This is a genomic window from Hydrocarboniphaga daqingensis, from assembly GCF_900129825.1.
Lineage (GTDB): Bacteria > Pseudomonadota > Gammaproteobacteria > Nevskiales > Nevskiaceae > Hydrocarboniphaga > Hydrocarboniphaga daqingensis.
This window is the reverse complement of the sequence record NZ_FQWZ01000004.1, coordinates 150,004-207,674: the sequence shown is the minus strand read 5'-3', so window position 1 is coordinate 207,674 and position 57,671 is coordinate 150,004. Positions and strand designations below refer to the sequence as shown.

Genomic DNA, 57,671 nt, shown 5'->3' with positions numbered 1-57,671 from the left:
ATAGCTGGCGTCGAAAATGTAAATGCCCATCGAGGCCAGCGCGGTGTCGGGGCGGCCCGGCATCGGCTCGGGATGCTTGGGCTTCTCGGCGAACTTGACGACGCGACCTTCGCCGTCGACGGCCATCACGCCGAAGCCAGTGGCTTCGTCCAGCGGCACTTCGACGCAGCCGACCGAAATCTGCGCGCCCTTCTCGACGTGATGCGCCAGCATGCGGCCGTAGTCCATTTTGTAGACGTGGTCGCCGGCCAGGATCAGCACATGGCTGGGCTCGTGCGCGCGGATGATGTCGAGGTTCTGATAGACCGCATCGGCGGTCCCCATGTACCAGCTGTTTTCGTCGATGCGCTGCTGCGCCGGCAGCAGCTCGACGAACTCGCCGAATTCGCCGCCGAGAAAGCTCCAGGCCTTCTGCAAGTGCTGAATCAGCGAATGCGATTTGTACTGCGTCAGCACGCCGATGCGGCGGATGCCGGAGTTGATGCAGTTGGACAGCGAGAAATCGATGATCCGGAATTTGCCGGCGATCGGAACGGCGGGCTTGGCCCGCCACTGCGTCATCGGCCCCAGGCGTGAGCCGCGTCCGCCGGCCATGACCAGGGCCAGCGTGCTCTTGGTGAGACGACTGACGAAACGAGGATCGGAATGGGTCTGCACAGGCTCCTCTACAGCGCTTGCAAGGTAGGCGGTAGCGTTGTCGAATTTCATGATAGCGGCTCCGTTGCAGTCCGTCGCTCGACATCACCGTCCTTGGTGAAGACACACGATCCGATGCGTGCAAGTGCTTGGAACGCAAGACCAATGCCGTTTTGCTGCGGTACATCTGTGCACATTTTCGAGCCCGCCTGGCATCGCGATTCGTGACCGCGCGCCACGCTGGGTCAGCGCGCTTGGACGCCGCTGCGGCATCGCGCAGCCGCCACTTAAACCCGGCAAACTGCCGGTGCCCGGACCGCCGGGCTGCAACACACCCGTCCCTTATCTCGAAGGAACTGTCGCAATGAAACATCAACACCGTCACTGGGCTCGTCGGGCTACTGCCCTGCTGTGGCTGGCAGCGATCGGATCGATGGGCGCACAGGCGGCCGGCGATACGTCCGCACGCCAGCAGGCCGCCGCCGCGGTCGCCACCGGCAGCGCCGAATGCAAGGCGCTGGGCGATTTCTACTGGGAAGTCGGCGATGCCGGCGGCGTACAGGGCAGCGGCCAGATCGGCGAGGAATACACGGCCGATAAAACCATACGCATCGCATCGGCCAGCAAGTTCGTCTGGGGCGCCTACGTGCTCGAAAAAATCGGCCGCAACGCCAAGCCGACGCCGGAGCAGGTCAGCTATCTGGAGATGCGCTCGGGCTACACCAGCTTCAATCCGCTGTTCTGCGCGCTGTCGCGCAGCGTCGACGCCTGCATGGAAGCGCGCTCCAACGCCGAGCGCAGCAACAACGTGATCGGCAAGTTCTCATACGGCGGCGGACACGATCAGCGCCTGGCCGGCCTGCTCGGCTTGGGACGCCTCGACGCCGACGGCTTCACTGATGAAGTGCGCCGCGCCCTGGGCAAGGACCTGCGATTCGCGTACCGCTCGCCGCAGCCGGCCGGCGGCATGGAATCGAGCCCGTCCGAGTACGGCAAGTTTCTGCGCAAGGTGATCTCCGGCGAGCTTCGCCTGAAGCAGTTCCTCGGCTACGAGCCGGTCTGCGCATCGCGCGGCTGCCCCGACGTGGTCGAAACGCCGGTGCGCGATGCCTGGCACTACAGCTTGAACCACTGGGTCGAGGACGACCCCAAGACCGGCGACGGCGCCTTCAGCAGCCCAGGCCTGATGGGGTTTTATCCGTGGATCTCGGCCGACAAGACCACGTACGGCATCGTCGCGCGTCAGAAATTCAGCAAGACCTCGTACTGGGACAGCGTCGAATGCGGCCGCAAGATCCGCAAGGCGTGGATGTCGGGCGGTTAGGTGTCGGACGATCGGCGGCGCCGGGCCTGCACTAGCCCGGGCGCAGCACCAGCACGCCCAACGGCGGCAGCGTCAAGGTCAGGGTGCAGGGCTGATTCATCGTCGCCTGCGTTTCGGCGGTCACCACGCCGCCGTTGCCGACGCCGCTGCCGCCGTACAACGCCGCATCGCTGTTGAGCACCTCGGTCCATGGGCCCGGTAGCGGCACGCCGATGCGGTGGCCGCTGCGGACCACCGGCGTGCTGTTGACGACGACCACGCACGGGCGACCGGCGCGGTCGCGACGAACGTGGACGAAGATCGATTCGGCGGCGTTGTCGCAGTCGATCCACTCAAAGCCTTCGGGCGCGAAATCCAGCTCGTGGAAGCAGGGCTCGGTCTCGTGCAGCCGGTTCAGATCGGTGACCCACTGCCGCAGGCCCGCATTCAGTGGCTGCGTGTCGATCCACCAGTCGAGTTCGCGGTCGTGGTTCCATTCGCTGCGCTGGCCAAACTCGCCACCCATGAACAGCAGCTTTTTGCCGGGCCGGGTGTACATCCAGCCCAGCAACAGTCGCAGATTGGCGAACTTCTGCCAGTCGTCGCCGGGCATCTTCTCGACCAGCGGCTTCTTCAGGTGCACCACCTCGTCGTGTGACAGCGGCAGCACGAAGCTTTCGGTCCAGGCGTACATCAAGCCGAAGCTGAGCTTGCCCAAATGGTGGCCGCGGTAGATCGGGTCCTGCTTGAAGTAGTCGAGCGTGTCGTGCATCCAGCCCATGTCCCACTTCATCGTAAAGCCGAGCCCGCCAGCATCGACCGGGCGCGAAACGCCGGGCCATGACGTCGATTCTTCCGCTATCACCAGTGCGCCCGGATGCTGGCCGTGGACGACGATGTTCAGGTCACGCAGAAACTCGACCGCCTCCAGATGCTCGCGCCCGCCCAGCGCATTGGGCGCCCACTGGCCAGGGTTGCGGCCGTAGTCGAGATACAACATCGACGCCACCGCATCGACGCGCAGCCCGTCGATATGGAAGCGCTCGATCCAGAACAGCGCGTTGGCGAGCAGGAAGTTGCGCACCTGCGGCCGGCCGTAGTCGTAGATCAGCGTGCCCCACTCCGGGTGCTCGCCGCGCAACGGGTCGGGATATTCGTAAAGCGGCTGGCCGTCGAAGTGACGCAGGCCGTGCGCATCTTTCGGGAAATGCGCCGGCACCCAGTCGAGGATCACGCCCAGGCCGTGCGCGTGCGCGTAATCGACCAGATAGCGGAAGTCGTCCGGTGCGCCGTGGCGGCTGGTCGGCGCATACAGGCCGATGGTCTGGTAGCCCCAGGACCCGTCAAACGGGTGCTCGCTGATCGGCAGCAGTTCCAGGTGCGTAAAGCCCAGGCGCAGCGCATACGGCACCAGACGATGCGCGATCTCGCGATAGTTCAGATAACCGTTGTCCTCGCTGCGCTGCCAGCTGCCCAGATGCACTTCGTAAATCGACAGCGGCTGTCGCTGCGGGTCGCGCGACGAGCGCTGTGCCAGCCAGTCGGCGTCGGTCCAAGCAAAGCGCGTCGGCTCGCCGATCACCGACGCGGTGTCAGGCCGCAGCTGAAACTGCAGGCCGTACGGGTCGGACTTCAGCCGACGCTGGCCGTCGGCGCCGCAGATTTCAAACTTGTAGAACGCGCCGGGCTGCAGATCCGGCACGAACAGCTGCCAGACGCCGCTGGCATGGCCGCGCATCAGATGCAGGCGCCCGTCCCAGTGGTTGAAGTCGCCGACGATGCTGACCGCCAGCGCATGCGGCGCCCAGACCGCGAAGCGCACGCCGGCTACGCCGTCGAGCGTGATGAAGTGCGCGCCGAGCATGTCGTGCACATGCCAATGGCGGCCCTCACCAAACAAGTGCAGGTCGAAATCGGCAATCAGCGGCTGGCTGAATGCATACGGGTCGTGGCCGCTGTGCCAGTGCCCGGCCTCGTCCTGCCAATGCAGCCGGTAATCGCGGGTCGGCAGCGGCTGCGGCAGCGTCACGGCAAACAGGTCAGTGCCGTCGAGCCGACGCAGCGCCGGGCCGTCGACTGCGTTTAAATGGACGCTGCGCGCGCCCGGCCGCCACACGCGCAGCACGCCACCGTGCTGCGGCCCGAGCAGCAGAAACGGATCACCGACGCGGTTGGCGAGCAGCGCTTGCAACAGCGGCTCGGGCGGAGCGGTCGGCACTCGATCGACTAGGCTCAATGGCAAGGTCCTGTGTGGCTGCGTGGGTCGGGCCGTCGGCTCGCGGCCGCCGGCACCACGTCTGCGGCTGCGCTTATCCTACGTGCCCGGCCTGAACCCATCACGACCAACCGACGATGCGTGTGCTCTTTGCTGCCAGCGAATGCTGGCCGCTGATCAAGACTGGCGGTCTGGCCGACGTCGCCTATGCGCTGCCGCTGGCGCTGGCCACGGCCGGGCATGACCTGCGGGTCGTGCTGCCCGCCTACCGCGGCTTGATCGATCAGCTGTCGTCGGCTCGGCGGGTCGGTCAACTCGACATTCGCGGCCAGGTGTTCGGCATCGTCGAAGGCCAGTTGCCGGGTACCGCGCTGAGCGTCTGGCTGGTCGACGCGCCGTACTTGTATGCGCGCGACGGCGACCCGTACCGCGATGCATCGGGCCGCGACTTCGCCGACAACGCCTGGCGCTTCGGCTGCTTCTGTGAGGCGATCCACGCGCTGGCGCTGGGCGCGATCGGCGGCTGGCGCGCCGACGTGGTCCACGCCAACGACTGGCAGACCGGGCCGGCGCTGTCGTGGCTGAGCCTGGCGCCACAGCCGCCGCGCCGCGTGTTCACGATCCACAACCTCGCCTATCAGGGCTATTTCGGCCGCGAAGCCTTCGACTTTCTCGGCTTGCCGCCATCGTTGTGGAACCCCGAGGGCGTCGAGATGTACGGCGGCTTCAGCTTCATGAAAGCCGGCATCACCGGCGCCGATGTGATCACCACGGTCAGCCCGACCTATGCGAGCGAAATCCAGACGCCGGCCTACGGCTGCGGACTGGACCCGCTGCTGCGCTCACGCGCGGCGCGCTTGGTCGGTATCGCCAACGGCATCGACACCGCGGCCTGGGACCCGGCTCACGACCCGCTGCTGGTGCGCCGCTACAGCGTCGGCAGCCTGCGCCAGGGCAAAAACGCGAACAAGCGCGACTTGCAGTCGCAGCTGGCGCTGGCCGACGACGTCGACGCGCCGCTGATCGGCATCGTCACGAGGCTGGCCGAGCAGAAAGGCAGCGATCTGATTCTGGGCGCGCTCGACGGCTTGATGGCGGCGCACCCGCGGCTGCAGTTTGCGCTGCTGGCCTCCGGCGACCGCGCGCAGGAACAAGCCTGGCGCGACGCCGCCGCACGATATCCGCAGCGCATCGGCGTGCAACTGCGCTACGACGAGTCGCTGGCGCACCGGATCGAAGCCGGCGCCGACCTTTTCCTGATGCCGTCGCGGTTCGAGCCTTGCGGCTTGAACCAGATGTACAGCCAGCGCTACGGCACGGTGCCGGTGGTCCGCCGCACCGGTGGCTTGGCCGACACCGTGGTCGATGCCACCGATCAGACGCTGGCCGACGGCAGCGCCACTGGCGTGATGTTCAACGACGCCGATGCCGGCGCCGTGCGCTGGGCGGTGGATCTCGCGCTGGCGCTGCGCGCCGACGGCCCACGCTGGAAGGCGATGCAGGTGGCCGGCATGCAGCGCGACTTCGGCTGGGACCAAGCCGCGCAGCGTTATCTGGCGCTGTATCACGGCTGAGGCGGCGCGGCGCTTGTGCCGGCCGCGCGAGCGCCTACACTGCCGGCCATGCACAGCCCCGATCGTAAAAAAGTCGTGGTCGTCGGCGCCGGCTTCGGCGGCTTGACGACCGCGCAACTGCTGGCAAGAACCGATGTGGACATCACCGTCGTCGACCGCCGCAACTTCCATCTGTTCCAGCCGCTGCTGTACCAGGTCGCCACGGCCGGCCTGAATCCGTCCGACATCGCCTGGCCGGTCCGCAGCGTGCTGCGCCACCAGAGCAATGCGCGCGTGCTGCTTGGCGACGTCGTCGGCGTCGACACCGATGCGCGCTGCGTGGTGCTCGACGACGGCCGTCGCCTGCCCTACGACTATCTGGTGCTGGCCACCGGCGCGACGCATACCTACTTCGGCCATGACGAATGGGCCGGCATCGCACCGGGGCTCAAGCGTGTCGACGATGCAACGCTGATCCGTCGCCGGCTGCTGATGGCGTTCGAGCGTGCCGAAAACACCGACGACCCGGTGCTGCGCCGCGCGCTGACGACGTTCGTGATCGTTGGCGCCGGCCCGACCGGGGTCGAGATGGCCGGGGCCATCGCCGAGTTGGCGCAGCATGCGCTGGCCTCCGACTTCCGCAGCATGGACCCGCGCGACACCCGCATCCTGCTGGTCGAAGGGGCGTCGCGCGTGCTTGGCGCGTTTCCTGAATCGCTGTCAGAAGTCGCACGCCGCGACTTGCAGCGGATGGGCGTCGAGGTGTTGCTGAACGCGCAGGTGATCGGCTGCGACGAGCGCGGCGTGACGCTGAAAGACCACCGGATCGACGCACATACGATCATCTGGGCCGCCGGCGTGGCCGCCTCGCCCGCCGCGCGTTGGGTCGGCTGCCCGGCCGATCGCGCCGGCCGGGCGATCGTCTCGGCCGACCTGTCGGTGCCGGGCCTGCGCGAGGTGTTCATCATCGGCGACACCGCGTCGATGAAGACCGCCGACGGCAAGCTGGTGCCCGGCGTCGCGCCGGCCGCCAAACAGGCCGGCGAACACGTGGCCGCCTGCATCCGCGCCGAAGTCCAAGGCAAGCCGCGCCCAGCGCGATTCCGCTATCGCAACTTCGGCAATCTGGCCACGATCGGCCGCAACAGCGCCGTGATCCATTACGGCCGGCTTAAGCTCAGCGGCGGGCTGGCGTGGTGGCTCTGGAGCTTTGCGCACATCTACTTTCTGATCGGCATGCGCAACCGCACGCTGGTGGCGATCCAGTGGTTCTGGAACTACCTCAGCTATGGGCGCGGCGCACGCTTGATCGTCGGCTCGGACAACAGCGGCAAGCCTTGAGCGCGCGGGCCGCGCCCGGCCCGCTGCGCTAAAGTGCCGGCATGAAAACTGCCGCCCGCCTCGACGACCTGCCGTTCGAAAACCACTACGCGCAGCTCGACGCTGCCTACTACTCGCGCGTCGAGCCGACGCCGCTGACCGACCCCGAGCTGCTGCATTTCAACGCGCCGCTGGCCGAAGAGCTGGGCTTGTCGGCAGATGCCGCTCGCGACCCCGGCTTCACGGCCGTGCTGTCAGGCAACCAGCGCATCGCCGCGGGCAGCTATATCGCCACCGTCTACGCCGGGCACCAGTTCGGCCAGTACGTGCCGCAGCTTGGCGACGGTCGCGCGCTGCTGCTGGGCCAGGTGCGCGACGCCGACGGCGGTCTGCGCGAACTGCAGCTCAAGGGCGCCGGCCCGACGCCGTATTCGCGCTTCGCCGACGGCCGCGCGGTGCTGCGCTCGAGCATCCGCGAGCATTTGTGCAGCGAGGCGATGCACGCGCTGGGCATCCCGACGACACGCTCGCTGGCCTTGATCGGCAGCAGCCTGCCAGTGCGGCGCGAAACGCTGGAGCGCGCGGCGATCGTCTGCCGCGTTGCGCCCAGCCATGTGCGCTTCGGCCACTTCGAATACTTCTACCTGCTGCAGCGCTGGGAGCTGCTCAAGCCGCTGGCCGATCACGTGATCGACGATCACTACCCCGAGCTGGCCGGCTTCCCGAACCGCTACGCCGCGTGGCTGACCGACGTCGTCGAGCGCACCGCGCATCTGATGGCGCAGTGGCAGTCGGTGGGCTTCTGCCACGGCGTGATGAACACCGACAACATGAGCGTGCTGGGCCTAACGTTGGACTACGGCCCGTATGGCTTTCTCGACGCGTTCGACGCGCATCACATCTGCAACCACAGCGACGAAGGCGGTCGCTATGCCTACGACCAGCAGCCGATGATCGGCCACTGGAACTGCTCGAGGCTGTTGCAGGCCACGCTGCCGCTGCTCGACGACGACGCCGACAAGGCGGTCGAGATCGCCAACGGCATTCTAAATCGTTATCCGGCCGCCTATACCGACCGGATGATGGCGCTGTGGCGGCTCAAGTTCGGTTTCCTGTCGGCACAGGAACCGGACCGCGACCTGATCAATCGCTTCCTGAACCTGCTCGACCGCGGCAAGAACGACTTCAGCCGCTGCTTGCGAGCCCTGTCGGAACTCGACGCGCCCGACGCGCGACTGCCGCCGCTGCGCGATCTGGTCACCGACCGTGACGGCATCGACGCCTGGCTGGTCGATTACAGGCGCCGGCTGCAGTTCGACGGCGAACCCGATGCGGCCCGCCGCCAGCGCATGCTCGGCGTCAATCCCAAATACGTGCTGCGCAATCACTTGCTGCAGGCTGCGATCGAGCGCGCCGAAGCCGGCGACGCCAGCGAAGTGGCGCGACTGTTCGAGATCATGCGGCAGCCGTTTGACGAGCAGCCCGAGTACGAGGCGCACTACGCTGCCGAGCCGCCGCCCGACGCACGGCACATCAGCGTTAGCTGCTCGTCGTAAGCCGGAGCACGACCGCATGCGCACCCAACTGATCGACGACGACGCCTGCAACGACATCCTGCATTGGCTCGACGCGCACAGCGTCACGTTGAGCCAAGGGCTGCCGGCCGCGTTGCTGCATCAGCGCTGGGCCGAAGCCGGACGCGAGCCGGCCGCACTCGGGCAAGCGCTGCAAACGCTGCTGGCGCGCGACTGGGTCGCGGTCACGCCGGGCAGCAATCCGCCGCACCTGCGCTTCACGGTCGAAGGCTTTCGCCGGCTGATTGCCGCGCCAACGCCCGATGCTGCCGCGGCGACAGTACCCGCAGCCGCCGCCTTGCCTGCATCAGACGCGGACGCAGTGCCCACGCCGAGCGCCACCGATCGCGCGCACACCAGCGAACTGCTGCTGCGCAATGACATCCTCGGCATCTACGGCGACTTGCGACTCAAGGCCGAAGCGCGGCTGATCGGCATGACGCTGTCACGCTACTGGCAGGAGATGGGTCATCGCGCCGGTGAACTGCGCACCGGGCTCGACGTGCTCGTGCGCGACGGCCTGCTGGCGTCGCGTTTGATCGGCATCGACCGCTACTGGCAGCTGACGCGCGAAGGCGAGGCTTGGCTGCGCGGTGGACGCTCGCATCGGGCGCTGCTGAAGCTGGCGCCCGCGCTCGGCGACGTCCGTCCCGGCCCCAACGCCGAGGACGCGCAGCGCTTGGTTGCGCGACTCGCCGCAACGCTGCCAACGCCGCTGAGCTACGCGGCGCTGCAATCGAGCTGGGCCTATTCGACGAGCTTCGACGACAACCTGTTGCTGTCGGGCTTGGACCTGATGCTGCGCCATGACCACGCGACGCTCGCCGGCCCCGACGAGGCGCCGCTGCTGACGCTGACCGACGCCGGCCGCGCCTATGCCGCCGAAGACGTGCCGCGCTTCGCCAAGCTGTTGGCAACGCTGAACCGCGTACTGAACTGAGTCCGGCGGCCGGCTACGGCGGCGGTGTGCGGCGACGCTGCAGTGCGCGGTCGATCGCGCCGGTCAACTCGTCGATCCGATAGGGCTTGCGCAGGAACGCGTCGGCCGCGACCTGGCTGTCGACATGCGCCGGCATCGCCGCACTGGTCAGCACGATCGGCACCGTTGCCAGGCTGGCGTCGGCCTTCATCGCGGCGATCAGCTCCAGCCCGTTCATGTGCGGCATCATGTAATCGGTCACGACGACGTCGGGACGTTCTTGCAGCAGCATCGCCAACGCGCGCTTGCCATTGGCCGCGCGGCTGACACGATGGCCGAGCATCTCCAGCAGCAGTGCCACCGTGGTCATCGTGCCGGGCTCGTCCTCGACCAGCAGCACATGGCGCGGTGAGGCGCTCATTCAGACCACGGATGACGGATAACGGGTCATGTGTCCGGTCAGCAAGCCTTCCATCGGCGCCGGCAGCGGCTTGAGCTGCAAGCCCTGCGCGGTGATCGACAGCTCGCGCACCGACGCGTCGAAGTCACTCTCACGGACCTTGACCAGCGAGAACACCCGGCGCAGCGAGGCTTCGAGCTCGACGTAGCGCAGCAGCATGATGTTTTCGGCCACGGCCGATACGGCGCCGAATGCGATCTCGGCTTCGCCACCGACCAACTGCGGAATTTCGGACGTGAAGATCGTCGTCACGCCTTCGTCGCGCAGCGCATTGGCCAGCGCAGCGAGGAACGGCGCCAAGCGGCCCGGATAGATCGACGACTGCTCGATGGCATCGATGCCGTCGACGAACAGTCGCTGGACGCCGCGCCGGCGTACCGCGCCCAGCAACCGGTAGCCGATGTCGTCGAGCAAGGTGTCGGTCAGCGACTGCCACAACACTTCGACACTGCCGGCTTCGATCTGCTCGGCCAAGCGCAAGCCGACGCCGGCCGCCTTGCGCGCGATCCGCGCCGGCGTCTCGTAGAACGAAAAAATCAGGCCGGGCTGCTCGGGCGTTGCCTCGGCGACAAACTGCAGCCCGAGCGTGGTCTTGCCGATGCCGGTGGGCCCGAGCACCAAGGTGCTCGAACCATGTGGCAGCCCGCCGTGCAGCATCCGGTCCAGTTCGACGACACCGCTCGACAACGGGGGCGCGTCGCTGCCGTTGTTCGGCGCAAGGCCCGTCACCGTCTCCAGCCTCGGCAGTACGCGAAAGCCATCGTTGCCGACCAGCGCCATGTGGCGGCCCAGCACGAAGCCGCTGCCGCGAAACTTGTGCACCTGAAGGTAGCGATAGCTTCGATAATCGAGCGTCATCATGCCGATCTCGATCCAGCCATCGACCATCGTGAACTCGGGGCTGGTCGGACCGCGACGGCTGTTGGTCAGCAGCAGGATCGTGCTGCCCAGCAGCGACGCCAAGCTCGAAAGATGATTGATGAACTGCCGGAACTCGCGCTCGGACGCCACGCTTTCTTCGAGCACGAACAAGCCGTCGACGACGATCGTCGTGGCATTAAGGCGAGTGCTTTCGCTGTTGAGCAGCCGCAAAATGCCTTGCAGCCCTTCATTTTGCAGGTCGTCGAAGCCGCTGACGTAGAACACCGAGTCCGGCACGCGACTGGCGTCATAGAAGCTCATCGAGCTCAAATGCTGCATCAGACGCGAGTGCGATTCGGCCAGCAAGGTCACATACAGCACCTTCTCGCCCTGAACGACGCGGTGGAAGCAGAACTGGTTCGACAGAATCGTCTTGCCGGCACCCGGCGTGCCTTGGACGATGTAGACGGCACCGGGGACGAAGCCGCCTTCGAGAATGTTGTCGAGCCCGAAGATCCCGGTGGAAACGCGCGGCAGCGGCTCGGCGACGCGCTCGGATTGACTACCTTGATCCACCCTGTCCCCCAGACGTCCATGTCGTAGGGAGCAGAGGCTAGCAGATCAGTCCGGCCGGCCGCTTAAAAGTCCCAGTTCAGCCGCAGGCCGTAGGTGATCGGCGGCGCCAGCGTGTCTTCGCGGCCGAAGTCGGTGTGGAACTGCGCCAGGTTGTAACGGGTGTCGCCGAGGTTGTCGCCAAACAGCGTCAGCTTCAGCTGCCACGGTCGGTACAGGTAACTCAGACGTGCGCTGATCAGGTCGTAGTGGCCTTCGAACGACACCGGCGAGTTCTGCGCCAGATAGAAGTAGCCCGAGTTGTAGTAGTAGTTGCCCGCCAGCTCCAGCTCACCATCACCAACGTCCAGCGTCTGGCTGATGCCGGCGCTGCCGCTGAACTTGGGCGTGCGCACGATCCGGTTGCCAGTGAAGTCGCCGTTGGTGAACGCAAGCCCGGTCTGCTCGTCGTAGCCGCTGCCGTTCTGATAATCGGTGTAGATCGCCTTGAGCCAGGACCCACCGGCCGTCAGCACCAGGCCGGGGTTCCATTCGCGCAGCGGCGCGGTCGTGATGTCGACTTCGGCGCCGCGGATGCGCGCCCGGCCCGCGTTCTCGAAGTTGATCGCACCACCGGTCGTGAACGACACGAAGCCGGTCTGCAGATTGCGGATGTTGTTCTGGAACACGGCGCCGTTGATGCGCAGCCGCCGGTCGAACCAGTCGGACTTGATGCCGGCTTCCAGGCTTTCGACTTTCTCCGGCTCGATGTAATCGGGCGGCGTGTAGATGTTGATGATGTTGTAGGTCGCGCTCTTGAAGCCCTGCTGGAACGAGGCGTACAGCAGCAGATCGTCTGCCGGGCGAAAATCCAGCGACACCTTCGGCGAGAAGTTGTCGACGCGCGCGCTGCGCGGCGCAAACGACACGACCGTGCTCAAGCCGCCGCCGAGATTGTTCAGCCCGACGTCGGAGCGGATCAGCGTGCGCTTCTCGGTCTGGTAGCGGCCACCGAGCGTGATGTCGAACCAGTCGGTCACGCTGGCCGTGGCCTGCGTATAGCCCGACCAGGATTCGGCGCCGATCAGGCCGGTGAAGTTGAAGCGCAGCGACTCCAGCGACGGCACGCCGCCGAGCAGGTTCTGCAGCGGTGCCGGCAGCCGATCGACCAAGTTGCCGATCACCGGAAGGCCGATGTTGGTCAGCGTCAGATAACCCGGGTCGTAGCCGCCTTCGCTGCGCAGGTAATAAACGCCACCGACCCACTTGAGCCAGCTGGCGCCCGGCGTGCCGGCGTTGCTGCTGAACTGCAGCTCGCCGGTGTCGATGGTCTGGTATTCGCTATCGGCGCCGTAGGTGGCGATGCCCTGGCTCGATCCGTCAAAGTCGTAGACGTAGTCGTCGGCATTGACGTAGTAGTGGCTGCCGAGCAGCTTGATGTCGAGCAGCGGTAACTGCCAGGTGGCATTACCGTAGTACGCAGCCGTGGTCGTGCGTAGCGACGGCTCGGAATCGGCAGTGACGACGTACTCGCGCGTCTCGGCCGGAATCGACGCACCGAGAATCGCACTGGGCTGCGTGTTGACCGACGTGGTCGAGCTGGTACCGCTCTGCTGCATCAGCATGCCGGTCAGCACCAGGCTGAAATCGTCGGTCGGCGTGAACGCCGCGCGCAGTCGCGCACCTTTGCCGATCTCGGTCGGCAGCTGCGTGTCGCGTCCGTTATCGATCCGGTAGTAGTTGTCAGCGCGGTTGTAGAACACCGACACGCTGGTCGACAGCTCGTCGGTCAACGGGATCGTCGTATACAGGCGCGTCTTGCTGTCGTTGAAGCGACCGTAGCTGGCCTGCAGCGAATTCTCCTGCTGCTGGTCCGGCGTCTTGGTGACGATGCTGATCGCGCCGCCGGTCGAGTTGCGGCCGAACAGCGTGCCCTGCGGGCCCTTGAGCACCTCGATGCGTTCGAGCGCACCGAAGGACTGCACCACGCTGTGTCCCGACGGGAAGTACACGCCGTCGAGATAGGTTGCCACGCTCGGATCAGCCGAGGGCACGAACGCATCGGTGCCGACGCCGCGCAGATAGATCAGGTTGTAGCCGGCCAGATCCGTGAACTGCAGGCCGGGCACCGACGTTCCCAGGTCGCGCACGCTGACGATGCCGCGCGCGTCGAGCTGCTCGGCCGAAAACGCGGCGACCGACACCGGCACATCCTGCAGTCGCTCTTCACGCTTGCGCGCGGTCACGATCACTTCTTCCAGCAGCACCGGCGCATCGCGATCACGCTGCAGCGGTGCCTCGGCGGGCGGCTCGCTGGAGGCGACCGGGATCGTCGTCAGCGGCGCTTCGGACTCGGCCGACTGCGCGACCGCGGACGGCGACAGCAGCCACAGCATCGACGGCAGCAAGCCGAGCCGAACGGCCACTGTCCAAGTCGAAGGCGATAGGGTCCGGGAGTCGAGCACGAGGTGATCAAGACGGTTTCGGGTCGCGCACTGTACTCAAGCCATCGCGGGCGTCAAAGGAAGACTTGAGCCTTGCAATATGCTCAGATCGCCCGATGCTGTCACCGCCCTTGATCGAGCCCGTCCGATGGTCCGTCCGCACCGCCTGCTGTTCCCCGCCCCGCTGCGCACCGGCGCGCTGCTGGCCGCCTTCGCGCTGCTGACCTGCGTCGCCCGCGAGGCGACGGCCGCCGACCGCGTCACCGGCCACGCGTTCGCAACCCGCAGCGAAGTGCTGGCCACGCACGGCATGGCCGCGACCAGCCAGCCGCTGGCGACGCAAGTGGCGCTCGACATCCTCAAGGCCGGTGGTACCGCGGTGGACGCCGCGATCGCCGCCAACGCGGCACTGGGCTTGATGGAGCCCACCGGCAACGGCATTGGCGGCGACTTGTTCGCGATCGTCTGGGACCCGAAGACGCAGCGGCTGTACGGCTTGAACGGCAGCGGGCGCTCGCCGCAGTCACTGACGCTGGCCGAACTGCGCGGTCGCGGGCTGACGCATATTCCGCCGCGCGGGCCACTGCCGGTCAGCGTGCCGGGCTGCGTCGATGGCTGGTTCGAACTGCATGCGCGTTTCGGCAAGCTGCCGATGCGCCGCGTGCTGGCGCCGGCGATCGGCTACGCACGCGACGGCTTCCCGATGACCGAGTTGATCGCCTACTACTGGGACCGCTCGGTGCCGCTGCTGTCGCCGTACCCGGGCTTCAAGGAGCAGTTCACCCTCGATGGCCACGCACCGCGCAAGGGCGAGATCTGGAAGAACCCGAACCTGGCGCGCACGCTGGAGCAGATCGCAAGCGGCGGTCGCGATGCGTTCTATCGCGGCGCGATCGCGCGCACGATCGGCGATTACATCAAGGCGCAAGGCGGTTATCTGTCTTACGACGACCTTGCCGCGCACCGTAGCGAGTGGGTGCAGCCGCTGTCGACGAACTATCGCGGCTACGAGGTCTGGGAGCTACCACCGAACAGCCAGGGCCTGACCGCGTTGCAGATGCTGAACCTGCTCGAAGGCTATGACCTGAAGGCGATGGGCTTCGGCAGCGCCGAGCATCTGCATACCTTCATCGAAACCAAGAAGCTGGCGTTCGAGGATCGCGCTCGTTACTACGCCGACCCGGCGTTCGTGCAGACGATGCCGATCGCGGGCTTGTTGTCGAAGGCCTATGCCGCCGAGCGTCGCAAGCTGGTCGGCCGCAAGGCCGCCCCGCGTGTCGATGCCGGCAATCCAGCGCTGCATCAAGGCGACACGATCTACCTGACCACGGCCGATGCCAGCGGCATGATGGTGTCGCTGATCCAGTCCAACTATCGCGGCATGGGCTCGGGCATGGCGCCACCGGGGCTCGGCTTCATCCTGCAGGATCGCGGCGAGCTGTTTTCGCTGAAGGACGGCGAGGCCAACACCTACGCGCCCGGTAAGCGGCCGTTCCAGACGATCATCCCGGCGTTCATCACCAAGGACGGCAAGCCCTGGGTCAGCTTCGGCGTCATGGGCGGCGACATGCAGCCGCAAGGCCATGCGCAGATCGTCAGCAACCTGGTCGACTTCGGCATGAACCTGCAGGAAGCCGGCGATGCGCCGCGGATCTACCACACCGGCTCCAGCGAGCCGACCGGCGAGACGATGAGCGACGGTGGCCAGGTGTATCTGGAATCCGGCTTTGCACTCGAAGCGGTGCGCGAACTGCGCAATCGCGGCCACGCGGTCGGCTGGGGTATCGGCGACTACGGCGGTTATCAAGCAATCGCGCGCGATACCGGCAGCGGCGTCTATTACGGCGCCAGCGAATCGCGCAAAGACGGACAGGCGGCCGGTTACTGAGCGCGCTGCGGCACGATACGTCGTCGTGCGACGACAGAGCAGACAAGGGGGAGTCGATGGTGTCGTACTTGAAGCGCCTGCCGCTGGCCGACGCGTTGATGCTGGTGTTGGCGCTGGGCTCGCTGTCGCTGCTGATCTGGGACTGGGTCGGTGCGCCGACCGACGAACAGCGCGTGCTGATCCAGCGCATCGACATCGCGATCTGCGCAGCCTTCGCTTGTGACTTCGTCTGGCGCTGGCGCCGCGCCGGCTGGACGCGGCAGTACGTGCTGCACAACTGGTACGAGATCATCGGCATGATCCCGCTGCAACAGCCGGCGCTGCGCGCGTTCCGGCTGGTGCGCGTGGTGATTGTCATCTCGCGGCTCGGCATCATCGGCGACCGGCTGTTCGGCGACATGGCCACGCATCGGCTGATGCGGCGCTTCAAGCAGTCGCTGGTCGACGAGATCAGCGGGCAAGTCACGCTGGCGGTGATCGGCGAAGTCGAGCAAGTGCTGTACAAGGGCACCTACACGCGCAATCTGGCGCGCTCGCTGTCGCGCCAGCACGACGCGCTGCGCGAGCTGGTGATGGACAAGCTGCGCGAAGACACGCAAACCGGCCGCCTGTCGAAGCTGCCGTTCTACAACACGATCGTCCAAGCGGTGATTGACGCGGTGCTGCGCGTCGGCAGCGATCTGCTGGAAGACCCGCGCGCCGATCAACTGGTCGCCGATATCGTCCGCGAGAATCTGCAGCAGATCCGCAAGGCTGTTGAACAGCGCGAACAGCAGCGCGAGCAGCGCTATCAGCAAGCGCACTCCGCATCGGCACCACCCGCCGAAACCACGCCCGGCGATACGAGCTTGCCCTGAGCATCGGCAACGGCGGCCGTCAGCGGCGGCGCCACGGTCACAAGCGCGTCTGGCGCTGCGGCCGCGCAGGCACGCGATCGTCGGCGCCGCTTCAGCGACGGTGCGAATACACAGTGTCGATCCACGACTGACACCGAGGCACGCCAGCCCTGGACCGCTTGGCTGCGCAATCGAGGTTCGGTAGCAGGCCCAAGGGCGCGATGAATGCACACGGCTGCAACCGCGCTGATACCGTGTGCGTATCCAGGGCACCGCCGCCGTAACCCACGGCTGGCCGCTGGAAGACCATAACGACCATCGGGAGATCGCATGCTGACCGTCCACCATCTGAACAATTCACGATCGCAGCGCATCCTGTGGCTGCTGGAAGAATTGGGCGTGCCCTACCAGATCAAGCGCTACCAGCGCGATGCCAAGACGATGATGGCGCCGCCGGAACTCAAGGCGATCCATCCGCTGGGCAAGTCGCCGCTGATCACCGATGTCACGGCCGCCGGCGAGACGATCACGGTCGCCGAATCCGGCGCGATCATCGAGTACCTGCTCGACACCTACGGCGAGGGCCGGCTGGCACCCGCGCGCGGCACGCCCGAGTTTCTGCGCTACCGGTTCTGGCTGCATTACGCCGAAGGCTCGCTGATGCCGCTGCTGGTGATGAAGCTGGTCGTCGGCGTCGTCGGTCGCAAGGCGCCGCTGCTGGTCCGGCCCGTGGCCAAGGGCGTCGTCAACGGCCTGAACCAGGCCTTCATCAATCCGCAGCTGAAGCTGCACTTGGGCTATGTCGAGCGCGAACTCAACGGCCGCACCTGGTTCGTCGGCGACCAGCTCAGCGCCGCCGACGTGCAGATGAGCTTTCCGCTGGAAGCGGCCAGTGCGCGCGCGGGTGGCAGTTCGATGCCCAACATCGCCGCGTTCGTGAAGCGCATCCAGGCGCGCCCGGCCTACCAGCGCGCGCTGGAAAAAGGCGGACCGTTCGAGCTGATGAGCTAAAAGCCCCTCGCCGACTCGGCCGGCCCGCGCGGCGCGCGTCTCGTTCGTTCGGTCGATGAGCCGCCGCCACGCGACGACTAGTCTCGCCACTCGATCCAACCCGGTGGTGAGGAAGATGGCAGCGACCTGGACCCTGGCGGACCTGCCGTCTCAGCACGGCCGTATTGCCGTCGTCACCGGCGCCAATCGCGGCCTCGGGTTTCAGATCAGCGAGGCGCTGGCCGCCAGCGGCGCGACGGTCGTTATGGCCTGTCGCGATGCGCAGCGGGCGCGCGACGCGGCCGCTGCGATCACCGCGCGGCATCCGCAAGCGCAGCTTGATGTGTCGATTCCGATCGACCTGGACTCGCTGGATTCGGTGCGACGCGCCGGGGCGGCGATCGCCGCGCGCTATCCGCGCATCGATCTGCTGATCCACAACGGCGCTGCGATCCTGGTGCCGCTGGCGACGACGCAGGACGGGCTGGAACGGCATATCGGCATCAACCACTACGCGCCGTTTCTGTTGACCGGCCTGCTGCTGCCGTCGCTGCAAGCGGCGCCCGCCGCGCGCGTGATCGGCATGGCCAGCCTCGCGCACAAGCTGACGCCCGGCTTGAACCTCGACGATCCGCTGTTCCAGCGTCGCGCCTACAAGCCGATGGAAGCCTACGGGTCGAGCAAGCTGGCGGCGCTGCTGTTCACCAACGAGTTGAACCGCAGGTTGCAACGCGCCGGCTCACCGGTGATCGCCGCCACGGCACATCCGGGCTACAGCAATACCAATCCGGACACTGGCGGCTTTTGGCTGCGATTGGCGACGCGGCTGTTTGCGCAGCCGGCCGGCGACGGCGCGCTGCCGGCGCTGTACGCGGCCACGGCGCCCAGCGTGCGCGGCGGCGACTACATCGGACCCGGCGGCTACAAGGAACTGCGTGGCGCGCCCAAGCCGGCGCAGATGCGGCCCGAAGCGCGTGACGCGGCCTTGGCGGCGCGGCTGTGGGCCGAGTCCGAGCGGATCACCGGCTGCCGCTACTTGGACTGAGCAGCGGCGGGTGCGACGCCGTCGGGCGCCGCACCGGTGTTGGCTGGAGGCCGCACGGCCGGCGAACTGATGCCGGCCCAGGCGCGAATCGCATCGGCATTGGCCTCGACCAGGCGGCGCCCTTCGCGGATCGCTTCGCGCGCGCGGTGAAAGTCCATCAGCGCAAAGTCTTCGAGCATCGGCACCAGCGTCACTTCGGGCGGATCACCGGCCATGCGGCTGCGCGTGATCCGGTCCTGCATGATGTTGACGCTGCTGGCGACGACATCGAAGAAGCTTGGGCTGTCGCTGGTGCTGCTGGTGAAGTACTCGCCAGCGCGCTGCCAGAAACTGCGCTCGACCTTGGGCACCGGCTCGGCGATGTCGGATTCGACCTGCGCCGCGCGCGACACATGCGCGCCGACCAGCTGCGCATTCAGATTGACCGCGATCACGATGTCGGCGCCGAGTGCGCGCGCCGCCGACACTGGCACCGGGTTGACCAAGCCGCCGTCGAGCATCCAGCGATCCTCGAACTTCACCGGCGAGAAGATGCCCGGTATCGCGCAGGATGCGCGCGCGGCCGGCAGGATCGGCCCCTTGGTGATCCAGATTTCGCGGCCGGACTTCATGTCGGTGGCGACACTGCAATAGCGCCGGTCCAGCGATTCAATCAGCGGGTTCTTGTGCACCTCCTCGAAGAACCCGAACAGCTTCTGGCCCTTGACCATGCCGCCCGACAGCGTGAAGTCGAGCAGGTTGAACACGTCGCGCGAGCTGAGCTTCTGCACCCATTCGCTGAACTCGGCCAGCTGCCCCGACACGTAGACCGCGCCGACCAGCGCGCCAATCGACGTGCCGGCGACCACTTGCGGCTGCACGCCGATCTCTTCCAGGCCCTCGATCACGCCCAGATGCGCCCAGCCGCGCGCCGACCCGCTGCCGAGCGCCAGGCCGATCACCGGCGGCTTGTGGGCGGGAGCGGCAGCGGCAGTCGGGGTTTCGGTGGCCATGGGCATCCTTGGGTCATGAAAGGGGGCAAGACGACGCGCCCCGTGGCCCTAGCAAGGAGCGGGGCCGGAGCGGCTTGATCAGTGTGCCGGCAGTCTGTTGAGCCGTGGTGAATCGATCGTGAACGCCGGCCGTAGCCGTGCCGACTACGACGTGGCGGCCAGCCCGTGACGACGCGCGCGCATCTCCAGCGCCAGATGCAGCAACAGCGCCGCCACCAGCGGGATGATGTAGTACACCGCGCGAAACGCCAGCAGCGCCGCCATCAGCCGGCCGTGGCCGACGCTGCCGCCGAGCAGCGCGATGAACGTACCTTCGAGCACGCCGATGCCGGCCGGCAGCCGCACGATCAAGCCGCCCAGGCCGCTGGCCATGAACGCGACCATCGCGGCTGCGAACGGCACCGACGACGGCAACAGCAGGAACACCGACGCCGATGCGGCCAGCCAGGTTACGCTGGACAAGGCCAGTTGCAGGCCCGCAAACGGCAGCGACGGGCATTGAAGATCGACGCCGCGCCAGCGGCGACGACGGCCGTGAAACGCGGCGCAAAACACCAGATACGCCGCGACCACACCCAGCGCCAGCACGCCGGCGCCCTGCAAGGCAGCGCGCCCCAGATGCCAGGACGCCTGCAGCGGCGGCGGCGCGATCAGCAGCACCAACCCGGCCAGCAGGATGAAGCCAGCCCAGTTGGTCAACACCGACAAGCCGATGATCTGCGTGGTCTGCGCGGTCGGCAGTCCGTAGCGCGAATAGAGCCGGTAGCGAAACCCCAAGCCGCCGAGCAAGGCGCCGACATTCAAGTTGACCGCATAGCTGACGAACGCGATCGCCAGCACCGTCGGCGTTGGAATGTCGTGGCGCACGTAGTGACGCGACAGCAGGTCGTAGGCGCTGCACGCCCAGTACGCCAGCAAGGCCAACGCCAGCGACGAGGCGATCGTGCCGAAGCGGTAGGCACGCAAGGCCTCGCCGATTTCCTGCCAGTCCAGTTCGCGGCCGCGATCGATGACGATCCAGATCACCGCCAGCAGAAACACCACCGACAGCAGCCATTTGCCGCGCTGCCGCCATTGCGCCTTGTCCATGGGAGAGGCGGATCCGTCCGCCAGCGTCAGGTCAGCCCGCAGTGTTTTGTCGGCGCACTGAATCAGGCGTGAAGGCCTGAGCATGCGCAGCGCGCAGGTGGCGCGCGCCGATCAGCGCCATGCGGCTTGCCGATACAAAAAGCCGCTTCGAAAGCAGCGGCTTTTTGTTGAATCGGCCCGATCGCTGCACGTTGGTTGCACTCGAACGCGCAGTCGGTCAGGCCAGCCTTCGCCACGTCGTCGTCGGCCGTCCATTGCCGACGACGATCGAGCGCCTAGTCGCGGTCCGGCAGCCGGATCGAGAAGCTGCGCTGATCCTTGGAGTGACGCCAGTCGTTGACGGCGTAGCCGGCGATGAAGCCGACCAGCAGGGCGGCGATCAGGGCCCAGGGCACGCTGGGTTGGGATGAGTTCGACGACATGATCTTCCTTTGATGTGTACGCGGTCGAGGGGGTGAATCGCTCGAAAGCTTAACGTATTCCCGCCACCGCTCTAGCGGCGGTCACGCGCCAAACCGTATTGCCGACATCATCGGCCACCAGCAAGGCACCACTGGCATCGAGCGCGACACCAACCGGCCGGCCGTAGGCTTCACCGTCGGCGCTGACAAAGCCGGTCAGCACTTCGACCGGCTTGCCGACCGGCATACCGCCGGCAAACGGAACGAAGATCACCTTGTAGCCGCTGCGCGGCTTGCGGTTCCACGAGCCATGCTGGCCGACGAACATGCCGTTGGCGTACACCGACGGCAGCGCGTTACCTCGTGCAGCGGCCAAACCCAGCGAGGCCGTGTGCGGGCCCAGCGCGTAGTCGGGCACCAGTGCGCGCGCAATGCGGTCGCCCTGCGGCGGTTGCACGCGCTCGTCGATGTTCTGGCCGTAGTAGCTGTACGGCCAGCCGTAGAAGCCGCCGTCTTTGACCGACGTCATGTAGTCGGGCACCAGATCGCTGCCGATCTCGTCGCGCTCGTTGACCGAGGTCCACAGCGCGCCGCTGTCCGGTTCCCAGGCCATGCCAACCGGGTTGCGCAATCCGCTGGCGTAGATCCGATGCGCGCCGCTGGCAATGTCCACTTCCCAGATCGCGGCGCGCCCGCGTTCGGCTTCGAGGCCGTTTTCGGCGACGTTGCTGTTGGAGCCAACCGCGACATACAGCTTGCGGCCATCGGCGCTGGCGATCAGGTTCTTGGTCCAGTGGTAGTTGCGCGTGCCGGCCGGCAGATCGACCAGCTTGCGCGGCGCGGCGCTGATCTGCGTGGCGCCCGGCACGTACGGAAACGCGACCACAGCATCGGTGTTAGCGACGAACAATTCGTTGCCGACCAGCGCCATGCCCAGCGGTGAATTCAGGCCTTGCAGATAGACGCTGCGCTGGTCGGCGACACCGTCGCCGTCGGTGTCGCGCAGCAGCGTGATCCGATTGGCACTGGGCACGCCGGCACCGGCACGCTTCATCACCAGCTTGGCCACCTTGCCCTTGATGCCGGCGTCGTCGTCGGGCCTGGACGGTGAGTTGGTTTCGGCCACCAGCACGCCGCCATCGGGCAGCCGGTACAACCAGCGTGGATGGTCCAAGCCATCGGCAAAGGCCGCGACGCTCAAACCCGGACCGGGCTGCGGCTTGGCGCCGGCTGGCCAGCCGATCGCCTTGGCGATGTGCACGGTCGGCAGCAGTGAAGCCTGCGGCGGCGGCAACTGCGGGCTCGGGCCGATGCCGGCATCTTCGGTCAGTCGCGCGGCGCCACCGCAGCCGAGCAACAACAGCGTCAAGCCGCTGCTCGCGATCAGCGCCGGCAGCCGGCGATGCAAGGTCTGGATCATCGTGGGTCTCCGCATCGAATCAAAAGGGTTCGCATTCTGCGCACAGCGCCGCTGAACGCCGCTGGCGCCGCAGCGACGGCGTTGGGTAGGGGCCAGGGCGCCGCCCGCCGTCTTCAAGTCAGGTGCCATACGAGCACATGGCCCGCCGAGGATGCCTCAACCGCCTGCGGCTGACGCCACTCGACTGCAAGCACCGCTGTTCCCTGCCCCGCACGCGTCTCTGGATGACCCGCATGAGCCCACGCATCACGACCCTAAGACCGCTGAGCCTGAGCGCAGCGCTGAGCCTGGCACTCGGCTTGTCGTCGCTCGCCGCCAGCGCGCCGGCGCAGGCCGCGTTCCACTTGGAAGAAGCCACGATCCCGCAGGTGCAGCAGGCGATCCTGAACAAGCAGATCACGTCGACGCGGCTGGTGGAGCTGTATCTGAAGCGCATCAAGGCCTACAACGGCACTTGCGTCAGCCAGCCCAAGGGCATCCTCGGGCCGATCACGACGATCGCCGATGCCGGCCAGATCAATGCGCTGGTGACGCTGAATCTGCGGCCCAAGGCGCTCAAGCAATGGGGCTTCGACGAGCGCAAGGCGCGCAGCCTGACCGACGCAGTCGACGCCAATCCAAACATGCCCGACGCGCTCGAAGTGGCGGCCGCGCAAGACGCCGCGTTCGCGCGCACCGGCAAGCTGGTCGGGCCGCTGCACGGCGTGGTGATGGCAATCAAGGACCAGTACGACACCTTCGACATGCGCACCACCAGCGGCGCCGACGTGGCCTATGCCAACGATCGTCCGCCCGAGGATTCCACGCATGTCGAGCGCCTGCGCGCTGCCGGCGCGATCATCATCGCCAAGTCCAATCTGGGCGAGTACGCGTCGGGCATTCCGCGCAGCTCCTACGGCGGCACGTTCTGCAATCCGTACGATACCGAGCGCAGCCCGCGCGGCAGCAGTTCCGGCTCTGGCAGCGCGGTCGGCGCCAATCTGGTGATGTGCGCGATCGCCGAAGAATCCGGCTCGTCGATCCGCGGCCCGGCCAGCGCCGCCAGCGCGGTCGGCATCGCCGGCACCGAAGAACTGGTCAGCCGCAAGGGCATGGTGCAGATCGGCATCAACACCCGCGTCGGGCCGATCTGCCGCACGGTCGCCGATGCGGCGCGCGTGCTCGACGTGATCGCCGGCTACGACCCCAAGGACGAACTGACCGCGTTCAGCATCGGCCGCATGCCGCGCGAGCCCTATCTGCATTACGCCACGCCGCAACGTCTCGACGGCATCCGCATCGGCGTGCTGCGCGAGTACATGAACAAGCGACTGTTCACGAAAGCCGACGAACAGACCATCGATATCGTCGACCAGGGCATCGGCAAGCTCAAAGGTCTGGGCGCGACGATCGTCGACCCAGGCGTCGAAGGCGATCTGCTCGGCGCCTGCATCCGCCGCTACGCGCCGCAAGACAGCAACAAGCTGTTCACCAAGCGCTTCGCCGACCGCTTCCCGGTCGACGAGCACGGCAAGCCGACGTCCGACCACACGGCCAAGCTGATCGACATGGCGATGGACCCGTCGCAAGTGCCGCAGGAGCTGACGCTGCGCGAATTCGGCAGCGCCACCGGCGATGGTCAGAGCAAGTACTTCATCGACTTGTACCTGCGCCAGCGCGGCGACGCGAAGATCAAAACCAACGCCGACTTGATCACTCACGCGCGCTTCCACGAAGACCCGACGTTCCCTGATCGGCGTAAAGGCCGCGAAAACGTCGAGAAAGCGACCGAACTGAACATGGGCGAACGCTTGCTGCTGCGCTTCTCGGTGCAGCAGGTGATCCTGCAATGCATGGCCGAGCAGCGACTCGATGCGCTGGTCTATCCGACCAGCAATCTGCCGCCGACCAAACTCGGCGCGCCGGGCGGACCGCCGGTCAATGGACGCAGCAGCGGTGGCGTGTGGACGTTCATGGGCGCGCAGGGCTTTCCGGTGATCACGGTGCCGGCCGGCTTCACGACCGAAACCTGGGATTTGATCCGCGACCCTAGCGCGCCGAAGACGCCCGAGTCCGCCTGGGGCCGTAGCGGTGGGGGTGGCGGCGGGGAAAGCCGGCTGCCCGGCGACGACCACACGCGGCTCATCGGCCCGGTCAAAGCGGTGCTGCCGGTCGGTATCGACTTTGCGGCACGGCCGTTCGACGAGCCGTTGCTGATCAAGATCGCCGCCGCGTTCGAAGCGGTGAACCAGGGGCGCAAGCCGCCCAGCGCGTTCGGTCCGCTGAAGGACGAGCCCTAGGCTGCGCCGTCGCTGCCGATGAGCACGCTTGCGCGCATCGATCTGGACGACACGCCGCCGCTTGCGACGCTGTCGGAGCAACGCCGCTTCCAGAACGCCGGCCGTCAGCACCAGCGGCTGCGCTGGCAAGCGATGTCGATCGCCGTCGCCGCGACGCTGGCGCTGTTAGCCAGCACGCGCAGCGACACGCTGCTGCGGACCTGGCTGGCCGCGCAAGGCACTGCGCTGCTGATCGTCGCGCTGGGCTTGCATGCTGCATCCACGGTCGCGGCATGGCGCCACGCCGCGCTCTATCCAGCGCCGCCGACGCCGACAAGCGACACGGCGGCCGACGCGGCAACTGGCCGATCTTGGCGCGCGCGGCTGCGCGCTGCATGGCGAGCGCTTATAGAAAACGCGCAGCGCTGCGCGCGCAGCAACGCGATGCGCTCCGGCCTGCAGATCGGCGCGCTGCTGCTGGCGGCATGCGTGCTGCTGCCCACACTGCAGGGCAGCCTCGACGGGCGCTTGGCGGCACCGATACTGGGGCGGTACGCAATGGCCGGTGCCGGACTGTGCGTGCTGCTGGCCTTCGTGCTGCTGGTACTCGAACGCGCGACCGCGCAGCAAACATTCGACGAATCGCCGGAAGCATCCGCGTTGGCGCCGATGCTGCGGTTGGCGCTGCTGAGCTTGCTGCCCGGAGCGGGCTTGCTGCTGGCTTGGCGCAGCGCACCGGCCGCCGGCTCGGCCTACGCCGCTGCCGCGTTGTGCGTATTGCCGGCCGTGGTCACGGCCGAATTGCTGCTGCGGCGACTGCTATCGCTGCTGGTCCACCACCGTGGCAGCGTCGAGCCGGCGCTGGCGATCGACTCCGCGATTGCGCGGCTGCTGCAATGGCCACCGCGTCCGCTGCGCCAGATCGGCGACGAACTGCGTACGCGACTGGGCATCGATCTGCGGCACAACTGGGCCTTCGGCTATATGCGCCGCGCGCTGCTGCCGGTGGCCGGTGTCGTGCTGCTGGCGGGCTGGCTGCTGAGCAGTGTCTACGAAGTGCCGATCGACGGCCGCGCGATCCACGAACGCTTCGGCCAGCCGGTCGCCGTACTTGGCCCCGGCCTGCATCTGACGCTGCCGTGGCCGCTGTCACGACGACGCCCCGTCGAGAACGGCAGCGTCCATGCGCTGGCGACGATCGTCGGCAGCAACGACGATGACGAGCTCGACACCAGTGCCGCCGAAGACCCGGCGCCAGCCGCAGCGAACCGGCTGTGGGACGCCGCCCACATCAGTGAGAAATCGCAGGTGATCGCCAGCCTCGCCGGCGAGCGTCAGAGCTTTCAAGTCGTGAACATGGACGTGCGCCTGATCTACCGGATCGGCCTCGACGATGCGTCGGCGCTGGCCGCCACCTACAACAGCGACGACCTGCCCGCGCTGATCCGCAGCACGGCCGGCCGCGTGCTGGTCGAACACTTTGCGTCACTGACGCTGGACCATGTGCTGGATACGCGGCGCGAAGCGCTGGCGCGTGACCTGGGTGCGCGCATCCAGGCCGAACTCGACGCCGTCGACAGCGGCGTCGAACTGCTGGCGACCTTGGTCGAACAGATCCATCCACCGGCGGGTGCTGCCAATGCGTATCACGGCGTGCAAGCGGCGCTGATCAAGTCGCAAGCGGCGATCGCGCGCGAGCGCGGCCGTGCCGCCGAAGAGAGCAACGAAGCGCAACTGCAAGCGGCGATGCGGGTCGACCGCGCCAGCGCCGGCGCACGCGAAGCCCTGGCCACCGCGCAAGCGACGCAGACGCGCTTTGCGGCCGAACAACAAGCGGCGCGCAGCGCCGGACCGGCGTTCGTGCTCGAACAGTATCTGAGCCAGCTGTCGCAGGGCTTGAAAGGCGCCTCGCTGCTGCTGATCGATCACCGGATCGGCGGTGCCGGCACCGCGGCGCCGACGATCGACTTGCGCGCTTACAACGCCCCGACGGCAACCACCCCATGACCGACTCCACGACCGACCCGAGCGGCGTGCCCGCATCCGGCGTCGCAGACGACATCGCCGCCACGCCGACACCGTTGCCGCGTCGACGCCTGATGGTGGCGAGCTTGCTGCTGGCCTTCGCTGCGGCCACCGCCAGCCTGGTGCAAGTGCGATCCGGCGAAGCCACGGTGATCACCCGCTTCGGCAACCCGGCACGCGTGCTGCTGCAGCCGGGGCTGGCGTGGCGGATACCCGCGCCGTTTGAAAGCGCGGTACCGGTCGACCTGAGGCTGCGCACGACATCGAGCGGCTTGCAGGACGCCGGCACGCGAGACGGTTTGCGGATCATCGTGCAGGCCTATGTCGCGTGGAAGGTGGCATCCGATGCCGATGCGATCCAGCGCTTCATGCGCGCCGTACAGAACCAGCCGGACGAGGCCGCCCGGCAAATCCGCAGCTTCGTCGGCAGCGCGCTGGAAACCACGGCCAGCGGCTTCGACTTGTCGCAGCTGGTCAACACCGATGCCACGCAAGTGCAGATCGACCGCTTCGAGTCGCGTCTGGCCGCCAGCATCGAGCCGACGCTGCTGAAGACCTACGGCCTGCAAGTGGTCCAGGTCGGCATCGAGCGGCTGACGCTGCCGAGCGTGACGCTGGCCGCGACCGTCGACCGCATGCGCGCTGAGCGCGACACGATCGCCACCGAGCGCACTGCGGTCGGCAAGCGTCAGGCGGCCGAGATCCGCAGCGCCGCCGAGCGCGATGCACGCGTGATCCAGGCCGATGCCCAGATCAAGGCGGCCGATATCGAAGCGCAGTCGCGCGTCGAGGCCGCCGCAATCTACGGCCGCGCCTACGCCGGTTCGCCCGAGCTGTACAAACTGCTGCGCTCGCTCGACACACTCGGCACGCTGGTCACGCCCGGCACACGCTTGGTGCTGCGCACCGACGCTGCGCCATTCCGCGTGCTGATCGACGGCCCTGCCGCCGCTGCAGGCAAATGAACGCCGCCGCGACGGCCACCGACATCCGTCACAGTCCCGCCGCGCACTGGATCGAGGCGGGGCGGCTCGCGCTGCTGGCGCTATACGCAGTGACCTTGCTCGCCGGCTTGCGCTGGGCGACATCGAACCTTAGGCAGATCGACGCGCAGCACACGGCTGTCGTCACGCGACTCGGCGCGATCGATCGCGTCCGCAGCGCCGGACTGCTGTGGGCGCTGCCAGCGCCGCTGGAAACGGTCACGCTACTGCCGTCGAGCGAGAGCGTGATCGAGCAGCCGATCAGCGGCCTGCAGCGGTCGGCAGCGGCACACGCCGCCGAGATGTCGCCCGAGGACGACGACGATGCGGCGCCGCTGGACGATGCACTGGCGGGCTCGGGTTATCTGCTGACCGGCGATGCCGGCATCGTGCAGATGTCGATCAGTGCGTATTACCAGGTCAGCGATGCGCGCCGCTATGCCTTGCAGCAGTCGCATGTCGCGGCCGCGCTGGACCGCATCGTCACGCACACCGCGCTGCAGACCTGCGCGGCGCGTGATCTGGACACGATTCTGGTCGCCCGGCCCGAGCTGGTTGCCGATGAGCGCAATCGCGTCGCAGCCGGCGAGCGCGAGCGGCTGCGCAGCGAACTGGTCGATCGCATCAATGCGCGGCTCGATGCCTTGCAACGGCAAGGCGCGGGCCTGGGCATCCGCGTGGTCCGCATCGATCTGCAATCGGCGCTGCCGCCGGCCGCCGTCGGCGCGTTCAATGCCGTGCTGACGGCCAGCCAGCAAGCCGAGCGCAACATCGCCGACGCGCGCAACGACGCCGCCTGGACGCTGCAGCAGGCGACACAGGCAGCGGACCGGCTGCTGCAAGCCGCTCAGGCCAGCGCATCCGAACGGCTGGCACAAGCGCGCAGCGACACGGCAGCGGTGCAGCAGCTGTCACAAGCGCAGCGCGACGGCGTCGATCCGGGGCTGCTGCAGCGCGTCTATCGCGAACGTATCGCCAAGGTACTGGCGCAGGCGGGCTCGGTGACGATGCTGAACCCGCGCGACGATGCGCACCTGCTGCTACCCGGGGCCGCACCATGAGCAGCGGCCGCGGCGACACGATGCTGACGCCGGCCGAGCAAGGCCGCGCTGCACGCCAGCTGACGCTGGCGATGAGCGCGCTGGGCTTGTTCGGTCTGGGCTTGGCTTGGGGCAGCGTCGCGCCACAACAAGCCGGCGTCGCGCAGTTGCTGCTCGGCGCTGCTGCCTTGCTGGTCGGTGCGCCGGTGCTGAAAGCAGCGTGGCGCAGCCTGCGTAGCGCCGAGCTGCGCGGCATCAGCAACCAGCTGACCGCGCTGGCGATGATCGCCGCCTGGGCCACCGGCGATCTGGTCACCGCGGTGCTGCTGCCGATCGTGATGATCTTCGGCCACGTCCTCGAAGAGCGCAGCGTGATCGGATCCCACGACGCCATCGCGGCCTTGAGCCGGCTGACACAAAGCCGTGCACGGCGCATCGAAGCCGACGGCACCGTCGTCGACATCGACAACCGGCTGCTGAAAGCCGGCGATCGGGTCGAGATTCGCGCCGGCGATCGCGTGCCGGCCGACGGCCGCGTTATCGACGGCCGCGCCAGTCTCGACACGGCGCCGATCACCGGCGAGTCGGTGCCGGTGGACGCCAGCGCCGGCAGCGACATCTACGGTGGCGCGATCAACCTCGACGGCTGGCTGCGGGTCGAAGTGACGCGCACCGGCCGCGAGTCGACATTGGGCAAAGTGATCGCGCTGATGCAGCAAGCCGAGCGATCCAAGCCGCCGATCACGCGGCTGCTGGAACGCCACGCCCAGGCCTACCTGGTGCTGGTGCTGCTGATCGCGGCCGTCACCTACTTCAGCACGCAGAACGCCAACGCGATGCTCGCCGTGCTGGTCGCCGCCTGCCCCAGCGCGCTGGCCTTGTCGGCGCCGGCCACGGCGATCGCCGGCATCGCCGCCGCTGCGCGCCACGGCATCCTGATTCGCGGCTCGGCGTTTCTGGAACAGCTGGCCGACACCGGCTCGCTGATCATCGACAAGACCGGCACGCTGACGCTGGGACGGCTGCGCTTGCAGCAATCGCAGTGCGTGGCCGCGACGATCACGCATGAGGACCTGCATCGCTGGGCTGCGAGCCTGGGCAGCGTCAGCAGTCATCCGGTCAGCCGCGCGCTGGCCATGCTGTGCCCGCCGGAACAGCGCATGGCGCTGACGTCGGTCCACGAGTCACCTGGCCTTGGCGTCGTCGCACAAAGCGCCGACGGGACCGAAGCCCTACTGGGCCGACCCGAGCTGTTCGCGCGCCACGGCATCGACACCGGCGCGGTGCCCGCGCACGACGGGCCGATCGCCGGTGTCGCACTCGGCGGCCGCTTTCTCGGCTGGCTACTGATGGCCGACACGCTGCGACCCGAAGCGGCGCTCGCGATGGCCGATCTGCGCTCGCTGGGCTTGCTGCGGCAACAGGTACTGACCGGCGATCGTCGCAGCGTCGCCGAGCGCATCGCCGCGCAGCTCGGCATTCACGACGTGCAAGCCGAAGCGCTACCCGAGCACAAGCTCGACTGCGTGACACGCCAGATCGCACAAGGCTTGCGGCCGATGGTCGTCGGCGATGGCATCAATGATTCGCTGGCGCTGAAGGCTGGCGTCGTCGGTGTCGCGATGGGTGCCGGCGGCGCCGACATCGCGCTGGCCTCGGCCGATGTCGTGCTGATCGGCAGTGACTTGCGACGACTCGGCACCTGCGTACGGCTCAGCCGTCAATGCCGTCGCAGCTTGCTGGCCAATGTCGCACTCGGTTTGTTGTGGACGCTGGGCATCGTCGCCGCCGCTGCATTCGGCCTACTCGGCAGCGCGGGCGCGATCGTCGCCGCCTTGCTACAACACCTGAGCAGCCTGCTGGTGCTGATCAATGCCGGACGCTTGCTACGCTTTCATGAGCCGCTGCCGCGCCTGCGCGAAGCGCCACTGATCGACCCGGCGTAGGGGGCGCCGCCGCCGCGTCGTCAGAACCGATACCGCTGCCCGCTGAGGCAGCTCTAAGGGAGATGTTCATGCACGCGCGCAAGCTGGTCCAAACCGCTGTACTCACCTTGACTGCGATGTGGGCCGGGGCCACACCGGCGGCCGGCACGCCCGGCAAGTTCCACCTCGAAGAAACCTCGATCGAACAATTGCACGCGGCGCTGCGCGCCGGTGAGACGACGTGTACCCAAGTCGTCCAGGCCTATGTCGCGCGCGCCAAGGCCTACAACGGCTTTTGCACGCAACCGGTCACCGCCGACGGCAAGCCGATCGCGCAGGCCTATGGTCCACAGCGCGGCGGCAGCGTCGTCAAGTTCCCGACGCAGACCAAGGCGATCAACAAGCTGGTGCCGGACTTCGACCGCTACAAAGGCAAGGCGCTCGACTACGGTCACATGCAGCCGACGCTGTCCGATCCTAGCGTGCAGCAGCAGTTCGGCATCGTCGCCGGCATCCCGAATGCGGGCGGCATCAACGGCCTGGACACGCTGAACATTCGTGGCGAACGCTCGGTGACCTGCAAAGGCAAGTTCGACGCGCATCCGTCGACCGGCCCGTTGCCGGCCGATGCGCCGGCGCCCTGCGAAGCCTTCCGCAAGCTACCTGACGCGCTCGAACGCGCGGCCGAACTCGACAAGCTGTTCGGCAAGAACATCGACACCGCGTCGATGCCGCTGTACTGCGTACCGATGTCGTTCAAGGCGGTCTATGACGCCAAGGACATGCGCTCCACCGGTGGTGCCGACGCCAAGTACGCGATGGACGCCGCGCCGGAAGATTCCACGCTGGTCGCGCGGATGCGCAAAGCCGGCGCGATCATCTACGCGCACGCGCTCAACAGCGAATACAACGGCGGCAGCGGCGATCCAGGCGGCGACGCCAAGCCCAAGCTGGCGTCGATCGGCACCGGCGGCGCACGCGAAACCTGGGGCGGCACCACCTGCAACCCCTACGACACCGAGCGTGAAACCGGCGGCTCCAGCGGCGGCTCCGGCACGTCGGTGGCAGCCAATCTGGTGATGTGCTCGATCTGCGAAACCACGGGCGGCTCTTGCCGCAACCCGGGCACGCACAACGGTGTCGTCAACATCGTGCCGACCAAGGGCATCATCAGCTACGGCGGCGGCATCGGCGCCAATCCGTACCAGGATCGCCCCGGCATCAACTGCAAGTCGGTGGCCGATGCGGCCGTCGTGCTTGATGCTTTCCGCGATCCGAAGACCGGGTTCTTCGACGCACGCGACCCGTACACCGCGTTGCCGCGCGTGATCGCGTCCAAGACGCCGTACACAGCGGCGCTGACGCCGGCAGGCAAGAGCAAGCCGCTGGCCGGCATGCGTATCGGCGTGGTTCGCGAGCTGATGGTCAAGCACGCACCGAGCGACGGCCCGATCATCGACGGCATCAACCGCGAGCTCAAAGTGCTGCAAGCGCTCGGCGCCGAGCTGGTTGAAACGGTCGATCCGCAGTACCCGGACGATCCGTCGATTCCGAACGTCACGTTCGGCTTCCAAGACGCGATGGCCGAAGTGCTGCCGTTCCACATGCCCGAGATTCTGTCGTGGAAGAAGGCCGACGGCACGCCGGAGTTCGGCGTGCCTGGCTACGACGTGACCAGCCGCGCGTATCTGGTTGCGGCCTCGGCGCATAAGGCACCGTGGCCGGCCAACTTGAACCTGCGCCGCATCATGGGCAACCCGCCCGACACCGACGACACGATCAGCGGCTACACGTTCGCATTCCAGATGGAGCAGTACCTGGCGCTGCGCGGCGACGCGACGATCAAGGACTGGAAGACGCTGAACCAGAACGCCCAGTACTTCACGGCCGCCAAAACCGCCGCGATGACCAACTGGGGCAACAAGGAAATGGACAGCCGCACCTACGACACCACGTACACGATGAAGCGCCGCGATTCGATGCGGATGGTGATGATGAAGGTGCTGGAGCAGAACAAGATCGACGTGTTCGTCAACCCGCCGCTGTCGACGCTGCCGGCCAAGATCGGTGGCGCTGCCGAGCCGAATCGCGAACTGCGCGCCGGCTTTGGCTATGGCGCACGCCTCGGCATTCCGGAAGCCCATGTGCCGGCCGGCTTCGCCGATACCATCTACGAGCCCAGCTTCGTGCTCAGCAAGGACGGCATGCAGTATGAAACCGTCGCTGGCACCAAGCCGACCGTGCTGAAGAGCCCGCTGCCGTACAACATCGCGTTCTGGGCCGGCCCTGGCGAAGAAGCGACGTTGCTGAAGGTGGCCTCGGCCTACGAAGCCGCGACGCATCACCGCAAGCCGCCGCCGGCATTCCCACCGGTTGCCGGCGAGCCGTAGTAGCGCCGCGCTGGTCACGCGCAATAGCGGTAAGGCCCGGCCCTGCGACCTCGTCGCAGCGCCGGGCCTTTTTTTGTTGCAGCACCACGACGGATGCGCATCGGCAGGTGGGGTTTGATCAACGCAAGCCGTCCAAGCAACAGACCGCTTCCATTGGACCTGCCATGCTTGCCAAGACTGCTTTCGCTGCTGCGTTGCTGATGATCACCACGGCCGCTGCAGCGGCGACACCACCGTATCAGCATCACGTGAAGCTGACGCCCGAGAATGTCGCCGTCGGCAACTTCCCTGCGCAGAAGAAGCCGATCCTGACGGTCGCATCCGGCGCCACGGTACGCATCGACGGCGGTGGCGGGGGACGCTGGCAGGACAAGGACCCGCTGGTCTGGGCACGCGAGGAAGGCATCACGCTGACGCCGGACCAGGCCAGCGCGCTGAGGGAAACCGACAAGGTGCTGAAGGAGGCCACGCGCTACGCCGGCATCGACAGCGGGCACTTGCTGGTGGGTCCGATCGCGGTCGCGGGTGCGATGCCCGGCGATGCGATCGAAGTGCGGATTCTGTCGGTGGAGCCGCGCATCCCGTATGCCACCGTGTCCACGCGACCCGGTCGCGGCGGTATTCCGGACGACGTGCCTGAGCCCTACTCGCATACGGTCAAACTCGATCTGGCGCGCCGCGTCGGCATCTACGAGCCCGGTATCGAAATCCCGCTGGGCCCGTTCATGGGCGTCATGGGCGTATTGCCGCCCGACAGCGAAGGCAGCAATCGCCGCAGCGGCCCGCCGGGCACGTTCGGCGGCAATCTGGACTGCAAGGATCTGATCGCTGGCACTTCGCTGTTCCTGCCGGTGTTTCATCCCGGTGGTCTGTTCTACACCGGCGACTCGCATGCCGGCCAAGGCGATGGCGAAGTCACCGTCAGCGCCATGGAAACGGCGAACACGGCGATCCTGCAGTTCATCGTCCACAAGGGCATGAAGCTGGCAGCGCCGCGCGCCGAGTCGCCCACACACTGGATGGCCTTCGGACTCGACCCGGATCTGGACAAGGCGATGCAGATGGCGATCCGTCAGACCAACAGCTACCTGTTCGACTTGAAAGGCCTGGAGTTCAAGCGCGCGTTCACGCTGTCGAGCATCGGCGTCGACTTTCGCGTGACCCAAGTCGTCGACGGTACGCAAGGGATTCACTCGATGATCCCGAAGAAGATCTTCGTCAACGACAAAACGCCGTTCTGGTCCAAGTGAGCGCCATGGAATCGATCCCGATGAAAGCCAAGCCCGCGATCCGCAGTGTGCTGGTCACCGTGTTCGCACTCAGCTACGCGGTCAGCGTGCGCGCGGCCGAAGTACCGCTGACCTCGGCGACGATCGCCGACTTCAACAAGGCCTTCGCTGCCGGCACGCTGAGCGCCGAACAGCTGACGCAGCTGTACTTGAAGCGGATCGAGGCCTATGACGAGGCCGGCCCCAAGCTCAATGCGATCATCACGCTGAACCCGAACGCGCTGGCCGAAGCGCGGCAGCTCGACGTCGAACGCAAGGCGCGCGGTGCACGCTCGCCGCTGCACGGCATTCCGGTCGTGCTGAAAGACAACTTCGACACGCGCGACCTGCCGACCACCGGTGGCTCGTTCATGCTCAAGGGCTCGATCCCGCCCGACGATGCCTACACGGTGCGCCGCTTGCGCGAAGCCGGCGCGATCATCCTGGCCAAGGTCAATCTGTCGGAGTTCGCATCGGGCAGCGCGATGAGTTCGCTCGGTGGCCAGAGCCTGAACCCGCACGACACCACGCGCACGCCATCGGGCTCGTCCGGCGGCACCGGCGTTGCGATCGCGGCCGACTTTGCGCCACTGGGCATGGGCACCGACACCGGCGGCTCGATCCGGGGGCCCTCGACGTCCAACGGCATCGTCGGGCTCAAGCCAACGCACGGGTTGCTGTCGCGCGACGGCATCATTCCGCTGGCGCTGAGCTTCGACACCGGTGGGCCGATGGCGCGCAGCGTCTACGACGTCGCCGTCGCGCTCGGCACGATGACCGGCGTGGACCCGGCCGACGCCGCCACGCAAAAGAGCAAGGGACAGTTTCAGACTGACTACACGCGCCATCTCGATGCCGGCGCGCTCAAAGGCGCACGGATCGGCGTCGCGCGTGACTTCCTCGGCCAGGACAGCGAAGTCGACTGGGTCGTCGAAGCCTCGCTGGCTGCGATGAAGGCGGCCGGTGCAACGATCGTCGACGTGCGTTATCCGAAGTGGCTGCTCGACACCAAGGGCGAGTTCTACAACGCCGTGCGCCGCCCCGAGTTCCGCGAGCAGATCACGACCTATCTGCAGACACTCAAGCCTGGCTATCCGCGTACGCACGCCGAATTGATCGCGCTGTCGGACACGCTGACCTCGCCTCGCGACGGCTTCGTACCCAATCAGGGACGCTGGAACCTGTTCAAGCAGGAAGCCGCCAGCGGCGCAATCGACGGCGCTGAATATCAGGCCGTCATCGAACACGGTCTGCCGATGATCCGCCGCGTCGTCAACGGCATCATCGACGGCAACCGTCTCGATGCGATCGTCTACCCGACCTCGCCGAAGCGTCCCGCCAAGATCGAAGCCGAAGCACCGGCCGGCGCAACGGCCACCGCCGGCAACGGCTCGGCGACCAACCTCGCCAACCTGACCGGCTTTCCAGACTTGATCGTGCCCGCCGGCTTCACCAGCGGCGGCTTGCCGGTGGGCCTGTCGTTCTTCGGCCCGGCCTTCAGCGAGCCGCGCCTGCTGGCACTCGGCTATGCATTTGAGCAGCGCACGCGCGCACTGCGGCTGCCGGTGACGACGCCGCCGCTGCCGGGCGAGACGATCCGCTACTGATGCTGCATCGGCGAGCGCGATCGGCTCGCGCACGCCGGTAGGGTCCGGCATCGCCAAGCCGTCAAATGCGATGACGTCCTTGCACGCGGAGCTTGGCGATGGTCGACGGAAATACGGGCAGCAGCATCGGCGACGGCCGCATCGTCGCCCGCTTGCCGTCGATACCGCGCCAGAACTGGGTGCTCGATCCGCTGCAGGACAGCCTGTTCATCATTGCCGCCCCCCTTGTCATCCTGAGCATGGCGATTGCGGCTTTTTTATTGCTCGGTGCCGCGGTCGCGACGACGCTGATTTTGACCACGCACATCGTGATGACGGTCGCGCACCACTTGCCGACGTTCATCCGCCTCTACGGTGACGTGGCGCTGTTCGCACGTCACCGCTGGACGTTCCTGATCGCGCCGCTGCTGCCGTTGACGATCGCGCTGCTGGTCGGCGGCTGGCTGATCGCGCACGACCTGCCGGTCGAAAACCTGCTGTACCTGTTCCTGCTCGCCGTGATCTGGGACCCGTACCACTTCCTGATGCAGCACTACGGCTTCATGCGCGTCTACGACCGGATCAACACGGCGCCACGTGCGCTGGCCGCGCGTATGGATCTGCTGCTGTGCGCCACCGGCTTTGTCGCGATCATGCTGGCCAGCGGCGACTGGCTGACCGGCCTGCTGACCGACTTGTACCGCAGCACCGGCTGGCCGCTGCTGCAATGGGTAACGTCGGCGGGCCTGGCCGTCGTGCAGTGGATCGGCACGCGGGTCGCACTGGGCATGCTCGCCGCCTACGCGGTGTATCTGCTGTGGTGCCACCGCCAAGGGCACGCGATCAGCTGGGTCAAGCTGGCGCTGTATGCGAGCACGTTCGGCGTGATGGCACTGGCCTACACGCCGAACGACTGGATCGCGTCGATGGCGCCGGGCTGGAGCTTCAAGGCGGGCTTCGCGGCCGTCGGCATCGTCCACATGACCCAGTATCTGGCGATCGTCTGGCGCTACAACCGCGGCTTGGCGGGCCATGCCGATCGCGTCCGCAGCGGCGTGTTCGCGCGCTGGCACCAGCGCGGCGGCTGGCTGGTCGGCGCCGGCTATGTTGCCTTGTGCCTGGCGTACGGCGAGCTGCTGACGACGCAATGGGACAGCCGCTGGCTGATGGTCGTGTTGATCGCGGTCGGCCTGACGTCGACGCTGATGCACTACTACTTCGACGGCTTCATCTGGAAGCTGCGCCAAGGCGCCAACCAGCAGCATCTGGCGCTGCCGGGCGCCACCGCCGACACCGCGTCCCGCGAAGCCCTCGCCCGCAAGCCGCTGCCGGTGCTCGCGCGCCAGCTGCTGTACTTCGGCCTGCCGTTGGCGCTGCTGACCGGCGGCGCGCTGTCGGTCTGGAGTGGAGCGCAGACCGGCTACCAGGCGTATCTGCTGCAAGCCCAGCAGCGCTCACAAGCCGGCGATTCCGAAGCCGCAGGCCAGCTGGCACGCGCGGCCTACGCGGCGATGAACCGCGAACTGCCGATCGCGAAGCGTCTCGCCGATCTGGCACCCAGCGCCGCGCATGACGCCGAACTGGCGCTGCTGATCTACAACCAATCGCGCTTCGAGCACGTCGTGATGCCGCACCTCGACGGTGCCGACGCCGCTTCGATCGCCGCACTGGCAAACGCGCATCGCGAGCGCATCGGCCAGGCCGCAGCGCTGATGCGCCGCGCGCTGTCGCGCGGTGAAGCACTGGCCACGACCGACGGCCGCGCGATGCGCACCCAAGACGCGCAGCGCGTGCTCGACAGCTGGTACGCCGAACTCGACCGAACCGACCCACGACCCGAACCCAAGCCACGACCATGATCCGATCCCTGTTGCTGAGCCTGACGTTGTTGTGCGCGGCGCCATTGGCGTCCGCTCAGAACGCACCCGCTGTCGCCTTGCCCAAGGTCAAGCTGTTCACGACCGGCGGCACGATCCAGAGCAAGGGCGCACATCGCCAGAAGCTGATGGAGTACTCCGACGGCAAGGTCGGCCCCGCCGAGCTGATCGCCGACCTGCCCGAACTCAAGGATATTGCCGACGTCAGCTACACCGAGATCTCCAACGTCGGCTCGCCGAGCGTCAACACCGAGATCCAGCTGCGGCTGGCCAAAGAGATCAACGCCTGGCTCGCACTACCCGACTCCGCTGGCGCCGTGGTCACGCATGGCACGGCGACGCTGGAAGAAACCGCGTTCTTCCTGAACCTGGTCGTCAAGTCCGACAAGCCGGTGGTCGTCGTCGGTGCGATGCGGCCATTTACCGCGGTCAGCCGCGACGGGCCGTTCAATCTGTACAACGCGGTGCGCACCGCCGCCTCGCCGACGTCACGCGGCATGGGCGTGCTGATCGTGCTCAACGACGAGATCAACGCGGCTCGCGACACGACCAAGAGCAACACCTACCGGATGGAAACCTTCGTCGCCCGCGACCTTGGGCCGCTCGGCTATACCGACTCCGACCAGATCGTCTACTACCGCAAGCCGACCTACCGGCACACGACACGCTCCGAGTTCGACGTCTCCACGCTGACGACGCTGCCGCGCGTCGACGTCACCTACGACTACCAGGAGCAGGACGGCACCGCGATCGACGCTTTCGTCGCCGCTGGCGCCAAGGGCCTGGTGCTGACCGGCAGCAATGCCGACGCCGTGAAGCGAGCGCAAGCCAAGGGCGTGCTGATCGTCAACAGCGACCGCAAGGGTGCGGGCCGCGTCGTCGAAAGCGCCAAGGGTGCCAGCCAAAACCGGATCAGCGCCGACAACCTGCCGCCGCAGAAGGCGCGAATCCTGTTGCGGCTGGCGCTGACGCGCACGCAAGACCCGAAAGAAATCCAGCGCATGTTCAACGAATACTGATCGCGAGCCGCCATGACCTCTGTCGCCTATCACCGCTGCATCGCGGCTGCCTGCTGGCTGCTGCTGGCCCCTGTCGCCCACGCGCAGGAAATCCCCACTTATGCGCCGCCGCCCCCGATACCGGCCGACACCCAGGCACTGCCGACGATCGTGCTGATGTCGATGGGCGGCACGATCGCCAGCCGCGGCACGCCGCGTCTGAACATCACCAATTACGGCGGCAAGGGCGTGCCGCGCGTCGACCCGCAGGACTGGGTCCACGATCTGCCCGAGCTGGCCGGCATCGCCAACGTGATCATCGAAGACCAGCGCGCGCCGCAAGACCGCACCAGCAGCGAAACGCACGAAGACTTCGCTCGCGTCGCCAAGCGGCTGAACCAGCTCGCTGCCGATCCGCGCATCGCCGGCATCGTCGTCACGCACGGCACCAATACGATGGCGGAGACGGCCTACTACATGAACCTGACCGTCAACACCGACAAGCCGATCGTCTTCGTCGGCTCGCAGCGTCCATGGACCGGCTTGTCGGGCGACGGCCCGCGCAATCTGTATGACGCGGTGCGCGTCGCCGCCTCGCCCGAGGCACGCGGCAAGGGCGTGCTGCACGCGATGAACCAGTTCATCAACACCGCGCGCGACGTCGACAAGACCAGCGCGTATCGCGTCAACACGTTCAAAGGCGTCGATGTCGGCGCGATCGGTTTTGCCGATCCCGATCGCGTGCGCTTCTACCGCGAGCCGGTGCGTCGCCACACCACGCAGTCGGAGTTCGCCGGCAAGGATTACAGCAGCCTGCCGCCGGTCGAAGTCGCCTACGCATATCGCGATGCGCCCGGCTATCTGATCGATGCGATGGTCGCCCACGGCGCCAAGGGCATCGTCGTCGAAGGCACCGGCGCTGGCAGCGCCACCAGCAGTCAGACCGAGGCGATCAAGCGCGCCCAAGCCAGCGGTGTGGTCGTCGTGATGACGGCGCGCACCGACGGCGGCCGCGTGCAGGACACGCCGCGTCGCCGCGAAGCCTTGATCGTGCCCGGAGACAACCTCAAGCCCGAGAAAGCGCGAATCCTGCTGCAACTGGCACTGACCCAGTCCAGCGATCTGGCCAACGTCACGAGAATCTTCAATGAATATTGATCCCCGCTGCGCCGTGCTGCATCGCCGCCCGCTGACGCTGCTTGCACTGTGCCTGCTGGCACTGGCCGGCACCGGACGCGCGATCGCCGCCGACGTGCCCTACCAGTACCACGTGAAGCTGACGCCAGAGAACTCGGTCGTCGGCAACTTTCCGAAAGAGAAGAAACCGATCCTCACGGTGCGCTCCGGCGCCACGGTGCGGATCGACGGCGGCGGCGGCAATCGCTGGGGCGAGCAGGACGCGTTCGAGTGGATCAAGGCCAACGGCATCACGCTCGACGCCGCGCAAACCCAGGCGGTCAAGGAGATCGACCGCGTCGTCAAGGAAACCCCGCGCCAGGCCGACATCAAGAGCGGCCATCTGCTGGTCGGGCCGATCGCGATCGAAGGTGCGATGCCCGGCGACATGCTCGAAGTGCGCATCGTCCAAGTCACACCGCGGATACCTTACGGCACCGTCGGCGGCCGTAACGGCCGCGGCGGCATACCCGATGAAGTGCCCGAGCCGTTCAACTTCGTCGTCGGGCTCGACATGGCGCGCGGCATCGGCCGCTTCGCACCGGGCATCGAGGTGCCACTGGCGCCGTTCATGGGCGTGATGGGCGTGCAGCCGGCCGATAGCGAAGGCCCGAACCGGCGCAGCGGCCCGCCCGGCGCCTTCGGCGGCAATCTGGACTGCAAGGACTTGATCGCCGGCACCTCGCTGTATCTGCCGGTGTTCCAGCCGGGCGCGCTGTTCTACACCGGCGATTCGCACGCAGCCCAGGGCGATGGCGAAGTCACCGTCAACGCGATCGAAACGGCCAACACGGCCGTGCTGCAGTTCGTGCTGCACAAGAACATGCCGATCAAGGCGCCGCGCGGCGAAACGCCAACGCATTACATGACGTTTGGTCTCGATCCGAATCTGGACAAAGCGATGCAGATGGCGATCCGCGAAACCAACGGCTTTCTCGCCGAAGCCAAGAAGCTGCCGTTTGAACGCGCGTTTGCGCTGTCGAGCATCGCGATCGACTTTCGCGTCACGCAAGTCGTCGACGACACCAAGGGCATCCACGCGATGATTCCGAAGTATCTGTTCGTCAACGACAAGCCACCGTTCTGGAGCAAGGTCTCGGCCGGACGCTGACAAGCCAACAACGCAAGGCACCACGAAACGCAAGCCCGCGACTCCGGTCGCGGGTTTTTTTGTGCGCGCGCATGGGCTTCGCTGCACGCCGATCCCGAAAGGCGACGCGATCAAAATCAGCAGCGCTGCGGTGGGGTGGCTGCAATGGCGGGCGTCTGAATCGGTAGCGCCATTTCGATTCCATCCGCTACCACCGGGTACGTCCATGAAGCCTGAGCTTGATTCGCCGTTGACGCTGTCGCGTCGCCGCTTTCTCCACACATCGGTCGCGGCCGGTGCCGCGCTGTCGACGCTGGGCTTGAAGCCCGCGTATGCCGCGCTGGCTGAAGGCGACGTGTTGTCGCTGTCGGCCACCCAAGTCGCGCGGATGCTGCGCGAACGCAAGATCAGCGCCGTGGAGCTGGTCAAGCGCTGCTATGCGCGTATCGATGAAGTCAATCCGGTGCTCAACGCCGTGGTGTTCACCTGCCGCGAACGCGCGCTGGCCGAAGCCGAGCAGGCCGACATTGCGATCGCCGCCGGCAAGTCACTGGGCCCGCTGCACGGCGTCCCGTTCACGATCAAGGATTCGTTCGACACCGCAGGCGTGGTGTCGACCGGCGGCACGCTGGGCCGCAAACAGTTCGTGCCCGGCAAGGACGCCACCGTCGTGGCGCGGCTGCGCGCTGCCGGCGGCATTCTGCTCGGCAAGACCAACACGCCGGAGTTCACGCTCGGTGGCGGTGCGCGCGGCACCTACAACCTGGTCTACGGCCAGACCTACAACCCTTATGGCAAGGGCTACAACCCGGCCGGCTCATCCGGCGGTGCGGGCGCGATCGTGGCCGCGTGCGGTGCGTACTTCGACATCGGCTCGGACTACGGCGGCAGCATTCGCGGGCCGTCGAACGTCAACGGCATCGCCGGCATCAAGCCGACCTACGGCCGCGTACCGCGCACCGGTCACATCGTCGGCTACGGCGGTGCCTACGACACGTTCCAGGAAACCGGACCGATGACGCGCTACGTCGAAGATCTGGCGCTGTTGATGCCGATCCTGTCCGGCCCCGATAACTGGGACGCGGCGATGGCGCCGGTGCCGCTGGGCGAGCCGTCCGCAGTCAATCTCAAGTCGTTGCGCGTGGCCTGGTATGCCAGCGACGGCATCACGCCGCCGACCGCCGAAGTGCAGGCGATGGTCAAGCAGTGCGTGGCCTACTTCGACAAGCTCGGCTGCAAGACCACGCTCGACATGCCGCCGAAGATCAAGGAGCTGGCCGATGCGCGCCGCAAGTTCAGCGGCGCCAGCGGCGGCGACAACATGCGCCGGCTGCTGAAAAAACACGGTAGCACGCAGGCCTCGCCCGGCTTGCGCCTCGGCGGCGACGAGATTCCGAGCAGCGAGTTCACGGCCGCCTGCGAGCAGATGGATGCGATCAAGAGCGAGCAGCTGGCGTGGTTCGAGCAGTACGACCTGATCATCTGCCCGAGCAGTGCGCAGCCGCCGCGCGCGGTGCCGCCCGAGTTCACGCGCGCACCCGACGCACCCGGTGGTGGTGGCGGCTACAACAGCCAGTACAACACCACCGGCTGGCCGGCCGGTGTGGTCCGTGCCAACACCTCGACCGAAGAGCCGGGTCTGCCGCTGGGCATCCAGGTCGTCGCCCAACCGTGGCGCGACGATGTCGTCATCGCCGCGCTGGCCCACATCGAAAAGCAGACCGGCGGCTGGAAGAAGCCCGCGATCTGACATTGCGCCGTAGCGCTGCCACTCTCCAGGAACGAAATCCGATGAACGATACGACTCCGCATCACCTGATTCCCGAAGGCTTCAGCCGGCGCGAACTGTTCGGCATGCGCCACATCACCAGCGCCGTGGCCGCCGTCGCCGCCACCGCGCTGCCGACAATCGCATCCAGTGACACCAGTGACGAGCTGATCTACATGTCGGCGACCAAGCTCGCCGGCTTGATCCGCGCGCGCAAGGTATCGGCGCTGGAAGCGGTCAATGCCTACATCGAACGCCAAATCGCGGTCGACGATCTGCTCAATGCGGTGGTAATGAACTGCTATGCGCGGGCCCGCAGCGAAGCGCGCGCACTCGACGCCGCAGCGGCGCGCGGCGACTGGAAAGGCCCATTGCACGGCGTGCCGATGACACTGAAGGATTCGATCGACACCGAAGGCGTGATCACGACCGGCGCCACTTACGGACGTCAGCAGTACCTGCCGCCGAAGGACGCAACCGTCACCGCACGCTTGCGCAAGGCCGGCGCGATTCTGCTGGGCAAGACCAATACACCGGAGTTCACGCTCGGCGGCTTGGCCGGCATCAGCACGGCCAGCAATCTGTTGTACGGCTCATCACATAATCCGTATGACCTGACGCGTTCGACGTCGGGCTCGTCCGGTGGTGCCGGCGCGATCGTCGCCGCTGGCGGCGCCGCGTTCGACATCGGCTCCGACTGGGGCGGTTCGATCCGGGGGCCGGCGCACAACAACGGCATCGCCGGCATCAAGCCGACCAGTGTGCGCGTGCCGCGCACCGGCCACATCGTCGACTACGGCGGCATCTTCGACTTGTGGCAGCAGCTCGGGCCGATGACGCGCCGCGTCGAAGATCTGGCGCTGATCACGCCGATCATCAGCGGCCCCGATTTCCGCGACGCCTCGTGCGCGCCGGTGCCGTGGGCCGATCCCGCCAAAGTGAACTTGAAGAAGCTCAAGGTCGCCTTCTGCGTCGACAACGGCGGCGTCGGCCGCCAGGCCACCGACGACGACACCAAGGCGACCGTGCGCAAGGCCGCCAAGTGGCTCGAAGCGGCCACGCTGAGCGTTGTCGAAGACGTGCCGTCCGCCATTCTCGACGACCTGCGCGAAGCGCGCAGTACGCTGACCAGTGGCGACGGCTGGGCGTTCTACAAGCGTCTCGCTGCCAAGTGGAATACGGTCAACTTCTCTCCGGCGCGCAAGGAAGCCATGGCCAACGTCAAGCCGATCAGCAGCGCGGCGATGGTTGAAGCCTGGGAAAAGCATGACGATGCCAAGTCGCGGATGCTCGACTGGATGAAGCAGTACGACGTGTTCATCTGCCCGACCGCGGGCAAGCCGGCGCAGCTGATCGACGCCGACAACCCGGCCGGCGGTGGTGGCGCGCCCGGCGGCGGCTGGCCGTATACCGGTGCATTCAATTCCACCGGCTGGCCCTCGGTCGTCGTGCGCTGCGGCTCCAGCGCCGACGGCAAGCTGCCGATCGGCTTGCAGGTGGTGGCCGCACCGTGGCGCGAAGATCTGTGCATCGCGGTGGCCTCGTATCTGGAAGCGCAGAGCGGCGGCTGGAAGAAGCCACCGCTGTAAGTGACGTACGCGGTCGCTGCGCGTCGGCATCACGCGCGGCGGCCGCTGTCACTGCGCCGCTAGCGAGCGGCATCGGCGCGGTGACCACGATGACAGCCAGCGCAAACGAACAAGCCCCGGATCACCGCAGCGCGCAGTGATCCGGGGCTTTTTTGCGAGCGTGTCGAGGTGTCAGCGCGGCCGGGTCTTGTAGTCGATCGTCTCGCCCTTCAGCGGCGGCAGCAGCGGCGACGGCTTGCGTGCATGGCTGGCTTGCTCATAGGCGTAGGCGATGCCCATCAGCTTGGGTTCGTCGTAAGGCCGCGCCATGAAGCCGATGTCCATCGGCAGGCCTTGCGACCCGAAGCCCATCGGCACGACCGCCGACGGAAAGCCGACCGAACTGTAGCCGGCCAGCGTCGCGGGTTGCGGACGCTTGGACTCGACGTAGGTCTTGTCGTCGATGCTGTAGGCCGGGTTCTTGATCGGCGGCGCGAACGCGCTGAAGTATGGGAACACCAGCGCATCGACGCCGTAGCGGTCGAACAGCGCGAGCTTGTCGCGCGTGGCCTCGGGCAAGGTCTTGGTGATGAACGCCTGATACTCGGGTGCATCAGTGGACGTCGTCAGCGAGGTCTTCAGCAAGCGCAGCACGCTGTCCTCGACCGGCAGCGGCGACGGCATCACCGTGGTGTCGTAGATCGTTAGCATTTCGGTGACGGTCTTGGGCAGGTTCGGGTCCTTGAACGTCGCCAGGTAGCGTTCCCAGTCGGCCTTGAAGCGGTGGTCGCTCAAGCGGCGGATGTCGCGGTTGCCGTCACCCAGGTAGCGCTGCACGAACGCCGGGTCGAGCTGGATGTCGACCGTCGTCGCCCCTTGCGCGCGCATCGCGGCCAGCGCTTGTTCGGCGAGGGCGTCGATCTCCGGATCACCGCCGAAAAAGTCGCGGACCACGCCCAGCTTCTTGCCCTTGAGCGCGCCGGCATCCAGGTACGCCGTGAAATCCAGATGGCCTTGGGTGACCGGATGGCGCTTGGCAATTTCGTCCCAGACCTGCACGTTGGTCGGGTCGGCGCTGTCGCGCGCGGCAATCACACTGAGCATCGCCGCCACGTCAGTGACGGTGCGCGCCATCGGTCCGGCGCTGTCGAAGTTCAGATTCTTCGGCGCGATGCCGTCGCGTGAGATCAGCCCGGTGGTCGGGCGAAAGCCGACGATGCCGCTGTAGGCCGCAGGGCCACGCACCGAGGTGCTGGTGTCGGTACCGACGGCCAGCATCGCGAAGTTGGCCGCGATCGCCGCGCCCGATCCGCTGCTCGACCCGCCCGTGTGGCGCTTGAAGTGATAGGGATTGATCGACTGTCCGCCGACCGAGTTGTAGCTGCCACCGGCAAACTCGCCCATCGCTGCCTTGCCGAGAATCACCGCGCCTGCGGCGCGCAGCTCGCGCGTGATCGCCGCATCATCGGGCGGCACCGCTGCTTTGAGCACGGCCGAGCCGTTGCTGGTCGGCAGATCGGCCGTATCGATGTTGTCTTTCAGCAGCACCGGCACGCCGTGCAAGGGCCCGCGCGGGCCCTTGGCCTTGCGCTCGCGGTCGAGCGCGCGCGCTTGTTCGCGGGCCTTCGGGTTCAGCGTCAGGATCGCATTGAGCTTGGGTCCGCCGTCCTCATAGGCTTTGATCCGCTGCAGGTACAGCGTAACCAGTTGTTCGGACGTCAGTGCCTCGGCGGCGAACGCCGCTTGAATATCGGCGATCGTCGCTTCTTCGAGCACGAAGCGCGCTTCGGCAGCCTGCGCGGCGCGCGATGCAGGGGAAGACAGCGTCAGCGCAACCGCCAGCGCCAGTGAGGTCATTGCGCTGGGAAACGTGTGAGCGTGCATGCGTATTGATCGGTGGGGATGTGCTGATTCAGACGCTGAGCGCGACCGATACCCCACAGTCACAGGTGGGGGGTCGGGCGCGTCGCGCCGTCTGATTGCAAAGACGCCCCACGATGCCCGCCATGCACGCCACTCGATTGCACGATCGCCCGACATCGCATTTGCGTCGCCATCGGCCGTCGACGCAGCGGATCGTGCGGGTCACCGCGACCGCGATGCTGGGCAGCGCGCTGGCCGCACTGACGCCGGGCTTGTCGCAGGCAGCGAGCTACCCGGTCGAAGAAGCCACGATCGATTCGGTGATGGCCGCATATCGCGCCGGCACGACGACCGCGGTCGAGGTCACGCAGGCGCATCTGGCACGCATTGCCGCCTATGACCAGCAAGGCCCGCTGATCAACTCGTTGATCACGGTCAACCCCAACGCAGTGCAGGACGCCGCCGCACTCGACGCGCAGCTGAAGCAGACCGGCAAGCCGGTCGGCGTGTTGCACGGCATCCCGGTCATCATCAAAGACAATCTCGACGCCGTCGGCATGCCGATGACGTCCGGCTTCCAGGGCTGGAAGCACTACCTGCCGCCATCGGATGCCACGCTGGTCAAGAAGATCCGCGACGCCGGTGGCATCATCATCGCCAAGGCCTCGTTGTCGGAGTTCGCCCGCGGCGGCGGCGACAACATCAACTCGGTCGTCTCCGGCTTTGCGCGCAATCCGTACAACACCGCGTTCGCAACCGGTGGCTCGTCCGGTGGCACCGGTGCGAGCCTGGCCGCGAGCTTCGGCATCGTCGGCATCGGCACCGATACCGGCGGCAGCGTGCGCATGCCGGCCGCGCACAACGCGCTGGCCGGTCTGCGCCCGACGGTTGGCCTGGTGTCGCGCAGCGGCTTGGTGCCGCTCAACAGCGTCCGCGACACCGCCGGGCCGATGGCACGCAGCGTCGCCGACATGGCCACGCTGCTCGACGTGATCGCGGGCTTCGACCCGCAAGACGAAGCCACGACCCGCGCCAAAGGCCATATTGCTCGCAGCTACCGCGCGCAGCTGGCGCCCGATGCGCTCAAAGGCGCGCGGCTGGGCGTGCTGTCGCAGATCTTCACGGCCAAGACGGCCGATCCGCGCGTGATCGCGCACTTCCAGCAGACGATCACCGAACTGCGCGCCGCGGGTGCGACCGTGATCGAGGATTTCGCGATCCCCGAACTCGATCGCATCCCTCGCCCGCCGCAGACCGCTGCGCGTTTCAAGGACGACCTGACGCGCTTCATCGCGCGCCATCCAGGCATCCCGTTTCCGTCGGTCCAAGCGATCGCGGATTCCAAGCTGCTGCACCCGCTACATCAAGCCGGCTTCGACGCGGCCGCCGCCGCGCGGCCGGTCGCCGAGGACCCGGAGACGATCGAAGGTGCCGCCAACGAGCAGCGCTACCGCGAGGCCTTCACCAAGGCGATGGACGCAGCGGGTATCGACGCCGTGGTGTTTCCGACCTGGGCGCAGTTGCCGGCGATCAATGGCGACCGCAATACCCAGCTGACGGCGACGCCGCGCCCGGCGCCCGATGCCGGCCCGACCGCGCTCGGCAGCAGCCTGACCTTCGTCGGCAGTTCGCTACAGTGGCCAGCGCTGTCGGTACCGAGCGGCTACTTGGGCGAGGGCTTGCCGGTGGGCTTGCAGATACTCGGCCGCGCCTGGGACGAAGCGCGGATCATCCGCTACGCCTATGCCTACGAACAGTCCACGCACTATCGACATGCGCCGGCCAGCGTGCCGCCGCTGGCAGATTCCTTGGCGAGCCGTTTCGTCGGCAGCTGGACGCTGATCGGTCTGGATGAGCGCAGCCAGGACGGCCGCATCCGGCCGTCACCACGCTGGCCATCGACCGGGCAGCTGATCTACGGCGCCGACGGCCGGCTGTCGGTGCAGATCATCAAATCGGCGCGTCCGACGCCAGCCTCCGACAGCCTGGCCCGCGCCAGCGGCAGCGAGCTGCAAGGCGTCGTCGACGGCGTCAGCTCGTACTTCGGCACGTGGATGCTGCTGCCGGCCGAGCGCTGCGTGGTGCACGCGCAGCAAGGCAACTTCAATCCGCGCCAAGTCGGTCAGCACGCCAAGCGCTACTACTCGTTCGACGAGGCCGGACAGCTGTCGCTGGAAACACCGCCCAAGGCCGACGGCAGCACATCGATCATTCGCTGGAAGCGCATCTGATGACGCGGCGCACCGGCATCACCATCACGTCCACAGGACAACCGCTGATGAAACCCCTCGTTGTGCTCGCAACGGCCACCATGCTGGCCTCGTTCACGCTGACCGCGATCGCCGCCGAAGCCAAGCCCAAGATCGCCGTGTTCTCCGGCCCGACGGCGACGATCCAGAACAACGAGCCCTTCGTCACCAGCATCAAGGCGCGTCAGCAGCGCGGCTTGCCGCCGCTGATCGACAGCCATGGCCACACGGCATCGGTCGACGTGCTGCGTCCGCAACGACTGGCCGCGCCGGTGACGGTCTACGTCGAGCAGTTTTCGGCTCATCCGCTGGAGCGCGACGTCGCCGAACTGTACGGCCCGCCCGATGGCTACATCGATACCAGCGGCGTGTTTCACAAGGATCGCCAGTCGGCATCCGACAAGCCGGTCTACGCGGTCACGCTGAAACCCGAAGACGGCTTGTATCCACTGCCGTACATGGCGGTACAGGCCGATGGCTCGCCTTGGGATTCGAACGCGACCCGCGCCGGCGCGCCATTTGAAAAGTCGCGCCAGACCTTCTACCCCGATGCATCGCGGATCTTCGAAGAGATCGAACGCGAAGGCGCGAATCTGCAGGCGCTGGCGAGCTTCGACTTCTATCGCGCCGCGCCCAGCGGCGGCTACACCAAAGGGCTCAAGGCCAGCGAGCGCACCGACATCGGCAGCGGCGACATCGCGCCGGAAAAGCCCGGCGTGGATTTCTTCCAGTACGGCGCCTACGGCACGACGCCGACGCGCGCCGCGCTGGCGCGGGCCACCAACAAAGTGCAAGCCGCGATGGCCAGCGGACGCTATCAGGGCGGCATTTGGTTTGAAGGCTCACCGAATATCGAGGACTCCGCGTACTGGATGCATTTGCTGATCGATACGACCCAGCCGCTGGTATTCAACGCGGCGCAGCGCACGCGCGGCAAGATCTCGCCCGACGGCGACGCCAACATCATCAACTCGGTCGAATACATCACCAGCACCGTCTGGAAGGACGCGCAGGGACGCAATCAGCTCGGCGCGATCGCGATCCAGGACGACGTGCTGTACACCGCCCGCGAAATCACCAAGGGCGACGCACGCCCTGGCGGCTACATCCCCACCGGCGGCTTTGGCGGCTACCTCGGCGATACCGATCCGCTGACGGTGGCCTATGTGCCCAACCGCAAGCACACCTGGACCAGCGACGTGCGCTACACGCAGCTGCCGGCCAGCGTCAGCGGCGTGCACCGCGATGGCAACGGTCGCATCAAGTCGGTCAGCGTGCCGATCAAGAACGCCAAGGGCGAGCTGCTGGAAACCGCGATCCCGAACGTGGTGCTGGTAAAGGGCGCGCGATGGTCGACGCTCGACGCCGCGCGCAGTGCCGACATCGCCGTCGACGTGCTGGCACAGCTCGACCGCGCGCTCGATGAGGAACCGCTGAGCGGCATCGTCGCCGAAGGCAACCAGGGCGGCAGCTTCGTGCCTGGCTACGACACCGCGTTCAATCTGGCAGCAGCCAGCGGTGTGCCGGTGGTCAAGGTGTCGCGTTCGCCGACGGTCGGCTATCTCGCGGTCAACCCGAACAACCTGTACGTCGAAGGCAGCAATCTGAGCCCGACCAAGGCGCGGCTGCTGCTGCTGGCCTGCCTGCTGCGCTACGGCGCCCCGCCACCGGCCGCCAACCCGGCCACGCCGACCGAGGCAGAGCTGAAGGCCATCAAGGCCAAGCTCGCCGAATACCAGGCCGCATTCGACAGCCACTGACGCCGATCGATGAAATCCGCCGTGAAAACCGCGTTATGGCTAGCCGGCAGCATCACCGTGGCCGGCGCCGTCATTGTTCCGAAGCTGCTTGCGACCCAGCACGAAGCCAAGCCAACCGGCGGCGCGTCAACGACGGCCGTCATCGGCGTCAAAGGCGACGCAAAGCCGCGCCCTAGCAGCGGTGAGGGCCGCAGCGCGACCGCCGTGCCGCTGAAAGTCAGCACCATGCGCGTCGTCGCCGCGCCACTGGTGGAAACGATCAGCGCGACCGGCACCCTGATCGCGACCGAAGGCGTCGAACTGCAGGCCGAGACCAATGGTCGCGTGACCGCGATCCACTTCCGCGAAGGTGCGCGCGTCCGCAAGGGTGAGCTGCTGGTCAAACTCAACGACGCCGAGCTGCAAGCGACGCTGGTGCGCTCGCGCTATCAATTGGCATTGGCCGAAACCCGCGAAAAGCGCCTCGCACCGCTGATACAGCAAGGGCTGGTGCGGCAGGAAGACTACGACATCGCGCTGTCGGAGCTGAACGTGCAGCGCGCGCAGATCGAACTGACGCAAGCCCAGATCGCCGGCACCGAAATCCGCGCTCCATTCGACGGGGTGGTCGGCCTGCGCTACGTCAGCGAAGGCTCGTTCGTCAGCGTCAATACGCGCGTGGCGACGCTACAGCAGCTCGACCAGCTGAAGATCGATTTTGCGGTGCCGGAAAAATACGCGCAGCGCATCCGGGTCGGTGGACCGTTGCGCTTCAGCGTCGATGGCGCCACCGCGCCGTTCAGCGGACGCATCTACGCCTATGACCCGCGCATCGATGCCGGGACGCGGTCGCTGCAGATCCGCGCGATCACCGATAACCGCGATGGTCGACTGCTACCGGGTACGTTCGCGAGCATCGAGTTGGTGCTCGACCAGGTCGACGATGCGCTGGTGGTACCGGCAGTTGCCGTGATTCCCGGCCTGAACGAGAAGACCGTGTTCGTCGTCGGCGCCGATCACAAGGCCGAACGTCGCGCCGTCGAAACCGGTACGCGCTCGTCGACGACGGTGCAGATCTTGTCCGGGCTCAAGCCGGGCGAGCTGCTGATCACCTCGGGCCTGCAGAATCTACGTCCTGGACAAGCCGTGCTGACCGATGATGATGCAGGCACACCGCGCGCCGCGGCGATCGCCAACGTCAGCGGAGTGGGCACGCGATGAGCCGCATGAGTCTGGCCGAGATCAGCATCCGCCGACCGGTACTGACGATCGTGCTGTCGGTGCTGATCGTGCTCGCGGGTCTGCTGAGCGTGAAGCAGCTGGGCGTGCGCGAGTATCCGGCCGTCGATCCGCCGTCGATCTCGATCACGACCAGCTATCCCGGCGCATCGGCCGATGTGGTGCAGGCGCAGATCACCGAGCCGATCGAAGAAGCGGTCAACACGGTCGCCGGCATCGTCGCCCTGACGTCGACCAGCCGCGAAGGCGCCAGCCAGATCAACGCCGAGTTTTCGCTGGATACCGACCTGGAAACCGCAGCCAGCGACGTGCGCGACCAGCTGTCGCGTGCGGCGCGCTTCCTGCCACCGGACGTCAACCCGCCGATTCTGAACAAAGCCGACGCCGACTCGTCACCGATCTTCGGCCTGGCCTTGTCGAGCGACACGCGCACCCAACTCGAACTCGGCGCCTACGCCAACCTGCTCAAAGAGAGGCTGCAAACGGTGCCCGGCATCGCCAACGTCGACCAGCCGGCCGAGAAGCGTTACGCGATGCGGCTGTGGATGGACCCGGAAAAGCTGCTCGGCTACGGACTTTCGCCGCTGGACGTGCGCAACGCGCTGGCGCGCGAAAACATCGAACTGCCGTCGGGACGCATCGAAGGCGAGAGCATCGAACTGCCGGTCAAGACCTTGTCGCGGCTGAATACGACGGCCGAGTTCGACAACATCGTCGTCAAACGCAGCGGTGATCGTATCGTGCGCTTCCGCGATATCGGATATGCCGAACTCGGCGCGCAGAACGAACGCGGCGCGCTGAAGATGGGCGACAAGCCAATCGCCGGGCTGTACTTCAAGCAGCAGCCGGGTGCCAACCAGATTCAGATCGTCGACGGCCTGCGCGCGCGTCTTAAGCAGATCGAGAAGGATATTCCCGCCGATATCCGCATCGCCGTGGCCTACGACAACACCGAGTACGTACGCCGCTCGCTGCTCGAAGTCACCGAAACAATCGTGATCGCGTTCGTGCTGGTATTGTTGGTCGTATTCGCATTCTTCCGCGAGTGGCGCACCACGCTGATTCCGGTACTGGCGATTCCGGTGTCGATCATCGGCGCGTTCGCGGTGATGGCGGCCGCCGGCTTTTCGATCAACGTGTTGACCTTGCTCGGCATCGTGCTGGCGATCGGCCTGGTCGTCGACGATGCCATCGTTGTGCTCGAAAACATCTACGCCAAGATCGAGCAAGGCATGACGCCGCTGGATGCGGGCATCAAGGGCACGCAGGAAATCTTCATGGCCGTCGTTTCGACGACGATCACGCTGGCGGTCGTGTTCCTGCCGCTGCTGTTCATGGGCGGATTGTCCGGGCGCCTGTTCCGCGAGTTCGGCGTGACGATCGCCGGCGCCGTTCTGATATCGGCGCTGGTCGCGCTGACGCTGACGCCGATGCTCAGTTCGCGGCTGCTGAAAGCGCATCAAGGACACGGCTGGCTGTTCACGCGGACCGAGCCGCTGTTCGTCGGCATGGAATCCGGCTACGACCGCATGCTCGCCGGCTTTCTGCGGCGACGCTGGCTGGCGCCGCTGATCCTGCTGATCGCGGGCGTCGTGATCGGCGTGCTGTTCGCCGCGCTGCCACGCGAACTGGCACCGATGGAGGATCGCGGCCGCATTTGGGTGCGCGCGACCGGCTCCGAGGGCGTCAGCTACGAGTACATGCAGGCGTTCATGGACGATGTCACCTCGGCCACCGCGCAGCTGGTACCCGAGTCCGACGTGATGATGACCCAGGTGCCCGGCGTTGGCGGTGGCCCCGGCGTCCAGGGCGCGGTCAACAGCGGCTTCATCCGGGTGTTCTTGAACGACAAGAGCGACCGTCAGCGCAGCCAGGCCGACATCGCCGATGCGCTGCGCGTGCTGCAGCGCCGCTACACCGGCGCCCGCGTCAACATCACCCAGGAAGCCACGATCGGCGAGCGTCGCTCCAACGAAACCGGCGTTCGCTTCGTGCTGCAGGCGCCGACCTTGGCCGATCTGCAGGACAAGCTGCCGGCTTTCCTCGAAGAAGCGCGCAAGGACCCGGCTTTCAGCTTCGTCGACAGCGACCTGAAGTTCAGCAAACCCGAAGTCCGTGTCGAAATCGATCGGGACAAAGCCCAAACACTGGGTGTGTCAGCACTGGATATTGCACAAACCTTGCAGGCATCACTCAGTGGCCAGCGCTACGGCTACTTCATTCTCGACGGCAAGCAATACGACGTGATCGGACAGCTCACCCGCGACTACCGCTCCAGCCCGGCCGACCTCGGCAATGTCGCGGTTCCGGCCAGCGGTAGCGCCACGGGTATGGTGCGGCTCGACAATCTGGTGCGGCTCAGCGAAAGCAGTGCACCGCCGGAGCTGTATCGCTACAACCGCTTCAACGCGGCCACGGTCTCCGGCACGCTGGCACCGGGGCATACCTTGAATGACGGCATCAAGGCGTTCCGCCGCATCGCCGACGCCACGCTGGATACGCGCTTCACCACGTCACTGACCGGCGCCGCGCGCGACTTCGTCGAAAGCAGCTCGTCGCTGGGCTACGTCTTTGCACTGGCACTGCTGTTGATCTACTTGGTTCTGGCCGCGCAGTTCGAAAGCTTCGTGGACCCGTTTGTGATCCTGCTGACGGTGCCATTGGCACTGGCCGGCGCGCTGTTCGCACTGTGGTACACCGGGCAGACCTTGAACATTTTTTCGCAGATCGGCCTGATCATGCTGATCGGCCTGGTCACGAAGAACGGCATCCTGATCGTCGAATTCGCCAACCAGCGTCGCGGCGATGGCCGGACCCCGCTGGCCGCAGTACGTGAAGCCGCAGCGGCACGCTTGCGGCCGATCCTGATGACGACGATGGCGACGATACTCGGCATCGTCCCGATCGCACTGGCGCTCGGCGCCGGCTCCGAGAGCCGGATGTCGATGGGCATTGCCGTGATCGGCGGCTTGATCGGCGGCGGCGCGCTGACGCTGCTGGTCATACCTGCCATGTACGTGCTGCTGAGCCGGCTCAAGGCGACCGCTGCCCCGGTGCCGAATGCCATGGTTCCGGCGGCCGAGGTTCCAAAACCGATCTGATGCTCGACTTCGGCGTCAATCCGGTCGACTTCCGCTGCCACTATCAGCAGCGCGCGCCGTACCGGATGCAAGCTGCGCTAACGCCGTCTCAACGTCCAAGCTGGTCGCTGCTCGACCAGTTGCTCGACCGCATCGAGCCCGGCGATCAACGCCTGCAGCTGTACCGAAACGGACCCGTAGCGCCAGCGCAATACCTCGGCTACCGCGTCCATGACGGTCAGGCCCGACACCGTCTGATCCCCTCTCGAATCTACGATCTGCTGCGGGGCGGCGCATCACTGGTGATCAACCGCGTCGAACACGATGACCGGATGTTGATGCAGCTGTGTGCCTCGGTTTCAAAGTTCTGCGACGTTCCCACCAGCGCCAATGCCTATGCCAGCTTCGGCGGTGACGGAACGTTCGGCATGCATTGGGATACGCATGATGTATTCGCCGTACAGTTAATCGGTCGCAAGCGGTGGCGACTGTGGGCACCGACGTTTCCACTTCCGCTGAGCCACCAGCCGAGTCGCGATCATCTCGCCCCGCGCGACACCGATCCGATGGTGGACGTGACGCTGAAAGCCGGCGACCTGCTGTATATCCCGCGCGGATGGTGGCACGACGTACGGCCATTGGATGTCGGCAGCCTGCATTGCTCGGTCGGTACCTATGGGCCGACCGTATATGACTACCTGCAATGGTGCTTACGCCAGGCCTTGTCCGAGCATCTCGATGCGCGTCAGGACCTGTCCGTCAGCAACGCCGACTCGTATGCGATCGACAGTGCCCTGCAGACCTTGATCGCATTCGCCGACTCCGCCGAAAAACGCACTGCATTCCAGCGCGCGCTGCGCGAACCCGCCACGCCCAACGCACCGATCAGCTCGGCGCCACGCTGACGGCTACGAGCCTCGCTGTTGCAAGCAATCGACGCTGGCTGCTGCGTCGCGGTGCAGCACGCTGCCTGGCGGACCAACACGGCGTGACCATGGTCGCAAATGGTTCACAAGCGCGTCACGTCGGCATTGATGACGACCTCGTCAGGCCGTTGGCGGTCGATCACGAGCCAAGCTTGGAACACCAAGCGGGCGAACCTCAGATCAGCGACCGCGACACACCACACGCAAGGCAGTGCCGGATGAGTCGGGTTGACGCGATTCCCGTGTCTTAACGGCCGGAACGTGGTCCGGTCAGCCGCATGATCGCGCTGGCCGACGTAGGGGGTCGGAGGCGATCGACGTCTTAAGGTTTAGACGTATTGCGATCGACGATGGCGCGATGGTCGGCTGGCGGTTTGTCAAGCTTTTCAAGTAACTTTTTTTACACCGCATGCCGACTGCGGCATAGAGATTGCTCCTCTGCCACTGCGACCTGTAACGGTGAGATGGTGCAGATGAGCGCTGGCCCCGATGACGTCATGGCAAGTAACGACATCGCCTTCGGTGTGCCGACACTGGGCCGCGAGCCGCTGTCTGTACAACGTGCGATCTGCCGCTACCACGACTCGCTGATCAGCTTCTTGCGCCAGCGGCTGCGCCGCCCCGACGACGCCGTCGACGTCGCACAGGAAGCGTACATCCGCATGCTGCAGTACGAAGGCTCGCGCGACATCCATTCGCCGTCGTCGATGCTGTTCCGCATCGCGATCAACGTCGCCAATGATCTGGAACGGTCGGAGCAAGTTCGCCATCTGTCCGATCAGTGCAGCGTCGACGACGTGGAACTGGTGTCGGGCGCACCGTCACCGGAACGTGAAGTGGCGGGCCAGCAGGATCTGGCCAAGCTTCACGAGGCCATCGTGCAGCTGCCGCCGAAGTGCCGGCAGGTCTTTTTGCTGAGCCGCGCACGCGGCATGACGTATCCGGAGATCGCCCGGCACTGCGGCATATCCGTCAAAATGGTGGAGAAGCACATCAGCCATGCGCTGGCCGTCTGCATGAAGAAGGTAGGGGACGGCCCGTGACCACCGTCTAAGGGTTCATGAAAAAAAATACGACTGTAGGAACGCCGGAGGAGGCCGCGTACTGGTGTGCGCGCCTGTGCGCGCCTGATTGCACCGATCGCGATCGTGCCGACTTCGAACGCTGGCTGCGTGCCGACCCATCGCATGCCGATGCGTTCGCTGCTGCCCAATTGTTGTCGGACGGTGTTGGCCTGCTGGCCGACGTCGACCCGCGCCTGCGCGCGCTCGCCGACGAGGCGTATGCGATCGGCGACTCCGACGTTCCGCTGACCCAGCGCCTGCGCCATCAGCATCGACGCTGGTCAATGCCGTTGGCACTGGCGGCGACGTTGGCCGTGGCGGTGGTCGGACTGAAGCTGGCATCCGAGCCGCGTCCGCTGACGCCCACCGAGCACTACAGTGCCTCGACGGCGCCTCGGCAACTGATGCTGGCCGACGGCTCGCGCGTGCTGCTCGACGTCGACTCGCAGATCCGCGTCGCGCTCGAAAGCAACGCCCGACGGGTTGAACTGATGCACGGCCGCGCGCTGTTTACCGTCGCCCACGACCGCAATCGGCCGTTTTCGGTCACCGCTGGCGATTCCAAAACCACCGCGCTGGGTACCGTTTTTCAAGTGCAGCGCGATGCCGACGCCGTCACCGTGACGCTGAGCGAAGGCTCGGTCGCCGTCACCTCGCTCGCCACCGATGCGATGCACAGCGAAAAGCTGGCGCCCGGCGAGCAGATCCGCATCGATGGCCCATCGAGATCCGCCGCCGCTTGGAACAAGAAAGCCGTCGACCCGGAGATCGCCACGAGCTGGACGCATGGGCGCCTGGTGTTCCGCAGCACGCCGCTGGCCGAGGCCATCGCCGAAATGAATCGTTACTCCGATCGCAAGCTGGCGCTGGCTGATAGCGACCTCGCCGATCTGACCGTCAGCGGCAACTTCATCCCAGGCGAGAACCTGATGATCGCCAGTGCGTTCACGTCGGTACTGCCGATCCGCACCGTCGAGGTCGGCAACGAAATCTTGTTGTTCCGTCGTCACGACGTCCAGGGATCGGGCAGCGGTCGCTAGCGTGTCGTAGCGCGCCGGCCT

At 66.6% G+C, this 57,671-nt stretch carries 40 protein-coding genes (1 of these 40 running past the window's edge); 30 read left to right on the top strand and 10 right to left on the bottom strand.

Translation table 11 applies throughout. The features are described 5' to 3' along the window. Positions 1-657, bottom strand: partial view of a glucose-1-phosphate adenylyltransferase gene (glgC, locus tag BUB09_RS09485; protein WP_072896988.1) — the 5' portion only. The gene continues 615 nt to the left of window position 1, outside the view; 657 of the gene's 1,272 nt are visible here — the first part of the coding sequence; its start codon is at positions 655-657; its stop codon lies off the left edge, out of view. 343 nt (positions 658-1,000) lie between these two features. On the opposite strand from glgC, the gene BUB09_RS09480 reads away from it, so the two are divergent. Continuing rightward, positions 1,001-1,960 carry a hypothetical protein gene (locus BUB09_RS09480; RefSeq protein WP_072896986.1) on the top strand — a complete coding sequence of 320 codons (960 nt, stop codon included), beginning with the start codon at positions 1,001-1,003 and terminating at the stop codon, positions 1,958-1,960. A gap of 31 nt (positions 1,961-1,991) precedes the next feature. Here the strand turns inward: BUB09_RS09480 and glgB are convergent, their stop codons facing one another. Next, entirely contained in the window at positions 1,992-4,175 is a 2,184-nt protein-coding gene (glgB, locus tag BUB09_RS09475; RefSeq protein ID WP_072896984.1) for a 1,4-alpha-glucan branching protein GlgB, read from the bottom strand. 116 nt (positions 4,176-4,291) lie between these two features. Between glgB and glgA the strand changes: the two genes are divergently transcribed. Genes glgA through BUB09_RS09455 form a run of 4 tightly spaced genes read left to right on the top strand, consistent with a single transcriptional unit; the run spans position 4,292 to position 9,541 of the window. Beyond that, positions 4,292-5,728, top strand: coding sequence for a glycogen synthase GlgA (gene glgA / locus BUB09_RS09470; protein WP_072896982.1), 1,437 nt, complete (start codon positions 4,292-4,294; stop codon positions 5,726-5,728). A gap of 48 nt (positions 5,729-5,776) precedes the next feature. After that, the gene (locus tag BUB09_RS09465; RefSeq protein WP_072896980.1) at positions 5,777-7,048 is read left to right on the top strand and encodes an NAD(P)/FAD-dependent oxidoreductase; all 1,272 of its coding nucleotides are present in this window, start codon (positions 5,777-5,779) and stop codon (positions 7,046-7,048) included. 41 nt (positions 7,049-7,089) lie between these two features. Further along, entirely contained in the window at positions 7,090-8,583 is a 1,494-nt protein-coding gene (locus BUB09_RS09460) for a protein adenylyltransferase SelO (protein ID WP_072896979.1), read from the top strand. A 16-nt stretch (positions 8,584-8,599) separates the two neighbouring features. Continuing rightward, positions 8,600-9,541: a hypothetical protein gene (locus BUB09_RS09455; protein ID WP_072896977.1), complete on the top strand. Its 942-nt coding sequence runs from the start codon at positions 8,600-8,602 to the stop codon at positions 9,539-9,541. A gap of 13 nt (positions 9,542-9,554) precedes the next feature. Here the strand turns inward: BUB09_RS09455 and BUB09_RS09450 are convergent, their stop codons facing one another. The 3 genes from BUB09_RS09450 to BUB09_RS09440 all read right to left on the bottom strand — a co-directional run bounded on the left by BUB09_RS09450 (position 9,555) and on the right by BUB09_RS09440 (position 13,819). Further along, the gene (locus BUB09_RS09450) at positions 9,555-9,941 is read right to left on the bottom strand and encodes a response regulator (RefSeq protein ID WP_072896975.1); all 387 of its coding nucleotides are present in this window, start codon (positions 9,939-9,941) and stop codon (positions 9,555-9,557) included. After that, positions 9,942-11,417, bottom strand: coding sequence for a DUF7125 family protein (locus tag BUB09_RS09445; RefSeq protein ID WP_245793222.1), 1,476 nt, complete (start codon positions 11,415-11,417; stop codon positions 9,942-9,944). Between the two features lie 62 nt (positions 11,418-11,479). Beyond that, the gene (locus BUB09_RS09440) at positions 11,480-13,819 is read right to left on the bottom strand and encodes a TonB-dependent receptor (protein WP_245793220.1); all 2,340 of its coding nucleotides are present in this window, start codon (positions 13,817-13,819) and stop codon (positions 11,480-11,482) included. 166 nt (positions 13,820-13,985) lie between these two features. On the opposite strand from BUB09_RS09440, the gene ggt reads away from it, so the two are divergent. From ggt to BUB09_RS09420, 4 genes are all read left to right on the top strand, one after another. Further along, entirely contained in the window at positions 13,986-15,725 is a 1,740-nt protein-coding gene (gene ggt, locus BUB09_RS09435; protein ID WP_084083313.1) for a gamma-glutamyltransferase, read from the top strand. Between the two features lie 56 nt (positions 15,726-15,781). Continuing rightward, entirely contained in the window at positions 15,782-16,582 is an 801-nt protein-coding gene (locus BUB09_RS09430; protein ID WP_072896974.1) for a hypothetical protein, read from the top strand. Positions 16,583-16,891: 309 nt separating this feature from the next. Continuing rightward, positions 16,892-17,572: a glutathione S-transferase gene (locus BUB09_RS09425; RefSeq protein WP_072896972.1), complete on the top strand. Its 681-nt coding sequence runs from the start codon at positions 16,892-16,894 to the stop codon at positions 17,570-17,572. A 115-nt stretch (positions 17,573-17,687) separates the two neighbouring features. Next, the gene (locus BUB09_RS09420) at positions 17,688-18,596 is read left to right on the top strand and encodes an oxidoreductase (RefSeq protein ID WP_072896971.1); all 909 of its coding nucleotides are present in this window, start codon (positions 17,688-17,690) and stop codon (positions 18,594-18,596) included. Here the strand turns inward: BUB09_RS09420 and rssA are convergent. The 4 genes from rssA to BUB09_RS09405 form a co-directional block, all read right to left on the bottom strand. Continuing rightward, entirely contained in the window at positions 18,584-19,588 is a 1,005-nt protein-coding gene (gene rssA / locus BUB09_RS09415; protein ID WP_072896969.1) for a patatin-like phospholipase RssA, read from the bottom strand. The two genes, BUB09_RS09420 and rssA, sit on opposite strands and share 13 nt — an antisense overlap. 144 nt (positions 19,589-19,732) lie before the next feature. After that, positions 19,733-20,677: a lysylphosphatidylglycerol synthase transmembrane domain-containing protein gene (locus BUB09_RS09410; protein ID WP_072896968.1), complete on the bottom strand. Its 945-nt coding sequence runs from the start codon at positions 20,675-20,677 to the stop codon at positions 19,733-19,735. A gap of 275 nt (positions 20,678-20,952) precedes the next feature. Then, a complete protein-coding gene (locus tag BUB09_RS17210; protein ID WP_175550160.1) occupies positions 20,953-21,099 on the bottom strand; it encodes a hypothetical protein in 147 nt (48 codons plus the stop codon). A gap of 49 nt (positions 21,100-21,148) precedes the next feature. Next, positions 21,149-22,498, bottom strand: a complete 1,350-nt coding sequence (locus BUB09_RS09405) for a PQQ-dependent sugar dehydrogenase (RefSeq protein ID WP_072896966.1) — start codon at positions 22,496-22,498, stop codon at positions 21,149-21,151. Between the two features lie 233 nt (positions 22,499-22,731). Between BUB09_RS09405 and BUB09_RS09400 the strand changes: the two genes are divergently transcribed. The 14 genes from BUB09_RS09400 to BUB09_RS09335 all read left to right on the top strand — a co-directional run bounded on the left by BUB09_RS09400 (position 22,732) and on the right by BUB09_RS09335 (position 44,471). Then, positions 22,732-24,777 carry an amidase gene (locus BUB09_RS09400; RefSeq protein ID WP_072897448.1) on the top strand — a complete coding sequence of 682 codons (2,046 nt, stop codon included), beginning with the start codon at positions 22,732-22,734 and terminating at the stop codon, positions 24,775-24,777. Between the two features lie 18 nt (positions 24,778-24,795). Continuing rightward, a complete protein-coding gene (hflK, locus tag BUB09_RS09395) occupies positions 24,796-26,763 on the top strand; it encodes a protease modulator HflK (protein ID WP_084083311.1) in 1,968 nt (655 codons plus the stop codon). After that, positions 26,760-27,746: a protease modulator HflC gene (gene hflC / locus BUB09_RS09390; protein ID WP_072896965.1), complete on the top strand. Its 987-nt coding sequence runs from the start codon at positions 26,760-26,762 to the stop codon at positions 27,744-27,746. Before hflK (BUB09_RS09395) ends, hflC begins: the two co-directional genes overlap by 4 nt. Continuing rightward, on the top strand, positions 27,743-28,825 hold the full coding sequence (gene hflK, locus BUB09_RS09385; RefSeq protein ID WP_072896963.1) for a protease modulator HflK: 1,083 nt from the start codon (positions 27,743-27,745) through the stop codon (positions 28,823-28,825). Before hflC ends, hflK (BUB09_RS09385) begins: the two co-directional genes overlap by 4 nt. Then, positions 28,822-30,750 (top strand): heavy metal translocating P-type ATPase, encoded by a 1,929-nt coding sequence (locus BUB09_RS09380; protein WP_072896962.1) that lies wholly within the window; start codon positions 28,822-28,824, stop codon positions 30,748-30,750. Before hflK (BUB09_RS09385) ends, BUB09_RS09380 begins: the two co-directional genes overlap by 4 nt. Before the next feature lie 68 nt (positions 30,751-30,818). After that, complete coding sequence (locus tag BUB09_RS09375; RefSeq protein WP_245793219.1) at positions 30,819-33,119, top strand: amidase family protein; 2,301 nt, start codon at positions 30,819-30,821, stop codon at positions 33,117-33,119. A 164-nt stretch (positions 33,120-33,283) separates the two neighbouring features. After that, positions 33,284-34,369, top strand: a complete 1,086-nt coding sequence (locus BUB09_RS09370; protein WP_072896960.1) for an acetamidase/formamidase family protein — start codon at positions 33,284-33,286, stop codon at positions 34,367-34,369. Positions 34,370-34,389: 20 nt separating this feature from the next. Continuing rightward, positions 34,390-35,994: an amidase family protein gene (locus BUB09_RS09365; RefSeq protein WP_072897442.1), complete on the top strand. Its 1,605-nt coding sequence runs from the start codon at positions 34,390-34,392 to the stop codon at positions 35,992-35,994. A gap of 98 nt (positions 35,995-36,092) precedes the next feature. Further along, a complete protein-coding gene (locus BUB09_RS09360) occupies positions 36,093-37,832 on the top strand; it encodes a hypothetical protein (RefSeq protein ID WP_072896958.1) in 1,740 nt (579 codons plus the stop codon). After that, on the top strand, positions 37,829-38,869 hold the full coding sequence (locus BUB09_RS09355) for a type II asparaginase (protein ID WP_072896957.1): 1,041 nt from the start codon (positions 37,829-37,831) through the stop codon (positions 38,867-38,869). The genes BUB09_RS09360 and BUB09_RS09355 overlap by 4 nt, the downstream gene beginning before the upstream one ends. A 12-nt stretch (positions 38,870-38,881) precedes the next feature. Next, positions 38,882-40,006, top strand: a complete 1,125-nt coding sequence (locus BUB09_RS09350) for an asparaginase (protein ID WP_072896955.1) — start codon at positions 38,882-38,884, stop codon at positions 40,004-40,006. Beyond that, positions 39,996-41,135 (top strand): acetamidase/formamidase family protein, encoded by a 1,140-nt coding sequence (locus BUB09_RS09345; protein WP_072896954.1) that lies wholly within the window; start codon positions 39,996-39,998, stop codon positions 41,133-41,135. The genes BUB09_RS09350 and BUB09_RS09345 overlap by 11 nt, the downstream gene beginning before the upstream one ends. Before the next feature lie 205 nt (positions 41,136-41,340). Beyond that, on the top strand, positions 41,341-42,864 hold the full coding sequence (locus BUB09_RS09340; RefSeq protein ID WP_072896952.1) for an amidase: 1,524 nt from the start codon (positions 41,341-41,343) through the stop codon (positions 42,862-42,864). 41 nt (positions 42,865-42,905) lie between these two features. Continuing rightward, on the top strand, positions 42,906-44,471 hold the full coding sequence (locus BUB09_RS09335; RefSeq protein ID WP_072896950.1) for an amidase: 1,566 nt from the start codon (positions 42,906-42,908) through the stop codon (positions 44,469-44,471). A 171-nt stretch (positions 44,472-44,642) separates the two neighbouring features. On the opposite strand, the gene BUB09_RS09330 is transcribed toward BUB09_RS09335, so the two are convergent. Beyond that, positions 44,643-46,334: an amidase family protein gene (locus BUB09_RS09330; protein WP_072896948.1), complete on the bottom strand. Its 1,692-nt coding sequence runs from the start codon at positions 46,332-46,334 to the stop codon at positions 44,643-44,645. 113 nt (positions 46,335-46,447) lie between these two features. Between BUB09_RS09330 and BUB09_RS09325 the strand changes: the two genes are divergently transcribed. The 7 genes from BUB09_RS09325 to BUB09_RS09290 all read left to right on the top strand — a co-directional run bounded on the left by BUB09_RS09325 (position 46,448) and on the right by BUB09_RS09290 (position 57,650). Continuing rightward, positions 46,448-48,544 carry an amidase family protein gene (locus BUB09_RS09325; protein WP_139250221.1) on the top strand — a complete coding sequence of 699 codons (2,097 nt, stop codon included), beginning with the start codon at positions 46,448-46,450 and terminating at the stop codon, positions 48,542-48,544. A 47-nt stretch (positions 48,545-48,591) separates the two neighbouring features. Next, entirely contained in the window at positions 48,592-50,322 is a 1,731-nt protein-coding gene (locus BUB09_RS09315) for an asparaginase domain-containing protein (protein ID WP_175550159.1), read from the top strand. Between the two features lie 9 nt (positions 50,323-50,331). Continuing rightward, the gene (locus BUB09_RS09310) at positions 50,332-51,522 is read left to right on the top strand and encodes an efflux RND transporter periplasmic adaptor subunit (protein WP_072896947.1); all 1,191 of its coding nucleotides are present in this window, start codon (positions 50,332-50,334) and stop codon (positions 51,520-51,522) included. A 5-nt stretch (positions 51,523-51,527) separates the two neighbouring features. Further along, a complete protein-coding gene (locus tag BUB09_RS09305) occupies positions 51,528-54,641 on the top strand; it encodes an efflux RND transporter permease subunit (protein ID WP_084083346.1) in 3,114 nt (1,037 codons plus the stop codon). Next, a complete protein-coding gene (locus tag BUB09_RS09300) occupies positions 54,641-55,525 on the top strand; it encodes a cupin domain-containing protein (protein ID WP_072896934.1) in 885 nt (294 codons plus the stop codon). The genes BUB09_RS09305 and BUB09_RS09300 overlap by 1 nt, the downstream gene beginning before the upstream one ends. Positions 55,526-56,043: 518 nt before the next feature. After that, positions 56,044-56,589, top strand: a complete 546-nt coding sequence (locus tag BUB09_RS09295) for an RNA polymerase sigma factor (protein ID WP_175550158.1) — start codon at positions 56,044-56,046, stop codon at positions 56,587-56,589. Positions 56,590-56,606: 17 nt separating this feature from the next. Next, entirely contained in the window at positions 56,607-57,650 is a 1,044-nt protein-coding gene (locus tag BUB09_RS09290) for a FecR family protein (protein WP_072896932.1), read from the top strand. The last annotated feature ends 21 nt before the right edge of the window (positions 57,651-57,671 follow it).

Bases quoted from the DNA above. Each gene is read 5' to 3' on its own strand.
- BUB09_RS09305 (WP_084083346.1), top strand. From the start codon at position 51,528: ATGAGTCTGGCCGAGATCAGCATCCGCCGACCGGTACTGACGATCGTG.
- BUB09_RS09295 (WP_175550158.1), top strand. From the start codon at position 56,044: ATGGCAAGTAACGACATCGCCTTCGGTGTGCCGACACTGGGCCGCGAG.
- BUB09_RS17210 (WP_175550160.1), bottom strand. From the start codon at position 21,099: ATGTCGTCGAACTCATCCCAACCCAGCGTGCCCTGGGCCCTGATCGCC.
- hflK (WP_072896963.1), top strand. From the start codon at position 27,743: ATGAACGCCGCCGCGACGGCCACCGACATCCGTCACAGTCCCGCCGCG.
- BUB09_RS09380 (WP_072896962.1), top strand. From the start codon at position 28,822: ATGAGCAGCGGCCGCGGCGACACGATGCTGACGCCGGCCGAGCAAGGC.
- BUB09_RS09400 (WP_072897448.1), top strand. From the start codon at position 22,732: ATGAGCCCACGCATCACGACCCTAAGACCGCTGAGCCTGAGCGCAGCG.
- BUB09_RS09455 (WP_072896977.1), top strand. From the start codon at position 8,600: ATGCGCACCCAACTGATCGACGACGACGCCTGCAACGACATCCTGCAT.
- BUB09_RS09420 (WP_072896971.1), top strand. From the start codon at position 17,688: ATGGCAGCGACCTGGACCCTGGCGGACCTGCCGTCTCAGCACGGCCGT.
- BUB09_RS09335 (WP_072896950.1), top strand. From the start codon at position 42,906: ATGAACGATACGACTCCGCATCACCTGATTCCCGAAGGCTTCAGCCGG.
- BUB09_RS09365 (WP_072897442.1), top strand. From the start codon at position 34,390: ATGAAAGCCAAGCCCGCGATCCGCAGTGTGCTGGTCACCGTGTTCGCA.
- BUB09_RS09345 (WP_072896954.1), top strand. From the start codon at position 39,996: ATGAATATTGATCCCCGCTGCGCCGTGCTGCATCGCCGCCCGCTGACG.
- BUB09_RS09460 (WP_072896979.1), top strand. From the start codon at position 7,090: ATGAAAACTGCCGCCCGCCTCGACGACCTGCCGTTCGAAAACCACTAC.
- BUB09_RS09450 (WP_072896975.1), bottom strand. From the start codon at position 9,941: ATGAGCGCCTCACCGCGCCATGTGCTGCTGGTCGAGGACGAGCCCGGC.
- BUB09_RS09340 (WP_072896952.1), top strand. From the start codon at position 41,341: ATGAAGCCTGAGCTTGATTCGCCGTTGACGCTGTCGCGTCGCCGCTTT.
- rssA (WP_072896969.1), bottom strand. From the start codon at position 19,588: ATGGCCACCGAAACCCCGACTGCCGCTGCCGCTCCCGCCCACAAGCCG.
- glgA (WP_072896982.1), top strand. From the start codon at position 4,292: ATGCGTGTGCTCTTTGCTGCCAGCGAATGCTGGCCGCTGATCAAGACT.
- BUB09_RS09330 (WP_072896948.1), bottom strand. From the start codon at position 46,334: ATGCACGCTCACACGTTTCCCAGCGCAATGACCTCACTGGCGCTGGCG.
- BUB09_RS09480 (WP_072896986.1), top strand. From the start codon at position 1,001: ATGAAACATCAACACCGTCACTGGGCTCGTCGGGCTACTGCCCTGCTG.
- BUB09_RS09405 (WP_072896966.1), bottom strand. From the start codon at position 22,498: ATGATCCAGACCTTGCATCGCCGGCTGCCGGCGCTGATCGCGAGCAGC.
- BUB09_RS09310 (WP_072896947.1), top strand. From the start codon at position 50,332: ATGAAATCCGCCGTGAAAACCGCGTTATGGCTAGCCGGCAGCATCACC.
- BUB09_RS09410 (WP_072896968.1), bottom strand. From the start codon at position 20,677: ATGGACAAGGCGCAATGGCGGCAGCGCGGCAAATGGCTGCTGTCGGTG.
- BUB09_RS09375 (WP_245793219.1), top strand. From the start codon at position 30,819: ATGCACGCGCGCAAGCTGGTCCAAACCGCTGTACTCACCTTGACTGCG.
- ggt (WP_084083313.1), top strand. From the start codon at position 13,986: ATGGTCCGTCCGCACCGCCTGCTGTTCCCCGCCCCGCTGCGCACCGGC.
- hflK (WP_084083311.1), top strand. From the start codon at position 24,796: ATGAGCACGCTTGCGCGCATCGATCTGGACGACACGCCGCCGCTTGCG.
- BUB09_RS09360 (WP_072896958.1), top strand. From the start codon at position 36,093: ATGGTCGACGGAAATACGGGCAGCAGCATCGGCGACGGCCGCATCGTC.
- BUB09_RS09325 (WP_139250221.1), top strand. From the start codon at position 46,448: ATGCCCGCCATGCACGCCACTCGATTGCACGATCGCCCGACATCGCAT.
- BUB09_RS09425 (WP_072896972.1), top strand. From the start codon at position 16,892: ATGCTGACCGTCCACCATCTGAACAATTCACGATCGCAGCGCATCCTG.
- BUB09_RS09465 (WP_072896980.1), top strand. From the start codon at position 5,777: ATGCACAGCCCCGATCGTAAAAAAGTCGTGGTCGTCGGCGCCGGCTTC.
- BUB09_RS09350 (WP_072896955.1), top strand. From the start codon at position 38,882: ATGACCTCTGTCGCCTATCACCGCTGCATCGCGGCTGCCTGCTGGCTG.
- BUB09_RS09370 (WP_072896960.1), top strand. From the start codon at position 33,284: ATGCTTGCCAAGACTGCTTTCGCTGCTGCGTTGCTGATGATCACCACG.
- BUB09_RS09290 (WP_072896932.1), top strand. From the start codon at position 56,607: ATGAAAAAAAATACGACTGTAGGAACGCCGGAGGAGGCCGCGTACTGG.
- BUB09_RS09315 (WP_175550159.1), top strand. From the start codon at position 48,592: ATGAAACCCCTCGTTGTGCTCGCAACGGCCACCATGCTGGCCTCGTTC.
- BUB09_RS09300 (WP_072896934.1), top strand. From the start codon at position 54,641: ATGCTCGACTTCGGCGTCAATCCGGTCGACTTCCGCTGCCACTATCAG.
- BUB09_RS09355 (WP_072896957.1), top strand. From the start codon at position 37,829: ATGATCCGATCCCTGTTGCTGAGCCTGACGTTGTTGTGCGCGGCGCCA.
- hflC (WP_072896965.1), top strand. From the start codon at position 26,760: ATGACCGACTCCACGACCGACCCGAGCGGCGTGCCCGCATCCGGCGTC.
- BUB09_RS09430 (WP_072896974.1), top strand. From the start codon at position 15,782: ATGGTGTCGTACTTGAAGCGCCTGCCGCTGGCCGACGCGTTGATGCTG.